This window comes from Tellurirhabdus rosea, assembly GCF_026278345.1.
Lineage (GTDB): Bacteria > Bacteroidota > Bacteroidia > Cytophagales > Spirosomataceae > Tellurirhabdus > Tellurirhabdus rosea.
Genome location: NZ_CP111085.1, coordinates 2,271,413 through 2,329,083, shown reverse-complemented (window position 1 = coordinate 2,329,083; position 57,671 = coordinate 2,271,413). Strand labels below are relative to the sequence as shown.

The window sequence follows — 57,671 nt, the reverse complement described above, 5'->3', positions numbered from 1 at the left end:
TAAAAATCCCGCTGCAGGCGCAACTGGTCGATTTCGTAGCTGTCGAACGAGGTGGTGGTTTTGAGCCGGTAATCGTCTTCGGGCATCATGTCCGTGACGAAAATATCGAGGTTCCCGTCGTTGTTGAGGTCGGCAATGTCGGCTCCCATCGACGCCAGGCTGATGTGGTTCATATACTCCTTCACCGACTCTTTGAACGTGCCGTTTTTCTGGTTGATGTAGAGAAAATCGCGCTCGTAGAAGTCGTTGGAGATGTAGATGTCCGGCCAGTTGTCGTTGTTCACGTCCCCGATCGTAATCCCGAGTCCAAAGCCGATGAGGCTGCCGTAAATCCCCGCTTCGGCCGAAACGTCCTCAAAGAGGGGGGAGTAAGGGGAGGAGGGGGACGAAGGGGACGAAGGGGATGCCGGACCTGAAGCCCCTTCCTCCTCTCCTCCCTTTCCTGCTTTCCTCCTTTCCACCATCCTATTCCGAAACAGCTTGTCGCCGCCCAGCTTGTCGCGCGTGTCCCGGATGTTGGCAAATTGAAGGCGATCCATGGGCGTGAAGCTGTTGTTGAGCAGGTACATGTCGAGATCGCCGTCGCGGTCGTAGTCGAAAAACGCGGCGTGGGTCGAGAAGCCGCCATCGGCCAGCCCGTACTCCTGTGCCTTTTCGGCGAACTGAGGGATGCCGTTTTTGAAGCCCTGGTTGATGAAAAGCTGGTTGCCCCGGGCGTCGCGGCTGCCGGAATTGCAGACGTAGATGTCGAGCCACCCGTCGCCGTTCACGTCGGCAAACGTCACACCCGTCGACCAGAATTTCTTGCCGACAATGCCCGCCGCTTTGGTCACGTCCTCAAATTTGAGCGCTTGTCCCGGCCCGTCCGTGCGGTTAAGGTAAAGCTTGTTTTCTTCGAAATTGGAAGTCAGAAACACATCCGGCAGCCCGTCGTTGTTGACGTCGCCGATCGCCACGCCGCCGCCGTTGTAGAAGTTCCGGTAGTTGAAGATGTTGAAATTCGGTTTGTCCAGACTCCGGTTCACGAAGTCGAGGCCCGTTTCGGAGGCCGGAAGGTCGGCAAACAGTTTTTCGTCCTCGGTTTTGCAGGCCAGGAGGAGAGGGAAAAGGAGTATCGGAAGAAGGTATTTCATTTCAATTTAAACGTCCGGAGGGGTTTGTCATTGATTCCAACCAGCACAAAATCACCGGCTTTGCGTACGTCGCGCACGTCGCCGCGCAGGAACAGGCCGGTACGGTCAGGCGCGGAAAATTCGAATTTCCAGGCTCCCCGATTGGCGAGCACGACGCCGAAATTAGCGTCCACCTTGCCAATCCGCAGGCGCATGCGGGAATTGTTGCCGGTCAGGAGCAGGTCTTTTGTTCCGTTTCGGTCAAAATCAGCAATGAGTATGCCGTAAACCGGGCCATACTGGGCCTCAACCGGCAGTTCGTGCGGCACGAAGGTTCCATTTTGATTTTCCAGCACCAGCGTCCGCAGTTCAGTCACCGATTTCTGGAAGGCGTGATTCAGGGTTTCTTCCGGCAGACAGTCGTTGACGGTCGCGTCGGCAAAAGCGGCGTAGCTCGTAAACCGCTTGCGCAGCGAGGTCAGTTGTTCGGCCATTTCGTCCCGCGAATAAGCCGGGTATGCTTTGCCCTGCACGAAATGGCTCATGAAGAAATCCACCGTGCCGTTCTGGTCGAAGTCGCCGTAGACCATCGAGGCGGGCTCTTCCGCTGAGGCGCGCAGCTGGGTGTTGGTGCCCAGATTCCCGGCGACCAGGTCCAGGTCGCCGTCCTGGTCGAGGTCGGCGGCGGCGAGGCGGTTCCACCAGCCGGTCAGCGGTTGCCCAGGGTTTAGCGGCGTGAGGTTTTGCGGGTCAGGCGTCGCGAAGGTGCCCCGGTTGTTTTTCAGGACCGTAATCGGCATCCATTCGCCGGCCAGAAGGAGCTCCGGGTAGCCGTCGCGGTCGGTATCGACGGCGGCGGCATCGGTCACCAGACCAATTTTGCCCAGCGAGGCGCGGCTGAACTGGCCGCGCCCGTTGTTGCGCAGCAGGAAGGACTCGTGAACGGCCGGGTAGCTGAAGGGTTTGCAGTGCGCTCCGATGAAGAGGTCCGTGTCTCCGTCGCGGTCAGCATCGAAAGCCGTAACGCAACTGCCGTTGTCCGCCTCGACGGGCAGGGCCTGCGGCCGGAAGTTGCCCGCGCCGTCGTTGAGGAAAAGCTGGTCCTGCAAAGCGGCCGGGTCACGGACTTCGTAGCCGCCGTTGACCAGGTACAGGTCCGGCTTTTTGTCCCCGTTAAAATCGGCCAGCACGGCGTCGATGTTTCGGGCTTTGGCCAGACCGGGCAGGGGTTTGGGCAGGAATTTTCCGGCTTTCTGCAAAAACAATTGGCCCGGCTGTTCGGGCGTTCCGCAGACAAACACATCCTCCAGACCATCGCCGTCCACGTCGGCGACGGTCATGCGCGGGCCGGTATACGAGTAGTGCGTGGGCAGCAGAATCTGCTGGTTGAAGTTGTTGACCGGCGCCATCCGGTGGGCAAACTCAAGGGCTTTTTCTTCCGAAAAAAGCACCGGCTGCGGTTTTGCCACGCCTGCCTGCGCCGCGCCGCTGCGGGCATGCTCCAGCGTCAGGGTCTGATTGGGCTGGACACCCGTCAAAGTCTGCGTTTTTCCATCCGGCCAGCGAACCGTCACCGTTGCCGCGCCCGTAACGCCGAACAGCAGCGGCCCGTGGCTGCACGACTGGAAGCCGCGCGTCGGAAAATACTCCTGTGTCTGGGTGGCGCTGTCGGTCTGGACGGTCACTTTCGCACCGATGCCGAACGGGTTGGCGGCCGGACCTTTCAGCCGGAGCGTGAGGTACGCCCGCTCGTGCTGCTCGCGGCTCCCGTTCCGGTAAATCCGGGACGGTTCGTTAAGGTTGTTGGTAATCAGGTCCAGGTCGCCGTCGTTGTCGAGGTCGGCGTAGGCGCAGCCATTCGAAACGGTGGTCTGGTCGAAGCCCCAGTCCGCCTGCCGGTTCGTGAAGGTGAGGTTGCGGTTATTCTGGAAAATGTAATTCTTCGTCTGGCTCGACGGCATTTGCCGGATTTGCTCCAGTTTGCTGAGCGCCTGACCCGAAGCCGTGGCGTCGTCGGAATATTTCACAAAATCGGCGTCCGTAAAATCGCGGACCATGCCGTTGCTGACGAAAATGTCCTTGTAACCGTCGCCGTTGAAATCGGCCAGCAGCGTGCCCCAGCTCCAGTCCGTCGCGGCCACCCCCGCCAGCTGGCTGATTTCGGCAAACTGCCCGTCGGCCTGCTGAATCTGGAGCATGTTCCGCATGTTCTGGTGCCAGAAGCCGTTCTGTAGCTGGGCCTGGTAGACGTTCCAGTTGTCGGGCCAGGGGAGGCGCTTTTGCCGGGCGTTGCTTTCGGGCAGCATGTCGAGGGTGAAAATGTCGGGCCGGTTGTCGTTGTTGAGGTCGGCCACGTCCACTCCCATGGACGAGTAGGAGGTGTGCTCCACGCGTTCCCGCAGTTCGTCCCGGAACGTGCCGTCTTGCTGATTGATGTAGAAGTAGTCGTCTTCGACATAATCGTTCGTCACATAGATGTCCGGAAAACCGTCGCTGTTGATGTCTGAGACGGAAGCGCCCAGTCCAAAACCCAGCGGATTGCCTTTGATGTTGGCCTGCTCGGAAATGTCGGCGAAAAGGGACGAGGGGGACGAAGCGGTAATCTCTTCCTCCTTTCCTCCTCTTCCTCCTTTCCTCCATTCCATCATCATATTTCGGAACAATTTGTCGCCCGCATTGGCGTCGCGGGTATTGCGGAAGGCGGCGGCCTCCTTGCGCTGGTTGTCGCGGTGGCCGTGGTTGATCAGGAAGCAGTCGAGGTCGCCGTCGAGGTCAAAATCGAAGAAGGTGGCCTGAACGGAGTAGCCGGCGTCGGCCAGTCCGTATTCGGCGGCGCGGTCGGTGAAAGTAAGGTTTTTGTTATTGATGAATAACTGATTCCGGCGCAGGGATTCGTCTTTTAGACCGGAGTAGCAGACGTAGATATCGAGCCAGCCGTCGGCATTGACGTCGGCGAGGGTTACGCCCGTTTTCCAGCCGCCCCGGCGCCCGGCCACACCCGCTTTGGCCGTGATGTCTTCAAATTTCAGTTCACCCTGATTGAGGTACAGGGCGTTGTCGACCTGATTTCCGGTAAAGTACAGATCGGTGAGGCCGTCGTTGTTGAAATCGCCGGCCGCCACGCCCCCGCCGTTGTAGAAGTACTCGAACGCGAGCACGTTGTCCTGCTCCGTCTCGCGTAACTGGTTGGTAAAGGTGATGCCGGTTGTTTCCGGCGTTATGCTTTCAAACAAAGGCTTTTTGGGTTGACAGGCTGCAAGGCCCGCCAGCAAAAGCCCTAAAATCAATCGGTTCATCATAGGTGCCCGGTCAGGCAGGTAACCTGCGGAAAAACAGGCGGCTTCCTCTGACCGGAGTTAACAAAGATACAAAAAAAACGGCAGCCCGGGTTGGGCTGCCGTTCTGATAAAAGATTCCCGGTATGAATCGGGAATGCAGATTAGTATCCGAAGTTTTGCTTCAGATTCGGGTTCGTGTCGAGCGCCTGCTGCGGAATCGGGTACACCACACGGTACTCGGGCGTGGTGGTCGGCTTCTGGTCGAAGGGGCGCGTAAAGGTGCCAAAGCGAACCATGTCGTTTCGGCGCCAGCCTTCCCAGTACAGCTCACGACCCCGCTCGGCGAGCAGGTTGTCGGCCGTAACCGAAGCCAGGGCCGCTACGCCACGCTGGGCCCGCACCTGGTTGACCAGGCTCGCGGCCGTAGCGCCACCGGTAGCTGTACCGCCGCGCAGAATGGCTTCTGCCTTCATCAGCAGCACGTCGGCGTAGCGGAAGAAGACGTAGTCGTTACCCGGCGCTTCGGGGTTCTGGGGGTCGATCGGGTACTTGATGACACGAATACCGTTCGACTCATTCGCGTAGAGCAGGTTCAGGGTCGGCGTGAAGTTCAGCGGAGCCCCACCCCGTTCGCTAAGCGCACGACCGGTCTGGTCGGTCTGCGGTCCTACCAGGAAGCCCGCCCGGATACCGGTCCGGTCGGTCAGGCCCGGAATGGCCGCGCCCCGGCGCTGGTCAGCCGCTTCAAAGCTGTTGTAGAAATCAGACAGCGTCGTAAAGCCGTTCCAGCCTCCGCCCAGCGGCTGGTTGTAGTGCATCGTCATGCGGTAGCGGTTCTGCACACTTGCCTGCGGCGACCCGCGCTCGTTGACCACCGAAAAGATGATTTCGTTGGAAAGCGTGGAGTTGTCCCAGTGGAAGTTGTCGAAATACTGTCCCGCCGGTTCCAGCGTATAGTTGTTGCTGCTGATGATGGCGTCGCAGTTGGCAATCACCTGGTTCATGTCGGCAGCCGCAAACGTATACGGTCCGGCCGGTTGCTGCGGGTTCTGGGTAAACACCGCCCGGTTCAGGTAGACTTTCGCCAGCAGGAAACGAACGGCGTCGCGCGTAGCCCGGCCGGGGTTCTTGGCGGCCGGCAGGTTCGCCAGGGCGTAGGTCAGATCGTCGATGATGAACTGCGTCGCTTCGGTCCGCGTCAGGACGCGGGGTACATCGTCGAAGCTGGCATTGGCTTCCCGGAAAGGCACCTGGCCGTACAAGTCCACGATATGGAACATGAAGAAAGCCCGCAGGAACCGTGCCTGTGCCTGAACCGACGTGTTGTTGGCCGTTGCGGCGGCGGCGGTGGCTTCCGTCGCGCGGAACAGACCCGTGTTCAGGTTGTTCCAGGCGCCGATGATCTGGTTGTGCGTCGCATCCCAGGTGTGCTGGTGCAGACGACGCCAGGTGCCGAAGTCGTCCCAGTCCGTTCCCCGCGTGGGGCCCATCATTTCGTCACTGGAATGTTCCTGCATCGCGTAGGCGTTGGCCTGATCACTGAACGAGTTCAACTGACCATATACCCCGTTCAGCAACTGATCCAGGTTTGCCGACGCGGACCCGCCCGAGTTGAGCGTCGTCGGCCGGTCCAGTACGCGGTCTTCCAGATTCGTGCAGCTAACGCCCAGAACAATCAGGCTGGTGGCTGCAATCAACTGTGTATTAAGTAGTTTTTTCATTTATTTTTTTGTTAAACGACAACGGATTTCAGCAATCAATTGAGGTTTAGGAAAATCAGTTAGAATGTGCCGGTGATACCCAGCGTAAACGTACGGGCGGTCGGGAACGAGGTGTAGTCAATCCCCAGCGACGGGATGCCGTCCAGCGTTTTGTTGGTGTTCACCTCAGGATCGATACCGGTGTACTTCGTCAGCACGAGCAGGTTCTGACCCGTCAGCGATACACGCAGGCCACGGATGGCGCTGCCGGCGGGCAGGTTGATGCCCCGGCTGATCACCAGGTTCGACAGTCGCACGAAGTCACCCTTCTCCAGGAAGCGCGTCGATACGATCGGCGGGTTGAGGCGGTTTTCACCGTTGGTCACCACGTCGGTCGTCACGTTGCGGCCTACGCCAAGGTTACCTTTGACGAAGATCGCGTTGGCGGTGTTGTTATAGAGGTAGTTGCCACCCGCTCCCGTAATGAACAGGCTCGCGCTCCAGCCTTTGTACCCGAAGTTGTTGGTCAGACCGAAGTTGTAGGTCGGAATGGCCGAACCTACATACGCCAGTTGCAGCGTGGGGTCGGTGTACTGACCGAAGCCGCTCGCGTCGAAGCCCGTAAACGTCGGCATGAAGAACGAGAACAGCGGACGGCCGCCTACGATGCGCTGGGCATATGCCCCGGTCAGCCCCTGGCCGTTGATGGCACCGGCGTTGTAGAGACCCGTGAAGTCAGTAACTTCGTTTTTCAGGAAGGTTCCGTTGGCGGCCACGTCCCAGGTGAAGTTCTCTCCCCGCACGATGTCGTACGTGATACCCAGTTCAACCCCCCGGTTGATAATGTTGGCCGGCAGGTTGATCCAGCGGGCACGGGCCGGAGCCGGAGCGGCGTAGGCCGCTTCGAAGAGCAGGTCGGTGGTGTTCTTGTCGAAGTAGTCGATGGTTGCACCCAGACGGCCGTTGAAGAACGTCAGGTCGGCACCGATGCCAAACTGCCGTGTCTGCTCCCAGCGCAGGTTGTCGTTGTTAACGATGTCCCGGTTGGTGGCGTTGTTGTTCTGGTCGAAGGTGTACCGCACCGGCGTGATGTTGGCCGGGAATTCCTGGTTACCCGTGACGCCCCAGCTGCCACGAATCTTCGCCGTGACGCCTTTTTCCTTCACGCCCTGCATGAAAGCTTCGTCCGAGATGTTCCAGCCCGCACCAAAAGCCGGGAAAACCCCGTACTTGTTGTTGGGACCGAACTTGGACGAACCATCGACCCGGACCGTGGCGGTCAGCAGGTACTTCTCGTTGAGGTTGTAGTTCACCCGGCCAAAGTACGACTGGAGTTCGCTCTCGTTCAGATCAGAACCGGCAAAATACGCCTTGTTGCTGCCCTGGTTGTTCACGGCGTTCATGTTGTTGGTATACGGGAACACGGCCGTCGACTGGAACAGCTGCGCCTGCAGGAAGCTGGCCTGGTTGTTGAACTTCTGATAAGAGAAGCCCAATACGCCGTCGAACTGACCCGGACCGATTTTCTGATTGTAGTTCAGGGTGTGTTCGAGCAGCTGGCTGCTGCGCTGGCGGTTCTGGATCACGCCCCGCCCAGCGTTCTGCAGAATGCTTTCGCTGAAGCCGGGCAGGTTACGCAGAATGGAAGTGCGCCGCTCCGACATCGAGTTATCGATACCGAAGTTCAGTTTGTACGACAGACCGTCGATGATCCGCCAGGTAAGGCCGATGTTCCCCAGGGTACGGTTGGTAGTACCTACGTCGTTCACCCCTTCCAGCAACGAAACCGGGTTCCGGAACGCCACCCCGTTGGGTACCGTGCCTGAGCCGGGAATTGGCCGGTTGGTCGCCGGATCGATGAGATCAGCGTAGCCATCCGGGTTGAAGAAGCGGCCATACTGATCGTATACCGGATACGTCGGGTTGGCCTGAATAGCCGCCCCGATCAGGTTGCCCTGATAACCGGCATTGTCCCCGTTGGGAACGTAGTTGTCGCGGATTCCTGACGTGGTCAGCTGCAGGTCGAGTGTTACTTTGTCGTTGAACAAGTCCTGCGAAGCGTTCACGCGGCCGGTGATCCGGCGCAAGCCGGAGTTCTTCACGATACCCTGCTGGTCCGAATAACCCAGCGAGAGGTTGTAGCGCGTGTTGTCGTTACCGCCGCCGTAGTTGATGTTGTAGTTCTGCGATAGGCTCGTCCGGAAAATCTGATCCTGCCAGTCGGTCGAAGCGCCGGCGTTGTTGATCGAGGTAACGTCTACCTGGGCCGAACGCAGGGCGGCCGCATAATCAGCCGCTTTCACCAGATCGTAGCGGCGCAGCGTTGAGCTTACGCTGGCGTTCGCCGAGAAGTTGAGCGCGCTCTGCCCCGATTTGCCACGCTTGGTCGTAATCAGGACAACGCCATTCGCACCGCGGGCACCGTAGATCGCCGCCGAAGAGGCATCCTTCAACACCGAAATGTTTTCGATATCATCCGGGTTGAGGAACGTCAGCGGGTTACGCGCCGACTGCGTACCGGCACCGAAGTCGCGTCCACCGTCCGACACGTCGCCCCCGTCGAGAGGAACGCCGTCGACGACAAAGAGCGGGTTGTTGTTCGACCGGATCGACGTGGTTCCGCGAATCCGGATGTTGACGCCCGCGCCCGGTTCACCGCTGGCGGGTGTGATCTGGATACCGGCCGCACGACCCTGGAGCAGCTGCTCGGGTGAGGCAATGACCCCTTTGTTAAAATCCTTGGGACCGATGGCCACGACCGAACCCGTTGCGTCCTTAACGCGCTGCGTTCCGTAACCGATAACCACCACTTCCTGCAGGGCCTTCGTGTCGTCCGTGAGTTGAACATCCACCGACGAACGGTTGCCGACCGGCACTTCCTGCGTGGTGAAGCCAATGAACGAGAAAACCAGCGTTGCGCCCTCGCCTACGTTGGAGAGGGTGTACGTACCGTCGGCACCGGAAGAAGTACCTCTTGCCGTTCCTTTTATCTGAACGCTTACGCCGGGCAGCGGGGAGCGGGACGCATCCGTTATCGTACCGGTCACGGTACGGCCCTGCGCGAAGGAAATCTGGCTGTCAAACAGCATGACCAGCGTAACGGCCAGCGCGAACAGACGCATGACGCCCATCTGTCCGAGGAGCGGTGTCCCTGAAGACCCGGCCCGAGCCGTTTTTCCATTACAAATGAATCGAAGATAATGATTCATCATAGGTTAATGATAAGGTTAGTGAAACGATAAACTGTGAGGATGGCATTCAGAACTGGACAATCAAGTGCGATTCGAGTGAACCAATGGGCAAAAATGTACTGCGGCGGTTGTTCCGATCCGAGTCTCAAATTGGGCAGTACCTGTGTAGAACAGAATAGCGAGTTTGGTAACACTCTGCGAAATAATTGAACATATTTCTGAACCCATTCGGCAAATTACAATAATTAAATTCTATAATACAAAAGACTAAACCTAAAATTAATAGGGGAAACCCTAAGTTGTTCATTGTCAAAAAGTAGTTACTTGGGCGGCCTGAACAGGCGTTCTCCTTTTTCCGAAGCCTTTTTCTCAGTTTGCCGGAAACGGAAACCGCTTCTGTCAGAAGCGGTTAAATCCGACCCGGCCCGGACCGCCGGGAAATTATATCCTCCGGTTTTTTGTTAAAATGACGAACGATAGCTCCGAAAATGCCTAATTTTAGGGCTTGAAATGTTATTGAATGACCTTTCGGAGCAAACACAACCCGGAGGCGTCAAAGGCTTACCCATGCAGCAAGCGCTTCAACATCTGGCCGGCCAACTGGAAGGCGACCTTTTTCTGGATAATACCATGCGGACACTCTACGCCACCGATGCGTCGGCGTACCGCGAAATGCCCCTGGCCGTAGCCATTCCCCGCACCGAGGCGGATCTGAAACGGCTCATTGCCTTTGCCAATGAACACAACACCTCGCTCATTCCGCGCACGGCCGGAACGTCTCTGGCCGGGCAGGTCGTCGGCAACGGCATCGTGGTGGATGTGTCGAAGCATTTCAATAAAATTCTCGAATTCAACAAGGATGAGCGCTGGGTGCGGGTACAGCCGGGCGTCGTCCGCGACGAGCTGAACCTGTTTTTGCGTCCGCACGGCCTGTATTTCGGCCCCGAAACCTCGACGGCCAACCGGGCCATGATCGGCGGGATGGTCGGCAACAACTCCTGCGGCTCCAACTCGGTCGTGTACGGCTCCACCCGCGAGCACCTGCTCGAAGTACGGGCGCTGCTGGCCGACGGCAGCGAGGCGACTTTTACGTCAATTAAAAGTGAAAAATTAAAAATAAAAAATAGCCTTTCGACGCTGGAAGGGGCGATTTACCGGAGGACGGACGAGATGCTGGCGGATGCGGAAAACGTGCTCGAAATCCGGCGGAATTTCCCCAAACCGACCATCGAACGGCGCAACACGGGTTACGCGCTCGACATGCTGCTCGACTGCGCGCCGTACACGCCGGAAGGGCCGGACTTCAATTTCTGCCGCCTCATCGCCGGGTCGGAAGGGACGCTCTGCCTGCTGACCGAAATCAAGCTTAATGTGGTGCCGGTTCCGCCCAGGGAGTCGGGGCTGGTCTGTATCCACTGCCGCTCCATTGACGAGTCGCTGCGGGCGACGCTGGTGGCGCTCAAATACAAGCCCTACGCCGTCGAACTCATCGACGATATAATTCTGGAACAGGCATCCACGAATGCCGAACAGCGCAAAAACAGCTTTTTTGTGCAGAAAACGGCGGACGACCGATTCCCCATCATTCTGGTCGTGGATCTGTCCCGCGACACGAAGGCGGAGGTCGAGAAACTGGCCGCCGCGATGGAGGCCGAACTCCGGGCCGCGGGCATGGGCTACCATTTTCCCCTGCTTTTCGGCGACGACAGCAAGAAGATCTGGACGCTCCGCAAGGCGGGCCTCGGCCTGCTGGGTAACCTGCCGGGCGACGAAAAAGCCGTGGCGGTGATCGAAGACACGGCCGTGGACGTTCGTGACCTGCCGGATTTTATCCGCGATTTCAACGAGATTCTGAAGAAGAACGGCATGTCGTCGGTGCACTACGCCCATGCCGGGTCGGGGGAAATTCACCTGCGGCCGATCATCAACCTGAAGACCAGCGAAGGCCACCGGCAATTCCGACTGATTGCCGAGGAAATTGCGACGCTGGTCAAGAAATACGACGGCTCGCTCTCGGGCGAACACGGCGACGGACGGCTGCGCGGCGAGTTTATCCCGCAGATGGTCGGGCCGAAGAACTACGAGCTGATGCGCGACCTGAAGCGCACCTGGGACCCGAAAGGCATTTTCAACCCCGGCAAGATCGTGGATACGCCGCCGATGGACACGTTCCTGCGGTACGAAGCGGGCCAGCAGACGCCGACCTTCAACACGGTGTTCCGCTACCCGAATCAGGACGTGCTGCAGCATGCCGAACAGTGCAACGGCTCGGGCGACTGCCGCAAAACGCAGCTGTCGGGCGGCACCATGTGCCCCTCGTACATGGCGACCCGCAACGAAAAGGACACCACCCGGGCGCGGGCGAACATGCTGCGCGAAATGCTGACGCGCTCGCCGAAGGAAAACCGCTTCGACCACGAAGAAATCAAGGACGTGATGGACCTCTGCCTGTCCTGCAAAGGCTGCAAGTCAGAATGCCCGTCGAACGTGGACATGGCGAAGCTGAAGGCCGAATTTCTTCAGCATTATTACGATGCCAACGGCGTACCCGTGCGCAGTCGGCTGGTGGCTAATTTCTCGAAACTGTCGGGTCTGGCTTCGCTGGTGCCCTGGGCCTACAACGCCGTTTTTGAGACGCCCGCCCTGCGGAAGGCTGCCAACCGCGTCGTCGGCTTCCATCCCGACCGGACGATGCCGCTGCTGCATTCGACGACGCTGAAGAAGTGGTTTGAAAGGAGGAAGGGGAGCAAAGGGGGAAAGGAGGAAAGGACGACCGTCTCTCCCTCGTCCCTTTCGTCCCCTTCCCGCCTTGTCTATCTTTTCTGCGACGAGTTTACGAATTACAACGACGTAGAAGTAGGGCAGAAGGCGGTAATGCTGCTCGAAGAACTGGGCTACGAGGTAATCATTCCGGAGCATGGCGAATCGGGCCGGGCGTCGCTGTCGAAAGGACTTTTGCGGGAGGCCCGGAAAATAGCGGACCGCAACGTTCGTTTGTTAAAGGATGTCATTTCGGAAGAAACGCCGCTGGTCGGCATCGAACCCTCGGCCATTCTGACCTTCCGCGACGAATACCCGGACCTGGTCAGCGAGGAACTGGCCGAAGCCGCCGGACGTCTGGCGAAAGTGGCTCTGACGTTCGAAGAATTTATGGCCCGCGAAATCGACGCGAAACGCATCACGTCCGATTCATTCACGACCGAACCGAAGCTGATGAAACTGCACGGGCATTGCCAGCAGAAAGCCGTTTCGTCGCTGGTTCCGGCCAAAAAGATGCTGTCGCTGCCGAAAAACTACACGGTTCACCTCATCCCGTCGGGATGCTGCGGGATGGCGGGCTCGTTTGGCTACGAGGCGGAACATTACGATATTTCGATGCAGATCGGCGAGCTGGTGCTTTTCCCGACGGTGCGTCAGCAGCCCGAGGAGGTAATCATTGCCGCGCCGGGCACGAGCTGCCGCCACCAGATCAAGGACGGAACGGGCCGCAAGGCGAAGCACCCGGCGGAGATTCTGTACGAAGCCCTTATTGAAGTACGGCAGACGGCCATGTCTGCCGAAACCCTGACTCATTAATTTCTGGCGGATGTGGCCGTCCGCCGCTGTTCTATGAAAAAAGTCGCTATCCTTTTGGGATGCCTGATGGGATTCAGTCAGGTACAGGCCCAAAGCACTTCATCAACCTCGAAGTACAACCCTCAGGAGTTGTTTCACCCGCTGTTCAACATGCAGCCGGGCAATGACTACCGCACCGGCGGCGGCTCGCCCGGCCCGCGCTACTGGCAGAACCGCGCCGACTACCGCCTGAACGTCACGCTGGACGATGTGAAAAACACGCTCAGCGGCGAAGTGGAGATTACTTATAAGAACAACAGCCCGGAAGCCCTGCCGTTTCTGTGGGTGAACCTGGACCAGAACGCCTTTGCTGATACGTCGCGGGCGGCCAAGACCACCCCGACCTCGGGCGGCCGCTTCGGCAACCAGGGCTTCGCGGGTGGTTTTCAGCTTGGGGCCGTGCAGGTCAACGGGCAGAAAGCCGATTACGTCGTGACCGACACCCGAATGCAGCTCCGTCTGGCCAAACCGCTGGAGCCGAAAGGGGAGGTCAAAATCCGGATTGCCTATTCGTTCCTGATCCCGACCTACGGCTCGGACCGTCTGGGAATCCAGCCGACCAAAAACGGCAATGTCTACGAATTGGCCCAGTGGTATCCGCGCATGGCCGTTTACGACGATATCGAAGGCTGGAACGTGATTCCGTACCTCGGCGCCGGGGAGTTTTACCTCGACTACGGCGACATCGAATACTCGGTTACGGTGCCCTGGAACCACCTCGTGGTCGGTTCCGGCGAGCTGACCAACCCGCAGGAAGTCCTGACGGCCCAGCAGCGGCAGCGGCTGGAGCAGGCCCGCAACTCCGACAAAACGGTGATGCTGCGCTCGGCGGAGGAAGTGACCAGCCCGCAGAGCCGTCCGAAACAATCGGGCACGCTGACCTGGAAATTCCGCTGCCAGAACACCCGCGACGTGGCGTTTGCGTCTTCCAAAGCGTTCATCTGGGACGCCGCCCGCATCAACCTGCCGAGCGGTAAAAAGTCGCTGGCGATGTCGGCTTACCCCGTGGAAAGCGACGGCCGCGACGGCTGGGGCCGCTCGACCGAATACGTGAAAGGCTCGATTGAGTTTTACTCGAAATACATCTACGAATACACGTACCCGGTGGCAACCAACGTGGCTGGCATCGTCGGCGGCATGGAGTACCCGGGCATCGTGTTCTGCCACTGGCGTTCGAAAAAAGACGGGCTTTGGGGCGTGACGGACCACGAGTTCGGGCACAACTGGTTCCCGATGATCGTGGGCAACAACGAGCGGAAGTACGCCTGGATGGACGAAGGCTTCAACACCTTTATCAACATCCTGTCCACGGAGGCCTTCAATAACGGCGAGTACAACAACGACCGGGCGACCATGCACGACATCGCTCCGGCCCTGTTCCAGCTCGACGAGCCGATCATGACCACGCCGGACGTGCTCAAAAACAGCCAGTCGCTGGGGATCATGGGTTACTACAAACCCGGCATGGGCCTGAAGCTGCTGCGCGAAGTGGTGCTGGGCAAAGACCGGTTTGATTACGCGTTCCGGATGTATGTTGACCGCTGGGCCTTCAAACACCCGACACCGCACGACTTTTTCCGGACCATCGAGGACGCCGCCGGCGAAGACCTGGGTTGGTTCTGGAAAGGCTATTTCTTCGAGACTTACAAGCTCGACCAGTCGGTGCAGAACGTGAAATATGTGGACAACACCCCGACCAAAGGCTCGCTGGTGACCATCGAAAACCTGGAAAAAATGGCGATGCCGACGACGGTGGAAGTGGTGGAAACCAACGGCAAGAAAACTCGGGTCAGCCTGCCGGTCGAAATCTGGCAGCGCGGCGGTAAGTGGACGTTCAAGGCCAACACGACGACGGCCGTCCGGACGGTCACAGTGGACCCCGACAAGCAGTTGCCGGACATCAATCCGGGCAACAACACCTGGAAAGGCGAAGCGCAATAGCGATAAGAGGTGACATTTCTCAAAAAGTGTCATCTCTTATCGATAAAACTCCCGGCTTCTGTCGGGGGTTTTTATAAAATGGAAAAGTTGTTAGGCCAAGCAATGGATGGCCGAAAATATTCACGATAAATTCTTTAAAGAGAATTTCTCCAGGCGGGACATTGCCATCTAGTTTGTGCAGGAGTCCTTCCCGACTCCGCTTCTGGAGTCTCTTAATTAATCGACGTTCGAATTGACGAATAACTCCTACGTTGATACAGAACTGGAGCAATATTTTGCTGATTTAGTCTATAGTTGTCGGCTGAAAGAGGCAGGTTAAATAGAGGTTGCGCTTCTGTTTGAGCATAAAAGCCAGAAATAAAAATACGTTCATTTTCAATTAATGCGGTATCAACTCAACAGTTGGGAGCTGGCTCGAAAACAGAAAATGAAGCCGACGCTGCTGATTCCGGTTGTCATTTATCACGGAAAAAGCCGGTGGCAATACGAACCAATGAAGAGTTATTTCAGCGGTGTTCCCGAGGAATTACACCGTTTTGTGCCGGACTTCGCGTATCTCCTTTTCGACATATCGCATTATTCGGACGAGCGGTTGCTGGCTTTTCGGAACCGCTTTCTGGCTACCTCTTTTTTTCTGATGAAGCACCGGGAGAACGAACGGCGTTTATTGGAGGAAAGGGAGCGGCTTTTTGTCTGGCTGGAAGAGTTTCTGGAAACCGAAACGGGTGAAAACTACCTTCGGACCACGGTTGTTTATCTATCAAAAAATCTGGAACCTAGACCCAGAGATTTCTTTAAACAGTTATTTCAAACAGAGAGAAGCCAAAGAAGAGTTATGACTACCTATGACCAGATAATCGAGGAGGGCGTAGTTAAAGGGAAGCTCGAAGCATTTGGAATCTTGTTGAAAGTAGCGCACCAGCAAGGCATCGATATCCAGAAGCTGGCCGACCATTACAACGATTTGTCGAAAGAAGAAAAACAAGCCGTCATCGAAAAAATAAAAGCCGGTACGCTTTGACGTTCGCTCAGCAAAAAGCCCTGAATCTGGTTTGGATTCAGGGCTTTTTGCGTTCCTAACAGTAAGAGAGCCCGCTGTTTCTCTTTTTACGGATATAGTTCTTCCCCCGAATATCCGGACGATGATTCAGATTAATAACGATTTAGTACCTGCCGATTTATCTGCCAAACTGACCCGCTTCTGGGAGCTGTCTGCCCAAAAAATCCGCCTGATTGAAGCCGAATACGATACCGCCAAAGGATCACCTGTCTTTACGGAGGCCGGGAAATACACCACCCGCGGCTGGACCGAATGGACGCAGGGCTTTCAGTACGGATCGGCTATTCTGCAATTTGACGCCACGGGCGAACCGGAATTCCTCGAAATGGGCCGGACCAGAACCCTGACGGCGATGGCCCCGCACGTGAGCCACATCGGCGTCCACGACCACGGTTTCAACAACGTCAGCACCTACGGCAACCTGCTCCGGCTGATGCATGAGGGCAAAATCCCGTTCAGCGAGTGGGAAAAGAACTTTTACGAAATGGCGCTCAAGATTTCGGGGGCCGTTCAGGCGAGCCGCTGGACAACTGTCCGCAACGGGGGCTTCATTCATTCCTTCAACGGCCCGCATTCGCTGTTCGTCGATACGATCCGCTCCTGCCGGGCGCTGGTCGTCAGCCACAGCCTCGGACATGTGTTTCAGGGCGAAGGTGACGCCAGAATCAGCCTGCTCGAACGGGCGCTGCTGCACATGAAAGCCACCGCCGACTACTCGATTTTCTACGGCGGAGGCCGCGATTCGTACGACGTATGGGGCCGTACGGCACACGAAAGCGTATTCAACACCAAAGACGGGGCCTTCCGCTGCCCCAACTCCCAGCAGGGCTACAGCGGGTTCACCACCTGGACCCGCGGCCTCGCCTGGGCCATGTGCGGCTTTCCCGAAGAACTGGAGTACCTCCAGACGCTGCCCGACGGTGAACTGGAACCGTTTGGCGGTCGCCAGGAGGTGGAAGCCTTCCTGCTGAAAGCCGCCCGCGCTACCTGCGATTTTTACATCGAACACACGCCCGTAGACGGGATTCCGTACTGGGATACCGGGGCTCCGAACCTGCACAGACTGGGCAACTACCTCGACCGGCCCGCTGAGCCGGTCAACGACTTCGAACCGGTCGACAGTTCCGCCGCGGCCATCGGGGCGCAGGGGCTGCTTCGTCTGGGAAAATACCTGTCCGAAAAAGGGGAGACCGAAGCCGGGAAACGCTACACCCAGGCGGGCCTGACGGTCCTGAACCGTTTGCTGGAAGAGCCTTACCTGAGCACCGACCCGGCTCACCAGGGCTTGCTGCTGCACTCGATCTACCACCGGCCCAACGGCTGGGATTACGTCCCGGAAGGCAGCAAAATTCCCTATGGCGAATCGAGCATGTGGGGCGACTACCACATCCGCGAACTGGCGCTGTACGTCCAGCGGCTGGTGGACGGCGGGCCGTACTACGCCTTTTTCAACTGTTTGGGACGATAAAATGGAGATAGAAACCACAGATTCACCCGGAGCCCGGCGCAGCGTTTCACACCGTATGTAAACTCCGTACCCCTCTAAACTCGGTGCAACTCCGTGGTTAAACAAGCTAAACCATGAGCGAAAAATACAAACCCCGCTTTCCCCGCATGGCCCAGATGAAGACGGCGACGGACCTGCGGAATTATTTACAAACGAACAGCATCGAACTGCCATTTGACGATACGCTGCTGCCACCCGCCGAAAGTCCGTTCGGCCAACCCATTCCCCTCAAATCGGGTAAGACGGTCGGAAATAGTCTGTGTATTCTGCCGATGGAAGGCTGGGACGGTACGCTCGACGGCCGCCCGACGGAGTTCACCCGCGCCCGCTGGAAAAAGTTTGCCATAAGCGGGGCCAAACTGCTTTTTGGCTGCGAAGCCGTGGCCGTAACGCATACCGGCAAGGCCAATCCCAACCAGCTCGTAATGAATGAGGAAACCTTTCCTGATTTTGTCGAGCTGCGGCAGATGCTGCTGGACGAACACCGCGCGGCCTTTGGGACTACCGATGGCCTGGTGATCGGCCTGCAGCTGACCCATTCGGGCCGGTTCTGCAAGCCGCACAGCCACAAGCAGTTTGAGCCGAAGATTCTGTACGGACACCCGTTCCTGAACCAGAAATTTGGGATGGGCGAGGACTACCCCGTGCTGACGGACGACGACATTGACCGCATTATCGAACAATACATCCAGGCGGCGGTGCTGGCCCAGAAAGCGGGGTTCGATTTTGTCGACATCAAGCATTGCCACGGCTACCTCGGCCACGAGTTTCTGAGTGCCGTTAACCGGCCGGGTAAGTACGGCGGTTCGTTTGAAAACCGGACCCGCTACCTGCGCAGCATCGCGGAAGGCATCCGGCAGGCCGCCCCGGGCCTCGAACTGGCCATCCGCCTGAGCGCCTTCGATTTTCTGCCCTTCAAAAAAGGCCCCGACGGGCAGGGCATTCCCGAATCCGCCGAACAGTATCCGTACGCTTTTGGCGGACAAAAAAACGGTCTCGGCGTGGACCTCACCGAGACCAAAGCGGTACTGGCGCTGGCCGAGTCGCTGGGTATTCAGATGGTGTGCGTCACCGGAGGCAGCCCGTATTACAACCCGCATCTGATGCGCCCCGCCCTGTTCCCACCCTCGGACGGGTATCTGCCGCCGGAAGACCCGCTGCTGGGGGTAAAACGCCAGATTGATGTCACCTGCGAACTGAAAAAGGCGTTTCCCGAAATGGTCATCATCGGGTCCGGGTATTCGTATTTGCAGGAATGGCTGCCCAACATCGCCCAGTACGTGCTCCAGAACGGCATGGCCGACAGCATCGGTTTCGGACGGATGGTGCTGTCGTACCCGACGATGCCGGCCGATATGATCGCCGGAAAACCGCTGGTCCGCAACCAGATTTGCCGGACATTCTCGGATTGCACAACGGCTCCCCGGAACGGCCTTATCTCGGGCTGCTATCCGCTCGACACGCTCTACAAAAAACGCCCCGAAGCCGAACAGTTGAAACTCATCAAAGAAAGCCTGTGAAACGAGTTGCCTTTATCACGGGCGGCAGCCGGGGCATTGGCTACGGCATCGCCCGGCATCTGGCCGGGGCGGGGTTTGATCTGGCCATCAATGGCGTCCGACCCGAAACGGCGGTCACCGAAGCGCTCGACGGCCTCCGGGCGCTGGGGGCCGAAGTCCTTTACTGCCCCGGTGACGTGGCTTCGGCCGAAGCCCGGACCGCCATGCTGGAAAAGATTAAAAGCCACTTCGGGCGCTTGCATGTGCTGGTCAACAACGCCGGGATTGCCCCGAAAGAGCGCCGCGACATTCTGGAAGCTACCGAAGAAAGTTTTCAGCACCTGCTGGCGACCAACCTGCAGGGTCCGTACTTTCTGACGCAGGCCGCCGCTAACTGGCTGATCGCGCAGAAGTCCGGGTCGCCGGACTTCTGGGGTTGTATCGTCAATGTCTCGTCCATTTCGGCGACGGTAGCTTCGGTCAACCGGGGCGAATACTGCGTGGCCAAGGCGGGGCTGAGCATGGCAACCCAACTGTTTGCGGTCCGGCTCGGCGAGTTTGACATTCCGGTGTATGAGGTGCGGCCGGGCGTGATCAAAACGGACATGACGGCGGGGGTTACGGAAAAATACGACAAGCTCATCGCGGACGGTCTGTGTGTGCAGCCGCGCTGGGGACTGCCCGACGACGTAGGACGGGCCGTTACCGCGCTGGCGAAAGGCGATTTTCCGTATTCAACGGGACAGGTGATTCTTGTGGACGGAGGGCTGACGCTGCCGCGTCTGTAAGTTTTTGGCTGTCAGACGTTAGTTTCGGCCGCCGGGGCGCTTTGGTGCAAATAGTCGCAGAAAGCCCCGGCCATGCCGGAACCAGCCAGTCGGACAATATTCCTGATCCTATAGATTTCAAACCCTTACACCTGTATGAAAAGCCAATCAGAGTCCCGGCGGGATTTTTTGAAGACCGCCGCCACCGGTTCGCTGGCCGCGCTGGCCCTGCCAACGTTCATTCCTGCCCATGCTTTCGGGGCCAACGACCGCATCCGGGTAGCCGTGCTGGGGGTGAACGGGCGCGGACAGGATCACATTGCGGGTTTTTCCAAACTGCCGAATGTGGAAGTGGTCACGCTCTGCGATGCCGATAACGTAGTGTCGGCCAAACGGGCTGCCGAATTCGAACAGAAATACGGGCGCAAGGTGCAGACCCAGCAGGATTTGCGCAAAGTGTTCGACGACAAAAACATCGACGCCGTCAGCATCGCCATGCCCAACCACTGGCACGCCCTGGCGACCATCTGGGCCTGCCAGGCTGGCAAGGATGTGTACGTCGAAAAGCCCGGTTCGCACACCTTCAGCGAAGGGCGGAAGATGATCGATGCCGCGGCCAAATACAACCGCATCGTGCAGCACGGCGTCCAGTTACGGAGTTCGACGGCCATTCAGGAGGCGATCAAACACCTGCGCGACGGTCTGATCGGCAAGGTATACATGGCCCGGGGGCTGGTCTTCAAATGGCGCCCCGACATCGGCAATCAAGGTACTTCGTCGGTGCCCGAAGGGCTGAGCTGGGACTTGTGGCAGGGTCCGGCCAAAGCCCGTGAATTCAGCAAAAACTACGTCCACTACAACTGGCACTGGTTCTGGGATTACGGCAACGGCGATATCGGCAACCAGGGCATTCACGAAACCGATCTTTGCATGTGGGGACTCGATGTGGGCTTCCCGGAGGAAATCAGTTCGTCCGGCGGCAAATTTCTCTGGAACGACTGCAAGGAAACGCCCGAAACACTGACGTCGGTTTACAAATACCCGAAAGAAGGCAAAGTCATTCAGTTTGAAGTCCGTCCGTGGATGACCAACATGGAAGACGGCGTGCAGGTCGGCAATATTTTTTACGGCGATAAAGGCTACATGGTCATCAATGGCTATAACGACTACAAGACGTTCCTCGGCCGCGACCGCACGCCCGGCCCGGCGGGTCACGCGGGCGGCGACCATTACCTGAACTTTATCGAGGCGGTTCGGGCGCGGGACAAGTCGAAGCTCAACGGTCCGGTCGAAACGGCGCACCTTTCGTCGGGCATTGCGCATCTGGGCAACGTCGCTTACCGCCTCGGCCGTACGCTGAAGTTTGACCCCAAGAAAGAACAGTTCATCGGTGACAGCGAGGCCAACGCCATGCTCAACCGGAAATACCGAGCCCCGTACGTCATTCCGTCGCAGGTGTGAGTGGTTCTCGCAGATGCTCGCAGATTATAATCGCAGATTTCCGTAGAAAAAACTGCTGAATCTGTGCAAACTGCGAAAATCTGCGCCTCAAATCCGCGGGCATCTGCGAGAACCACCCACTCCCATCCCCAAAATCGTAACTCCATGATTCAACAACCCCTCAAAAAAGAATCGCTTGCCAGCCAGTTGCTCAGTCTGCCCGTCATGGTAGCCGCCCTGGGTTACCTGGTCGATATGTACGACTTATTTCTTTTCAGCGTCGTACGGGTTCCCAGTCTGAAAGCGCTGGGTGTGACGCCCGACCAGCTACTTCCCCAGGGCATTTTTCTGCTGAATATGCAGATGGCCGGGCTGCTGCTTGGCGGCATTTTCTGGGGAATCATGGGGGATAAGCGGGGGCGGTTGTCCGTCCTGTTCGGCTCCATCCTGATTTATTCCCTGGCCAATATTGGCAACGGACTGGTTACCAGCATGCCGCAGTACGCCCTGCTGCGTTTTATTGCCGGGGTAGGACTGGCGGGCGAACTGGGAGCGGGCATTACGCTGGTGACCGAAGTGCTGCCGCGCCAGATTCGGGGTTACGGGACAACTATCGTGGCAACGATGGGCGTTCTGGGCGCTATTCTGGCGTATTTTGTCGCGGATTTGTTCGAATGGCGAAACTCGTACTTTGTCGGCGGCGGTATGGGCCTTCTGCTGCTTTTGCTGCGGGTGAACGTGTTCGAATCGAGCATCTTCGAAGTGGTCAAAGAGCGGCAGGTGAAGCGGGGCGATTTATGGATGCTGATTACCAGTCGCGAACGCCTGCTGAAATACTTCCAGTGCATTCTGGTCGGCATGCCGATCTGGTTTGTGGTTGGGGTTCTGATTACGTTCTCGCCGGAATTCGGGCAGGCCATGGGCCTGACGGAGCCGGTCGTGGCGGGCAAAGCGGTCATGCTGGCGTTTGTCGGGCAGGTGGTCGGCGACGTCCTCAGCGGGCTTTTGAGCCAGTACCTGCAAAATCGCAAGCAGGTCGTTGGGGGCTTTATCCTGCTGTCGTTTGCCTTTGTACTCGTCTTCCTGCTGGCGCCTCTGCAAAACGTGAACACCTTCTACGGCATCTGTATCCTGCTGGGTGTTGCCAACGGCTACTGGGCCCTGTTTGTGACCATCGCGGCGGAGCTTTTCGGAACCAACCTCCGGGCAACCGTCGCCACGACCGTCCCCAACTTTGTGCGTGGCACGGTCATTCCGCTGACGACGCTGTTTGTGTGGGGCAAAAACCAGTTCGGAACCCTGAACAGCGCCCTGGGCGTCGGGTTGCTGACGGTCGCGCTGTCGTTGATCGCCTTGTATTACATGGAAGAAACGTTCCGGAAGGATCTCAATTACGTCGAAAAAGACTGAGGCAAAAGCCCGGAGAGCTGGCTCGTGACGGGTCCGGCTCTCCAAATTTTTGCTTTACTATAACTTAACGGGCGAAAACTTCCCGCTTCAGAATCGCTACTCCCTGCTCCATTTCTTCCACGGTGCAGGAGGCAAATCCAAGTCGGGTGTGGTGCAGCGGCAGGCCGTCGGGGTGGTAAAACCGGCCATCGCTGAAGACCAGCCCCTGTTCCCGACACCGCGCCGACAGCACGGCCAGATCCAGCTCCTTCGCGAACTCCGCCCAGACCGCCAGCCCGCCATCGGGAACGGTGAACGAAACCGCATGGCCCACCTCCTCCCGCAGCAGCCGACAGAAGGCGTCCCGCCGCTGGTGGTAGATCTTCTGCGCTTTTTTCAGATGCCGCTGAATGTCGCCCTCGGCCAGCATTTCGGCAATCGCCTGCTCCAGAACCGTGTCGCCCTGCCGGTCCACAATGCGCCTTAAATAGCCAAGCTCGGCAATCAGGTCGGGCGGAGCCACCACGTAACCCACCCGAAACGCCGGGGCCATGGATTTGGTGAACGAGCCGATATAGACGACCATCCCGGCCGGGTCAGCGCTGGCCAGGGGCAGGATCGGGCTGCTGGCGTAGTGAAAATCGTAGTCGTAATCATCTTCCAGAATCACAAACCCGTACTGTTCGGCCAGCTGCAGCAGCTGAATCCGGCGCTCGGCACTCAGCGTTACCGTCGTCGGGTGATGGTGGTGCGGCGTGAGGTAGAGGAGCCGGACGGGCTGCCGCCGACACTGCTCGGCCAGCGCTTCCACGACCAGCCCCTGCTGATCGACCGGAAGCCGGAGGAGCGTCGCGCCTCTTTCGGCAAAAATCATGTTGGCTGTCCGGTAATTGGTCTGGCCTACGGCGACGGTATCGCCCGGTTCCAGCAGAACCTGCGCGAGCAGGTAAATGGCCATCACGCTGCCGCGCGTGGTAAAAACGTGCTCGGCCGTTGCCGGAATGCCGCGGCTGTCGTGCAGGTATCGGGCCAATTGCTGCCGGAAGAACAGACTGCCGTTGGTGTCGGAATAGCCCAGCAGATGGTGCTGAAAACCGCGTTTCAGGATGGAGCGGTAGTTGCGGGCCAGTTGTTCGACAGGTGCCAGCCGGACGTCCGGAAACCCGTCGTCAAAGGTCAGCAGGGCATTGTTTTTCAAAACCGGTATGGCCAGATGCTTCCGTTTTTTGACCTCATAGCCCGTCCGACCCGCCATGCCTTTGGTCGGCGTATCCGGCAGCGGGCGGGGCGTAATGTCCGGTAACTGGCTGCTCACAAACGTCCCCCTCGACGGATGCTGAACCAGCCAGCCCTGCGCCGCCAGGTCTTCGTAAGCGGCAATCACGGTTTTCCGGTGAATGCCGAGCAGCACGGCCAGCGTCCGGCTGCCGGGCAACCGGGTATTGGCCGGAAGAATTCCCTGGCGGATATGCCGGATAAACGTGGTGATGAGCTGGGCGGATAACGGGGTTGCACTCTGGCGGTTCAGGACGAAAAGGGTTTTGTAAGGCAGCATAACCGGACTACTCAAAATCTAAAAACTGGTACACCTGACTAGTCCGGTAAAGGAATAGTTTTGTCCGAACAAAAGCAACAGACCCATCATGCTCACTTCCCGTACAAAGCTCAGCCGCCTGCCCAAGCGCGGCTCCCACGAAAACGAGGTTATCTATCCGATTCTGGATGAGGCGGTATTCTGTCACGTGAGTTATTCGCTCGACGGGCAGCCTTTCATTCTGCCGATTGCCTACTGCCGGATCGACGACACGATTTATATTCACGGATCGGTAGGCAGCCATTTTTTTCGTCAGTTGAGTGAGGGCGTGGAGGTCTGCGTGGCCGTCACGTTGCTGGACGCGATGATTATGGCCCGGTCGGCTTTCTCTCATTCGGTCAATTACCGCTCGGTGGTGGCCTTTGGAAAAACGCGGCTGGTGGAGGACGAGGCCGAACGCTGGCTGGCGCTGGAACGGATTACCGACCACGTGTTCAAGGGGCGCTGGGCGGACTGCCGGCTGCCAAACGCCAGTGAGATGAAGAAAACGATGGTGATTGCGATTCCGCTGGAAGAAGCTTCGGCCAAAATCCGCAGCGGTGGCGTCAACGACGACCTGGAGGACCGGGAGTTGCCTTACTGGGCCGGAGTCGTGCCGGTCTCCACGGTCTTTGGCGAACCCGTCGCGGACGCGGGTCTGGAAGGACAAAATGCCCCGGACTATTTGAAGAGATAAATCCGTAGAGACGCAATAGGCTGCGTCTCTACAAACGGGTGCTTATACTTCCACCAGCATGGCCCCGTACGAGTAGCCGCCGCCGAAGACCGTGACCACGATAATCTCGCCCTTCCGGAATCGGCCGCGTTCCTCGGACATGGCGATGGCGCAGCCCGCACAGCCGGTATTGCCGAGCCGCTGGATGTTGGAAATCAGTTTTTCTTCCGGCAGTTTCAGGGTCCCAATGACGTTCATGCTGATACGCAGGTTGGCCTGGTGCGGAATCACGTACGCCACCTCGTCGATGGTCCGGCCGCATTTCTCCAGCACCTGCTGGCTGACCCGGGGCATGTATTGACAGGCGTTGATGAACACATCGCGGCCGTGGGGCATGATGACGCCTTTATCCAGCGGTTTCAGCACGACGCCCGTGGTGGCCTTGCCGCTATGGGCGGCGCCGCCCGTAATCAGGCATTTCACCTGCATATCCGATTCGCTGATGCGTTCCTTCGAGATCAGCAGCGCGGCCGCTCCGTCGCCCCAAAGGTGGCCCGAAACCGTATCGTGTTCGTTGTTGTAGGCGGTGTTGTGCTCGGAGACGATGACAATCGCCCGGGTGGCCTTGTTCATGGCAAAATAGCCTTCTACCACCTCAATGGCGTTCAGCAGCGAGGAACAGGCCGTCGAGATCGACACCACCGGAATGTCGGGAATGCCGAGGTTATGCTGCACCACGTGGGCCAGCGTGACAATTGTATCGTGAGGCGTGTAGGTGGCACCAACAATCAGGTCGATTTGGGAGGGCTCCAGAGACGTGTTGTCAAACAACCGGCGGACCGCTTCGAGGGCCATCGTGTTCGTATTCTCATCGACACCCGCTTTCCGCCGTTCCGTTATTCCTGTTCGCTCGATTATCCATTCGCTCGAAAGCCCGTTGAGTTGGGTAAAATGTTCATTGCCAACTACCTGAGAGGGAAGGTAGTGGCTGAGTGCATGAATGTACATGGTAAGTTACTAAAGACCCAATGCAGCCGGGCCGCATTTCCGGTTGAAAATTAACTCTTTCCGGGAAAGTGTGGTATTTAATATTGGAACAATGATAAAATTACTTTTCAGAATTCAATAAGTTGGTAGAAGTCGAGCAACTTGCGCCGTTCGGTTTCCCAGGTATAATACCGTTCGGCGGCAACCCGGCCCCGCTCACCCATCGCTTCTGCCTCGGCCGGGTTTTCGATCAGAAAACGAAGGCAGTCGGCCAGCGCCTGCGGGTCATGTGGGTCGATACAAAAACCGCACCGGTGCCGCTCGACCACTTCCCGATACAGCGGAAAACGGGAGGTAATAACCGGAAGCCCCAGCGCCATGTATTCAAACAGTTTGGTGGGATACGACTCCGGATAGTCAGCCACGGGCTTCAGCAGGGCCAGTCCGGCGAGGGATTGAGCCGCGATGGGCAGGGCCCGCTGCTGGTCCGTATAGCCGTAAAAAACCAGATGCTGTCTTAACTGGCTGTACGCCGGAATGGTTTCTAATTCCTTTTCCGGAAAAGCTAACGGTCCGAACAGATGCATCCGGAACGGGTAACCGTGCTGCCGGAGCCGGGCCAGACCGTTGATCACCGTGTCGATGGCGCGTTCGAAACTGATGCCGCCCAGGTAAAAAATGTTGATCTCCGAATCCGGCCCGTGCCGGGTGGCCCGGTAAGGCTGGTAGTCCGCAACGATGGGGTAGTTGTAGACGATGACCGAAGGGTGGCGCAGCCGGTCGTACGTCTGGAGATACCCGTGTTCCGTAAAAATAAAGTAAAAACAGCGCCGCGCCGCTTCATCGAACCCGCGAAAGAAACGCTGGAGCAGCGAGCTGCGGTTGTGTCGCTTAATGGCGACTTTTTTGTAAATATTTTCCTGCACTTCGTAAATGACTCGGCTTCCCAGCAGCCGGTAGATAAACGCCAGCGGAAGCAGGTCCGGCATGTAAATATGGACAATGGCCGGGCGCAGAAAAAACGTTCGCAGCAGAATATACGGCGACGTCAGCAGCACCCGCCAAACAACGCGCCGGAAGCGGGGCAGCCGGATAAACCGGACTTCCGGCGCGGCGGACGGGTCGGCCCGGGGCAACGCGCACCAGACCTCGTAGCGCTCCGCCAGCGCCGGACACTGTTTGTAGACGATGCGCGGGTCGCGGGGAGAGTGGGCGGTGCTCAGGTGTAAAACCCGTTTTTTTCGCATTTACACTTCTTCCATAATCGCCACGCCGGACGAGGTGCCGATTCGAGTGGCCCCGGCATCCAGCAGCGCGAGCACGTCCGCGCGGGTTTTGATGCCGCCGGAGGCTTTGATTTCAATGGTTTCGGGAAGGAGGCTCCGCATCAGCCGAACCTGTTCGACCACGGCCCCGGCCGGCGCAAAGCCCGTGGAGGTTTTGACAAAATCGGTGCGGGCTTCGGCGCAGAGTTCGCAGGCGATCCGGATTTCGTTGTCGTCGAGATAGGCCGTTTCGATGATGACCTTCAGGAGTCCGTCGCGGTCGTGCACCAGTTCGGCCAGCTTCTGAATCTCGTTCTGTACGGACTGATACGCCATGGATTTGAAAGCACTCAGGTTGATGACCATGTCGATCTCCAGCGCGCCGCACTCCAGCGCCTGCTCCGCTTCCAGAAGTTTGACGGTGGTGGTCTGATAGCCCAGCGGGAATCCAATGACGGTGCAGATGGTGGTGCCGGGGTAATGCTCCATCATTTCTTTGACGTACGGGACAAAATACGGGGCTACGCACAGGGCCTTAAACGGGTATTGAATCGCATCGCCGCAGAGTGTCCGGATATCGGTTTCGGTGGCGGTGGGCTTCAGGTTGGTATGGTCGATGAAGCGGGCTAATGATTGATCCATTCGGTATCAGGGAAGCAGTCCTTCCGTCAGGGCGTAGACGTCGGAAAGCGGTAGCGTAAAATCAATGGAATGAAGGTATAGGCTGTCGGCGGCTTTGTTCGTCTCCTGCCGGAGCGTCCAGAAACCGGAATCGGGTTTGTACCAGACTTCCGCGTGTACTTTCTCGGAATCGACCAGAATGTACTCCTGAAACGACGGAATCTCGCGGTACAGCTGAAATTTGGCTTCCCGGTCATAACCAACCGTGCTGCGCGACTGCACTTCGATGATAGCCGTCGGATTAAGCAGAGTGTCCAACGCCGCATCTTTCAGGAACTCCGGCTTTCCGCAGACAATGACGATGTCGGGATAGGTGTACAGCGTGTTGGCAGGAATGTGGACCCGCAGATCGGACGAGAACGTCTGGCAGGATTTGCCGCGTAAGTATCCACCGATTACAATGGACAGATTTTCCGTAATCCGGTTGTGGTTTCGCGAAGCACCGGCCATCGCAAAGATTTCCCCCTGGAAATATTCGCTCTTGTACTCGGCCTTTCGTTCGAGTTCCAGATAATCCTGTTCGCTATAGTACGTTTTCGGTAAAGCTGACATCGCCGTAAAAACAAAGCCTCCGTAAAGATAATCTCCACGGAGGCTTTATGGTTGCAGGAATCGAATTATTCAATCAGAATCGCCTTGCCGCTGAGCACGTCGTTTTCTACCGTTTTGTATTTCACGTCGCGTTTCACGGTGCCGTCAGCGTACTGCACGCTGACTTTCTCGTTGCGGTTGGCCACTTTGATCGAGCGGACCGGTGCCTGCTTTTCGGCGGAAGCCATTTTGCGGGCGTATTCCTGCGGGCCACCAGCTACCGGTTCATCGTGTTCCTCCTTGTTGGTATGCAGTTCCGGCTGCGGTTCCGGCTGGCGGTAGGCCGGGGCCTGCTGCACTTCCTGCTGGACCTCTTCCGCTTCCTGACCCGGAATGTCGGCTTTCGCCAGGAATCCGATGGTGTCGAAGTTCACTTTCACCAGGAAGCGCTTGAACAGCTCGACCGATTCGAACTTATACACCAGCAGCGGGTCTTTCTGCTCGAACACCGCGTTCTGCACCGACTGCTTCAGGTCGTCCATCTCGCGCAGGTGTTCTTTCCACTCCTGGTCGATGATCGACAGCGAAACGGCCTTTTCCATCTCCGTAACCAGCGTGCGGCCTTCGGTCGCTACGGCCTCGCGGAGGTCGGTGACGACCATCAGTTCGCGCAGCCCGTCCGTAAACGGCACAACGATGTCTTTCACCATTTCGCCGCGTTCTTCCAGCACCGCGGTCAGGACCGGCATGGCTTTCTGGCGGATAGCGTCGTTTTTATCGCGGTAGTGCGTTTCGGCTTCCTGATACAGGCGGTTGATGGCGTCCGGCTTTTTCATCCGGCCGAACTCGTCGCGGCCCAGGCTCGTCTGGAAGCCCAGCGTGGTCAGCAGCTGAAGCTGTGCCTCGTCGAAGCTTTCGGCATTGTTGACGATCTCCTCGCAGACGTCGTACATCGTGTTGGCAATGTCGAGGGCAAGGCGTTCGCCGAAGAGGGCGTTGCGGCGGCGTTTGTAAATGGCCTCCCGCTGGTAGTTCATGACGTCGTCGTATTCGAGCAGGCGCTTCCGGATGCCGAAGTTGTTTTCCTCGACCTTCTTCTGGGCGCGTTCGATGGACCGGGTAATCATCGAGTGCTGGATCACTTCGCCTTCTTCCAGACCCATCCGGTCCATGACCTTCGCAATCCGCTCGGAACCGAACAGGCGCATCAGGCTATCTTCCAGCGACACGAAGAACTGCGACGAACCGGGGTCACCCTGACGGCCCGAACGACCGCGCAGCTGCCGGTCAACGCGCCGTGATTCGTGGCGTTCGGTACCGATGATGGCCAGACCGCCCGCCGCCTTGGATTCCGGCGTCAGCTTGATGTCCGTACCCCGACCGGCCATGTTGGTCGCAATCGTCACCGTACCCGGCTTACCGGCTTCGGACACGATTTCGGCTTCTTTCTGGTGGAACTTGGCATTCAGAACCTGGTGCTGAATCTTGCGCAGCGTCAGCATCCGGCTCAGAATCTCCGAGTTTTCTACCGAAGTCGTACCCACCAGCACCGGGCGGCCCTGTTCTACGAGGCTGACGATTTCGTCAACGACGGCATTGTATTTTTCGCGAACCGAACGGTAAACCTTGTCTTCCTGGTCTTTGCGGACGGCCTGCCGGTTGGTCGGAATCGAAACCACGTCCAGTTTGTAAATCGTCCAGAATTCACCGGCTTCCGTTTCGGCCGTACCGGTCATACCGGCCAGCTTGTGGTACATCCGGAAATAGTTCTGGAGGGTGACGGTCGCGTAGGTCTGCGTGGCGTCTTCCACCCGTACGCCTTCCTTGGCTTCCACGGCCTGGTGCAGACCGTCCGACCAGCGGCGGCCTTCCATGATCCGGCCCGTCTGTTCGTCCACAATCTTCACCTTACCGTCCATGATGACGTAATCGACGTCTTTCTCGAACAGGGAGAAGGCTTTCAGCAACTGGTTGACGGTGTTGATCCGCTGCGTTTTTACGGCATAATCGCGGATGATCGCTTCCTTGTGCAGAATTTTTTCCTGTTCGTTCAGCTCCGGATTTTTCTCCACCGCCGAGAGGTCGATCGACAGGTCAGGCAGGATGAAGAAGGTCGGATCTTCGCCCGAACCGGTGATAAAGTCAATTCCTTTTTCGGTCAGCTCGACGCTGTTGTGCCGTTCGTCGATGGTGAAATACAGCGGGGCGTCGGCTTCCGGCATGAGCTTCTGGTTTTCGGCCAGATAAATCGCTTCCGTTTTCTGGAGGACCTGCTTCATGCCCGTCTCGCTCAGGAACTTGATGAGGGGCTTGTATTTCGGGAAACCGCGGTGAGCCCGGAAGAGGGCCAGCCCGCCTTCCTTTTCGTCGCCCGCCGCAATTTTTTTCTTTGCTTCATTGAGCAGCTGCATCACGAGGCTGCGCTGGGCTTCCACGACGCGGGAAATGCGGGGTTTCAGTTCGGTAAATTCCTGCTCGTCGCCGCGCGGCACCGGACCCGAAATGATCAGCGGCGTCCGGGCGTCGTCGATCAGCACGGAGTCCACTTCATCGACCATGGCGTAGTGGTGCTTGCGCTGCACGAGTTCATCCACGCCCCGCGACATGTTATCGCGCAGGTAATCGAAGCCAAATTCGTTGTTGGTCCCGTAGGTAATGTCGGCCAGATAGGCCTGCTTGCGCTGGAAGGAGTTGGGCTGGTGCTTGTCGATGCAGTCGACGCGCATGCCGTGGAATTCGAACAGCGGCCCCATCCACTCGGAGTCCCGCTTGGCGAGGTAGTCGTTGACCGTTACGATGTGTACGCCCCGTCCGGCCAGTGCGTTGAGGAAAGCCGGGAAAGTAGCCACGAGGGTTTTTCCTTCCCCCGTTGCCATTTCGGAAATTTTTCCCTGGTGGAGTACCGTACCGCCGATGATCTGGACATCGTAGTGGACCATATTCCATTTGATGGGGCTTCCGGCGGCGTCCCAGGTGTTGGCCCAGTAAGCCCGGTCGCCCTGAATGACAACGCTGCGTTTGCGGGAGGCCAGTTCGCGGTCGTAGTCAGTGGCCGTTACGTCGAGTTGCTCGTTTTCGGCAAAACGACGGGCCGTTTCCTTGACCACGGCAAAGCCGCGCGGCAGAATCTCCATCAGAACAACTTCCAGTTCTTTGTTCCGATCGGCTTCGAGCTTGTCAATCTGGTTGAACAGGGTTTGCTTCTGGTCTACGTCAAGGGTGGGATTGAGGGCCTGCTCCTTTAATTGGGCGACTTGGGTATCGATATCCTGCAACCGTTGGGCAATAGTCTGCTTAAGGTCAACGGTTACCTGGCGCAATTCGTCGTTGGAAAGGGTCCGCAGCTTGTCAAACTCGGCATTTACCAGACCGACGTACGGGTAAAGTTCTTTAAGGTCCCGCTGCGTCTTGGTGCCGAAGAGCTTGGTTATCCCTTTGGTGATAAGGTTAATCATTGTTTCTTGCTTGGAAAAACTTCCGCAAAATTAGCGGTTTGCACGTAGTATACTAACAATTTACGTACGGTAATAATTGCCGGGGCCTCAGGAATTTCGTGAAAGGTGCTTTTCGGCTTTTAAAAGGCAAAAAAAAGCCCGGCGCCAACGAATCAGCACCAGGCTTTTATTGGGTTGAAAGTTTAACGTTAAACTTTCAACCTTTCTTTAGTCCAGTTGAAAGCGCAGTCGGACGGTGTGCATTTCCTGCGAACCCGCTTTGGCTACTTCGATTTTTTTGCCGGTCAGTTGCTTGATGAGGCTGTTGTTGAGCTTTTCGTCCTGGCTGAGGACCGCCACCTGACTCATCCGGTTCTCTTCGTTTACCTTAAACTGCACCACAACCACACCTTCACGATTGCCGTCCTGCAACACGTCCGGATAAGAGATATAGTTGGTCAGCTGCTGCTCAAGCCGCTGTTTGGGCTGTGCTTTTTTTGAGCTGCGGGGCTTTGCGTTTACGCCGGCGGTCGTTAAGCCAACCAAAAGAAGAAGAAATATCAGGTTTTTCATGTTTTGACGGACGTTTAACAGTAAAACTTTGCTCTCATGCAGAAGCCAGCCAATGTTACCGGGCTGTTACCTCAATGTTAAGACAATGTTAACAAATTGTGAATTCAATATTAAGCGAATGTTAAAAAATATTTTTTCATATGTCTCTAACGGTCCGGCGACAACCGGTCCGGATGGAAAAATAAAAAGCGGCCGCCCAAGGGACAGCCGCTTTTCACGGATTAACTATACTTCTACTGTATTATCAGACTTCTACTCTATTATCAGGGATTGTTACTCTGAACGATGGTGGCCGTGTTGGCCGTACCGACCTGCTCGATCTGGACCAGGCCGCCGACGCCGGTTTGCGTAATGGTCATGGTATTCAGGTCGCCGCTCTGGAGTGCAAAGGAACCGGCTCCGCCGAGGCCCTCCACGATATTGGCGTCGCCGTCCTGGCTAATGGTGGCTACGTTATCGTTACCCAGCGTTTGCAGCAGACGGGCTTCGTTATCGTTGCCGGTCTGGGTGACGGTGGCCGTGTTGTTGTCAGACAGTACGTTCTGCTGCACGTAGGCGTAGTTGCCGTCGCCGGTCTGGGTGATGGTCGCTTCGCTGCCGATGGCGTCCAGCTGATCGATGAGGGCGTCGTTGTCATTGCCGGTCTGCGTGATGGTGGCGGTGGCCCCAATGGTGAACAGGTCCGACTGGTTGATGTAGGCATAGTTACCGTCGCCAACCTGATCGACGGTCGCCACGTTGTTCGGACCGGCCTGGGCTTCCTGATAAATGAAAGCCTCGTTGTCGCTGCCGTCCTGGTTGATGGTCGCCGTTTGCGGACCAAAAACGCTGACCTGGGAAATGAACGCGTAGTTGTTGTCGCCGGTCTGGGTAACGGTCGCGTCGTTGAGCTGTCCATCCTGGTTGATGACCGCTTCGTCGTCCGTGCTGTTGGTCTGCGTGATCGAGGCCGTGTTGCCCGGCCCAACCCCGTTCTGCGTGATGGTCGCGATGCTTCCAATGGCCCCGTCCAGGTCGGCGCCGGTACCAGCCTGATTTACCGTCGCCGTGTTGTTTTCACCCGTCTGCGTGATGGTGGTCGTGGCGTCAATGGTGAAGAAGTCCGACTGGTCGGCGGTGGCGGTCTGGCCCGAGCCGCTCTGGCTGATGGTGATCAGATTGCCGGGACCGGCCTGAAGGTTCTGGTACGCCGAGGCGGTGTTGTCATCGCCGGTCTGTGTGATGACGATCTCCTGCTGGTAATCACTGGTCTGCTCGGTGGTGGCGGTGTTGCCGGTACCGGTCTGGCTGACCGTCACGGTCTGGTCTGCGCCGGTCTGGTCGAGCGTGGCTCCGTTGCCTGTTCCGCTCTGGCTGAGCGTGGCGGTGTTGGTCTGGGCATAGGCAGCGGCCATCATCAGCAAGGCGGCGCCTGTCAGAAGCACTTTTTTCATGCGTGTGGTTATAAATAGGTGAACAGAGAAAATCTGCTCTTCGCAGAGCATTCGAGCAAATGAAGAGGCGCTCAGTGCGCTTCGGTGGGAGCAAAGATATAGTTATTCGCTAGGGAAAAAGAAGAATAATTTTTTGTAATTATTAAGCGGTAAACTTGTATTATCCAAATGTTAACTGGCCGGGTTCCAGGCCCGCAAAACGCCGTCCGACCGCCCGGTTGACCAGGCTCTTGTTTCCGGTATGGACCGCCCCGACCGCTCAACCGACCGCCCCGTTTCCGACTCACCGAAGCACAGGATAAAGGCCCGGCGCGAACAATCGGAAAGTAAAACTTTTTGGCCCAACAAAAGGTAGACGCCAGGAGAAAGGTCGTGCTTTCGAGGGGTTTGTCATCTACCGGTAACCCGTTTGCTGACGCGTGCGCCGACCCGCGCCGATGGAAGGGGGGCTACGGAAACCGTATGAAAAAGAAGATTTTCGCCTGGCTCGGGATCGGGATGCTGCTGGGAATCCGGGTAGCGGCGCAACCCGCCCAAAACGTCGTTCTGGTAACGCTCGACGGTGTACGCTGGCAGGAAGTGTTCAACGGAGCCGACGGGCGCCTGCTTTTTGATCCGGCCTACTCGCCCGACACGGCCAAAGCCCGGCGGCATTTCTGGGGCGCGACACCCCAGGAAAGACGGCAGAAACTGATGCCTTTCGTCTGGAAAACCGTCGCCGAGCAGGGGCAACTCTACGGCAACCGGCAACTCCAGAGCCGCGTCAACGTCGCCAATCCGTACTGGTTCAGCTACCCCGGCTACAGCGAACTGCTGGCGGGCTATGTCGACGACCGGGTGAAGTCCAACAAAAAGATTCCCAATCCGAACCCGACCGTCCTCGAATTTCTGAACAAAAAGCCGGACCTGCGCGGAAAAGTGGCCGTTTTCTCGTCCTGGGAAGTGATCGAGGCCGCCGTCAACGAGTCGCGCAGCGGCATCCCGGCCAACTCGGCCAACGAGGCCCGAAAAGCCGACAATGCCGTGGACTCGCTCCTCAACGATATGACGGCGCTGCTGCCCCGGGAATGGTGCGATGGCGTGCGGGCCGACTTTCTGACCTATTTCACCGCCCGGGCATATGTACAGCGCCACAAACCCCGGGTGCTGTTTCTTTCCTTCGACGAAACGGATGAACTCGCGCATGCGGGCCGTTACTTTGACCACCTGACCATGCTGCAATCGCTGGACCGCTATCTGGGCGATTTGTGGCGGACGATGCAGGCCATGCCGGAATATAGGGGCAAAACAACGTTTATTCTGACCACCGACCACGGCCGCGGCCAACAGGGCAAAGCCCGCTGGAAAAGCCACGGCACCGGCACCGGCGGCTCGTACCAGATGTGGCTCGCGGTCTGGGGTGCCGGGGTAGCCCCGACCGGCGAACAGTCGGGCGGCCCCGTCTTCTTCCAGCACCAGATTGCCGCTACCCTGGCCCGGGCTCTTGGGTACGACTTTCATAGCGATAAACCCGTGGGCCCACCAATCGACAACGTCTTTGCGCCCGCGCCTGCCCGGGTCGAGCCCTGAGTCAGGAAGACAAGAGACACAAGACAAGAGAGAAAAGACAAGAGACTCAACGGCTGTAAACCGGAAACCTAATCCTGTCTCCTGTCTCTTGTCTTTTCTCTCTTGTCTGAACATGGGCTTTGACTGCGCTGAGGGGCGCAAAAAAAAAGTTTTCATGAAAAATAAATTTCCCTTGTTTTTTATTGTACAACAAATCATATTTGACCACACATAAGTAAAAATAGTCGCATATGTCAATTAAATGAGCGGGTAGATTGAACGGTAGCGGCTCTTACTAACTCTTACTATAAGTAGCTTTGCCTGATCTGCCTCTTATAACAAGTAGATTGGACCGATAACAAGAAGTAAACAGGCCCCAAAAGGACAGCCGCTGCATGGAGCAGCCTGCTCCCGCCGGGCACCTGAAAGAAAGTAACCCTGATTGAAGGGACAGAAGAAACGGGTCAAGGGAGGCCCTTTCATCCTGATCAGAAAGTAACGAGTACTATCCCAGGATTGTCTGCAGGTTTTGGCCGACCTGCCGAAAAAGCAACCGGGGGTAAAAGTATCTATAGCGGATAAGCTTAAGACACACTTCTATGAAAGAGAAAGTTTACTTTCTGCTTGGCGTATTATTGACGCTGACAACGGCATCCTTTGCACAAAAGGGCCGTTTTCAGGTTCGCTTCACCGTCAAATCGGTCGATTGCGCCAGCGCCAAAACCGTCATCGTGGTTCAGGTGCGGAGCAGCCACCCCGACAGCACCTTTCTGCTCGGCGACGCGAACTATCGCTTTACGTACAACCCCCTTCTGATTCGTAACCCGCAGATTGTCAGCCAGGAAAACTTTTCGAACGTTGCCCCGGCTTCCGACAGCTATTATCTGGCGCAGAACCTGATGGGCAGTACCGCCGGACCCACCCGGGGACAGGTCTCGCTCAACTCCGTGTATGCCGGCACCGGCACCGGCGCCCGGCGCGTCGGGACGGAGTGGATGAACGTCGCCTGCATCGGATTCGACATCGTGAACGCGCAGGCCGTGACCAGCAACTGCTTCGGGCTGACCTGGAATACGGATGTCGATTTTCCGGTGTCCGGCCTTGATGAGGTGGTCCTCAAAAATGAAAACGGGTCGTTTGATTACACGTCGAAAGAGGTTGCTTCGGCCGGCGTCTTCGAAAGCCTGACGCTGCAGCCATTTGCCCGGATTTGCGCGGGTATCGGAATGGAGACCAGCGGAGAAGTGCAGATTCCCGACGGCTTTTCACCCAATGGTGACGGCAGCAACGATTTGTTTGTGATCAAAAATCTGGGAATGCTCAAAGCAGAACTGCAGATTTTTGACCGGGCCGGTACCGTTCTGTACGACAGCCGCGATTACCAGAATGACTGGAGCGGGCAGACCGCCCGGGGACTGATCTCGCCCGGAACCTATTTTTATACCCTCAAACTCAGCGACGGCCGGAAGTTTTCCCGGTCAATCACCATCGTGCGGTAAAACGGTCGGCAGCGTATAGCGGGGAAGTGTTCAGGCGACATTTCCGGCTATGCGCTGCCGATACGCTTTTACAGGGCCCCTTTGCAAAGGAGCTCTACCAGATAATAGTACATCGGAATCCCAACCACGATGTTGAAGGGGAAGGTGACCGCCAGGGCCATCGGGATATACAGTCCGGGGTCGGCCTGGGGAACGGCCAGCCGCAGGGCCGCCGGTACCGCAATGTAGGAGGCGCTGGAGGCCAGAATAGCGAGAAGAAAGGCATTCCCGTTTGAAACGCCGAGGGCGTGCGCCACCAGAATGGCCAGCACAGCGTTGACCGGCGGCATCAGTAGCCCGAAGGCGGTCAGAAAGCCGCCAGTACTGCCGAACGCCTTGATGCGCCGGGCCGCCACGATTCCCATATCCAGCAGAAAAAGCGCCAGAAAGCCTTTAAAAATATCACTGGTAAAGGGCTTGATTCCCTCCGCCTGCTTTTCGTCGGACACAATTCCAATAATCAGACTTCCCAGAATCATCAGGACCGAGCCGTTGCTGAAGCCCTCGCGGACGACATGCTTGAGCGAGTGGTGCTGGGGAATGTTGTCTTCACTGAACATCCGGATCAGGATGACCCCGATGATGATGGCCGGCGATTCCATCAGCGCCATGGCGGCCACCATATGCCCCCCAAACGGAATGCCCTTGTCGGCCAGAAAGCTACTGGCCGTGATAAACGTAACGGCACTGACGGAGCCGTACGTAGCCGCGAGCGCTCCGGCATTGGCCGTATCCAGACGGCTCCGCAGAATAAAGAAACTGTAGAGCGGAACGGCAATCGCCAGGGCCACTGCAATGCCGAGCGTCGTGGAAACCTCCGCCGTCAGGCCGCTATGGGCCAGTTCCATCCCACCTTTAAATCCGATGGAGAAAAGCAGGTAAAGCGAAACGAATTTTGAGATCTGAGGCGGAATTTCGAGGTCGGATTTGATAAAAACAGCAACAATACCCAGAATGAAGAAAAGGAGGGTGGGGTTGGTCAAGTTGCTGATTATAAGACTAACATCCATTGCGGTTCGGCCAGTTGGTTAAGTACAAGAGCGGACAAAAGTAGGCTTAGTATTTATACTATTCAATACGGTAGTAAAACTTTTAATCCTTAAAGCATTGTTTCCTAATAATGTGCTACCAATCACTGCGATAATCCCAATTTTGACCGCTTGCAAGACCGTTCGGCAGGGGCCTGAATGTTTTAAATGGTATTTTAATCGAGCATGTGGTACTCCAAATCTTCCTAATTACTCTATTTTTGTTCAAGAGTAACCGTAACGAGGAGTCAGGAACGAAGAGTAAGCTGTATAACCAATGAGGAGTTTGGTTTTAGGGGCATTGTGTGCCGTTGTGATTACGCTGGGTTGCCAGTCGAATGCTCAGAAAAAGTTAGACCGCTCAGCTTCAGCCATGCAAAACTGCGCGGAAAGGCAGTCGCTGAGCCCGCAGGAAGAACAGAAGATACGTCAGGAAATCGGAGCTGACGAGAAAATAAGTAGGATTGAGTCCATCATCCGTGGCAAGGTGCGGGCCGGTTTTAACGGGTCGGTGCTGATTGCCCAACGGGGCGTCGTGCTTTACCAGAGCGCGTTTGGCCTGGCTCACTTTGAACGGTCCGAACGGGATTCGCTTCTGCTGGATTCCAAGTTTCAGCTCGCCTCCCTTTCCAAAACCTTCACGGCGGTTGCCACGCTGAAGCTGGTGGATGCCGGTAAGGTGAAGCTAACCGACTCGGTGCAGCGGTTTATCCCGGACTTCCCCTACCACGGCATTCAGGTCAGCGACCTGCTGTCTCACCGCAGCGGCCTGCCGAACTACGCCTACGCCTTTGACGACAGCATGAAGCGGAACTTCTACAACCGTCAGAAGCCGTATCCCAACAACGAAACCATTCTGCGCTGGCTGGCCACGGTCAGCCCTAAAGTGCCGCGCTACAACGTGCCGGGCCGGGGCTTCAGCTACAGCAATACCAATTACATGGTGCTGGCGTCCATCATCGAACGGGCCAGCGGCGAGCCGTTTGAGCAGTTTCTGAAGAAAAACATCTTCGATCCGCTGGGAATGAACAACACGTTTGTGGCCACCACCCGGAACGATTCTATCAACATTCACAAAACGGCCGGTTATCAGTGGAACCGCCGCATTCCGAAGGATTACTACGACGACGTGGTGGGTGACAAAGGCATCTACTCGACCGTGGGCGACCTCTTCAAATGGTACCTGGCGCTCAATGGCGACTGTCTGATGCGGAAGAACGTGCTGGCCGAGGCGTTTCTGCCCCGTAGTTTCGAGCGCAAGGGAACCCGCAACTACGGCTACGGCTTCCGAATGCACGTCAACGACCAGAACAAACCGGAGTACATCTACCACACGGGCTGGTGGAAGGGCTACAACTCGATGTTCTGGTTCAGTCCCAAAGACGATTTTGTCATTATCCTGCTCAGCAACCGCTACAACAAATCGGTTTACAACATCAAGGAACTGCTGGAAGTGCTGCACGGCCACCCAACGCAGGCGTCGCCCGATGCCGAGAACGGGGAAGTGGAGATTTAAGCATCAGAACCCGGTTCGCCGGGTTTTTTTATGCCCTCTTCTTGACTTTTGAACATTGTTCAATTACTATTGTGTCGATAAGTGGACTACATGGGTACGGCCGAACGAAAAGCAAAGGAAAAGGAAGAGTTACGAAGTCTGATTCTGGAAGGAGCCAGAAAGCTCTTTGTGCAGAAAGGCATTGAACAGACCACTATTCGCAACATCGCCGATGCCATTGACTACAGCGTTGGAACGGTTTACGTCTATTTCAAGGACAAAAACGCCATTCTGCACGCGCTGCATTCGCAGGGATTCCAGGAACTGGGGCAGCAGTTTGCGGTGCTTACGAGCGTGGCCGACCCAATGGAACGATTACGGGCGATGGGGCGCATTTATATCCGTTTTGCGCTCGAAAACCGGGATATGTACGAGTTGATGTTTGTTACGAAAGCCCCGATGAACTACCTCCACTCGGTAGAAGAGGAGGAATGGACGGAAGGGACAACCGCTTTTAACGCGCTACGGATGACCGTCCGGGACTGTATCGGGGCCGGTCACTTCGCCGGACACCAGCTTGAGCCGCTCACGTTCCTGATCTGGAGCGCCGTACACGGCATGTGCAGCCTGGAAATCAGCGAGCGCATCAAAGGAGTCGTAAAGGAAGAAGCTCCCTCGGCGGTCGCCCTGGCTTTTGACGAATTTTGGATGATGCTCGCCCGGCTCTAAAAAATTTTGTTTGTTAATGAACAATGTTCAATTTTAAAACAGCGATCAATGAAGTTCCTATTTACACTCATTATATCCGCCACGAAGCAACAGGTCATGGGCGGCCTGACGGCTTATCAACGCTAACCAAAGCCATATGGAATCGTTTCTGAATACACTAAAAGATCGCAACGAGCCGCTGTTTTACTACGGGGCCATCTGCCTGCTGGCGGCTGTGTTCTGTCTGGTGCTGGCCTGGCGGCTGCCCGTGCAGGGGGCGAACGCCTGGCTGAAGCCTTTTCGCTTTTTTGCCTCTTCCGTCCTGCTGCTCTGGTCGATGGCCTGGTACATGCACTACCTCGGCGACAACCGGGCGGTGACGTGGTACAGCTGGGGGATGATTGCCCTGTTCACCTTCGAAAATGCGTACATTCTGTTTCAGGCGGCCCGGGGGCAGGCATCGCATTTCAACGTCAGTACGCCGGTGTACGCTGTGCTGTACGGGATGATGGGGCTGGCCGCCGTCGGGATTTCGGTCTGGACGGGGTACATTGGCGTTCATTTCTTTACCAACCCGCTGACGGACCTCGAACCGGCTTACCGCTGGGGTATTCGTCTGGGCATTGTTCTGTTCGTGCTGTTTTCGCTGGAAGGGCTGGCGATGGGGTCGCGGATGGCCCATTCGGTCGGCGGGCCTGATGGCGGGGAAGTGCTACCGCTGGCGGGCTGGAACCGCAACTATGGCGACCTGCGTATCGCTCACTTCTTCGGCATGCACGCCTTGCAGGTGTTGCCGCTGGTTTCGTATTACCTTCTGACGTCCGTGCGGGCGTCGGTGCTGGCGGCGCTGCTGTATGCCGTCATTTCAACCTGGCTTTTTGTGCAGGCGATGCAGGGCAAGCCATTCGTGCCGGTCGGTAAAAAGGCCAATCCCGTCTTGCAGAAGCTGACGTAAACAAAAGAAGGACAGCCCGTGAGCTGTCCTTGCTGTATTCTTTTACCCTTGATGAATTACTGCTTTTCGGCAATGGCCTTCGGTTTCAGATAAGTCCCGAACCAGTCCAGATACCGCTGGAAGCGGTCTTTCTGATAACTGGGAACCGAGATGCCGTGAAACTGGCCCGGATAAACGATCAACTGCGTCTGGATGCCCAGCGATTTCAGCGCCTGGTACATCTGCTCGCTGCCGGCAATGGGCACGTTGAAGTCTTTTTCGCCACCCATGAAGAGCGTCGGCGTTTTGATGCGGTCGGCTTTCAGGAACGGATACGATACCTTCTGCCACTTCTCAAACGCTTTCCAGGGCTGGCCCAGCTCGTTCTCGTACTGGTTGACGTACTGGTCCGAGCCGTACATGGTGAATTGCATTGAACTGCCCGCCCCGCTGGCCGCCGCCTTGAAACGGGTGTCCGTGGCGATGCTGTAATTGGTCAGGATGCCGCCGTAGCTCCAGCCGCCGATGCCGAGCCGGTCGGGGTCGGCCGTGCCATTTTTGACCAGATAATCCACCGCGCCGTGGATATCCATCACTTCCTTGTTGCCCCAGTCGCCGTAAATGGCTTTGCAAAATTCCAGACCACGGCCGTTGCTGCCCCGGTAGTTGACGGCTACGACGGCAAAACCGCCCGCCGCCAGCATCTGCCGCGACAGGTCGAACCCGAAGTTATCCTGCGAAACCGGACCGCCGTGGATAAAGAAAATCGTCGGCAGTTTCTGGCCCGACGGCGCGTTGACCGGTCTGAACAACAGGTTCGAAACCTGCGTGCCGTCTTTGCTGCGGGACGTGAACCCTTCGACCGACGCCAGTTGCAGCGGAGCGACAAATTCGTCCTGCACGGTCGTCAGGCGGCGCACCGTGCTTCCTTCGACGGCGTAAACTTCCGTCGGCAGCTGCGGTTCGCTCATCAGCACGGCCCAGCCGCCGGTTTTGCGCGGTTCGAGGTCGCCGAAAGCCCGGTCGCCGGCCGCTACTTTTGTCAGCTGACCCGAAGAGGAGTACGTCGCGACGTACGTCCGGCGGTCGTCTTCCACCAGTACCCCGATGGTTTGCCCGTCGGCCGACCAGCGCGGATTCCGGACGGGCCGGTCAAGGGATTTGGAAAGCAGGGTCGGTTCGCCGCCTTCGGCCGATACCAGCGCCAGAACCGGCTGGTCGTACATGATAAAATTGTCGGGAGCCGTCGAGCGGAGGTAGGCGATGCGCTTCCCGTCCGGGCTCCACTGCGGGTTGTTGTCGATGCCCGGCCAGGCCGTCAGCTGCTTCATCGCCGCGCCTTTTTTGGCGTCGATCACCCAGATGTCCGTGTTCTCGTTGCGGTCGGGGTCGGGCGTACGGTTGCTCACGAAGGCAATCCGGCTGCCGTCGGGCGACCAGACCGGCGACGATTCGTCGTACTGGCCGCGCGTCAGCGTATCGAGCGTTTTCTTTTCGACATCAAACAGGTACAGGTGGGCCGCCCGGCGGTCGAGGTAGCCTTTGACGTCTTCCTTGAAATGGTAGCGGTCGAGGACGTACGGCGTCCGGATTTTGGTTTTGGCCGAATCCGAGTAGTCCTTATCGCGAATCACGAAGGCAATTTTTTTGCCGTCCGGAGCCCATTCGTACTCTTCCAGTTCGCCTTTCAGTTCGGTAAGTTTTTTGCCTTCGCCGCCGCGCCGGTCCATCAGCCAGAGCTGCGAGCCGGTGGTTCCGTTGCGGGAAGAAAGAAAGGAGAGATACCGGCCGTTGGGGCTCCAGCGCGGCGTCGATTCGCCGTCGGGGCTGTTGGTGAGCTGCACGGACTCTTTCCCGTCCCAGCTGATCATCCAGACGTCGGCGTTGCGTTTGTCCTTGGACACGTCTACCGACGACTGCACGTAGGCCACCCACTTGCCGTCGGGCGAAACTTGCGGATCGCCCAGCAGCGACAGGCGCGTTACATCGGAGGGAGTGAGGGGACGTTTGGCGGGGGTGGGTGTCTGGGCGACGGCCGTCTGGGCGAGGGCCGTTCCTGCCGCCAGCAGAAGTACAAGAAGTTTATTCATTCAGAAGTGTTTGAGAGACCAATAGCGAAAGTTACTAAAAAAGCGGCAAAGCGCCGTAAAAAAGCCTTTTCTTTCGGTTCCGTTGCTTAGATTGCAGAAAAATCATTCCTGAACCAATGAAAATTTTGTCTTTTACCGTGGCGTTGCTGGCAACTGCCTTGTTTGCTTCTGACGGAATGTCCCAATCCAAACCCGAAACGATAGAACTCTGGCCCGCCGGAAAAATTCCGTATGCCATCGCCAATAGTGCCGTTCAGGAAAAGGCCGATCCCGGCAACGACGGCATCGCCCGCATCAGCAACGTCACGGTGCCGACGCTGGCCGTTTATTTACCGCCGAAAGAAAAAGCGACCGGAGTCGGCGTGATGGTGTGCCCCGGCGGCGGCTACCGGATTCTGGCCATCGGCCACGAAGGCGAAGACATCGCCCGCTGGCTGAACGAACAGGGCATCGCCGCTTTCGTGCTGAAATACCGCCTGCCCGACGACCGCACCTCCAGCCAGAAGAATCTGGTCCCGCTGAGCGACGCCATGCGGGGCATGCAGCTGATCCGGCAGAATGCGCAGAAATGGGGTTTAAAGGCCAATAAAGTCGGCGTGATGGGCTTTTCGGCGGGCGGGCACCTCGCCTCTACGCTGTCAACGCATTTTGACAAGCCCAACGAAGGGGCGGGAGTGCAGCCGGACGTGGCCCGCCCGGATTTCTCCATCCTGATGTACCCGGTGATTTCGTTCGGCCAGTTTGCGCACTCCGGTTCGCGGGAAAGCCTGATCGGCAAAAATGCATCGCAGGAACAGATTGATCTGTATTCCAACGAGAAACAGGTGACGGCCAAAACGCCGCCGACCTTTCTGGTGCACGCGCTGGACGACAAAGCGGTGCCGGTCGAAAACAGCATTCAGTATTACCTCGCCCTGAAGGCCGCGGGAGTACCGGCCGAAATGCACCTGTACCCGACCGGCGGCCACGGATTCGCGCTCCGGACGCAGGGCAAAGGCACGCTAGAAGGCTGGCCCGAAGCCCTGAAAGGCTGGCTGAAAGGCATGAGCAAATGAGTGGTCACTGCCCACGATAAACGCTGGCAAAGTTTTTGTTTTGAACTTTATATCTAAATTTTCTGTATTTTTCGTAGCAGTCAGGTGAATGAGTGGCCGGGGAGAAAAGGCCACCGCCTTTCTTTCAATAAATCACAAACACTACCTTGACATTTCACGAGTTTAACCTCCATGAGGACCTGCTCAACGGCGTTGATGCCATGAATTTTAAGCAGGCCACACCCATCCAGGAACAGGCCATTCCGGCCATTCTCGAAGGAAAAGATCTGATCGCCTGCGCCCAGACCGGGACGGGCAAAACCGCAGCCTATCTGCTTCCGCTCCTCGACCGCATCGCCCGCTCGAAGCACGACCACACCAGCGTCCTGATTCTGGTGCCGACCCGCGAGCTGGCCAAGCAGATCGACGAACAGGTGGAAGGACTATCGTATTTCGTCAGCGCGACGAGCATCGCCATTTACGGCGGCGGCAAAGGCAGCGACTGGGACCAGCAGAAAAAAGGACTCAGCAACGGCGCAGACATCGTTATTGCTACGCCGGGACGCCTCATTGCCCAGATGCAGCTTGGCTACAACCAGTTCGACAACCTCGATTGTCTGGTGCTGGACGAAGCCGATAAGATGCTCGACATGGGTTTTGCCGACGACATCATGAACATCATCCGCAAACTGCCCGTCAAGCGGCAGACGCTGCTGTTCTCGGCGACCATGCCCAACAAAATCCGGGAGTTTTCGAAGCGTATTCTGATGGACCCGCAGGAAATCCGCCTCGCGGTTTCCAAGCCGGCGGAAGGCATCGACCAGCAGTTCTACCTGGCGCACGACCGTCAGAAACTGCCGATTCTGGAGCATATTTTACAGCAGACCAACGTGCAGAGCATGGTGATGTTTACTTCCCGGAAATCGGAGGTGAATGTTCTGGTGCGTTCGCTGAAAAAGCTGGGTTACGACGCCAAAGGCATTTCGTCGGACCTCGAACAGGATGAGCGCGAGATTGTTCTGCGCGAATTCAAGATGAAGCAGTTCCCGATTCTGGTCGCTACGGACGTGCTCTCGCGGGGAATCGACATCGACAACCTCTCGCACGTGGTGAACTACGACATCCCGCGCGATGCCGAGGATTATATCCACCGCATCGGCCGGACGGCCCGCGCCGCCACGACGGGTACGGCCATTACCTTTGTATCCGGCGACGAACTGTACCGCGTTGCCAAAATTGAAAAACTGCTCGAACGCGAAGTCGAAAAGCGCATCATCACCGAAGAACTCGGCCTTGGCCCCGCCCCCGATCCGACCGTGAAACGGTCCGGCCAGCACGAACGCGGGCATAAAGGCGGCTCCGGCAGCAGTTCCGGCACCAATAACAATGACCGTCGGCGCAACGGTAAACGGCGCAGCGGCAGCAGCCGGGGCCAGTCTGGCGAACGGTCGCCGCAGGCCCAGCAGGCCGCTCCGGCACCCGTAGAAGCTTCCGCCGCACCCGTTGCCGTCACCGGCGAAGGAGGCGAAGCCAAAAAGAAATCCCGCTCGCGCCGCCGTCGGCCCCGCCCGAAGTCCAGCGGAGCAGAAGTGACTGCGTAAATTTATTGAGTGAATGAGTGATTGAGCGAATAACAGACACTCACTCGCTCAATTACTCATTCACTCAATTGCCTATAAAACACAAAAGACCACGTCGAAAAACGTGGTCTTTTGTGTTTTATAGGCTTGTCACGGGAGGGCTGGCCAGCGGACGGCTTCGTCGCGGCTGGTGGCGTAGGCGCGGCTGAAGTCCACTTTTTTGACCTGCCCCGCCACAAAGCGGATGCCCTGAAAGAGGTGACGGACGAAGGTCGGTTCGCTGTAATCCTTCTTGTCGTGACCGAGCGCCGTACACCAGGTATAGCCGCCATCGTAGCGGTAATGCCAGACGGCCGGATAGAGGTCTTTGAAGGTTCCGGCATTGGCCCGAATCTTGTCGCCATCGGCGTCGCTGTAGTTGAGTGAGGTCAGGTCGTGGGCCATGATGACCGTCGGGCCGGGAGCCAGTTCCTTGCCAAAATAGCACTCGTCCTGCTTTTCCCAGATTTTCGGCAGCCCCTCCAGCGAAGGGTGAGCCGGGTCGAGGGCGACCAGACGCAGCGGCTGAAATTTGGGATGCCAGGCAAACGTACCGCCCAGCATCCGCTTGAACCAGGTCCAGTTGCGTTCGGTGCCCATCACGGAATGAATGCCCACAAAGCCGCCACCCGCCTCGATGTACCGCCGGAACTGAAGCCGCTGCTCGTCGGTATCGAACACATCGTTGTTGGTGCTCGGAAAAATCAGCAGCGTGTACTGCCTCAGATTGGCTTCCGTAAAAACGGTCGGCTGGTCGGACACATCGACGGCGAACCCATGCTCTCTGCCAAGCTGCTGGATGCACTGCACCGCGAACGGAATGTTGTCGTGAACGTAACCCTTGCCGTTTTTGGTGTACACCAGCACTTTCACTTTCTTCCAGTTTACGCCGTCTCCGGCCTGGGAAAGCGTTGTGGAGAGGGTCAGGAAGGTAAGGAGGACGGTCAGAAATCGCTTCATGAGTCAATTAAAGTATGCCTGAAATCTGAACCTACACCTTCAGCGACAGCATCTGCGCCTGTTTTTGGGCCTTCAGCGCCAGTTCGGTAGCCAGAAAACAGTGTTCCTGCGACATGGCCGTTTCCGTGCGGTTCAGCACGTCGTTGACGAGCTGTTCGCCGTAGGGCATGACCACGTCCTTGCAGTCGATGTAGCGGGTTTCCTTATGGTCGGTGACAAACAGGTGGCTGCCGCCTTCGCGCCCGGCCGGGTCGATGTACTTGCGCAGTTCCATAAAGCCGTCGGTGCCGAGGATGGTCAGTCGGCCGTCGCCCCAGGTTTTGAGGCCGTCGGGCGTGAACCAGTCAACCCGGATGTAGCCCGTACCGCCGTTGCCGCGCAGCATCACATCGCCGAAATCTTCGAACTTCGGGTACTGCGGGTGGTGTACGTTACCGACCTGCGAGGCCACGATGTCGGCTTTGGTGGAGCCGGTGAAATACAGAAACTGGTCGAACTGGTGGGAGCCGATGTCGCAGATGATGCCGCCGAAACGCTGTTTGTCAAAGAACCACTCCGGGCGTGATTTGGGCGTCATGCGGTGCGGTCCGAGGCCGATGGTCTGGATGACCTTACCGATGGCCCCGGCCTTGACCAGCTCGCCCGCCTTGACGGTCGCCTTGTTTTCCAGCCGTTCGCTGTACATGATGGAATAAATGCGGCCCGTCTGCTTCTGCACCCGGCGCACTTCCGCCAGCTGGTCGAGCGAGGTGATGCCGGGCTTATCGACCATGTAATCCTTGCCCGCCTTCATCACCCGGACGCCCAGCGGTGCCCGTTCGTCGGGAATGGCGGCGCTCAGAATCAGCTTGATGGAGCTGTCTTCCAGGATTTCCTGCTCGCTCCGGGCCAGTTTGGCGTTCGGATACCGCTTCTGAAAGGCGGCGCTCAGGTCCGGTTCTTTGGCATAAAACGAAACCAGTTCGCCGCCGCCGCGGGTCACCGCCTCGACCTGTCCGTAGATGTGGCCGTGGTTGAGACCGATGACGGAGAAGCGCAGCCGGGCCGCACCGGGCCGCTGGGCACCGGCGACCGTTCCGGTGGGTAAAATGGCCGGGGCCGCGAAGCCTTCACCGGGCAAAGCGGGAAGCAGCAACAGGCCAGCCGCCGTGCTGACGGATTCTTTCAGGAAACTGCGACGGGTATCAGATGAGGTTTTCATAGTTTACGGCTTGCTTTTAGACGATTTTCCGGCAACCCCGCTGCTCTGTTTGGCCAGTTCGAGCGCCTTCGTAGTGGTATAATATTTGGCCAGCATGTTGGGGACTTCCCAGGCGGGCAGTTTACCCGCTTTGAGGTACGTGAAATAGTTTTCGGCCACCCGCCCGAAGTGGGCTTCGTGGCCTTCCTTGTATTTCTCCGGGATAATCACTTCCCATCCTTTGTCGAGCTTCTTCAAATCCACGCCGGGAAACTGCCGCTGCACGCTTTTCAGGGCTGTAGCCAGCGCCTGTTCGTAGGCCGCACCGCCCGCCGCGAGGGGCTCGATGTAGAGGGTCGGTTTGTACTGCTGCTCGGCGCCCTGCCGGATGACCAGGTTCGCTTTGGTGCCCCGCATGATGGAATAATGCGTATCGCCCGCGCCTTCCGGAGCCTTGAACGCCCAGATGACCGACACTTTGGCGTGTACACCCCGCAGTTCGTAGTTAATCTCGCCGTTGGCGTACACGTTCAGCACGCTGTCGGCGGTTACGTCCTTTTTGAGATAATCCGGAAAGTCCGGCTGGTTGGTAATGGTTCGGAACTGGCTGCGGGTCATGGGGGTCGTCCAGCGGCGGGCGCTGGTCAGGCGGATGTCCTTGTTGTAATCAATCACCTGATTCGGAAAGCACTCCCACTGCACCAGGTCAACCAGGTGGGTGGTCACGTCCACAATGCCTTCGCCCTGCTGGGCCACGTCCATGAACCAGGCCGGACGCTGGAGCACGCTGCCCGAGACGTATTTGTAGAAATGGTGAACGCTTTCCTTCGTCACGGCCGGATTGTCGGGGGTACCCCGTTCCAGTGTCCCGAAGACGGCCGGGAGCCGCGAAAACTCCCGTTGCAGCATGGTCGTGATCTCAAACCGCTCCGTCATGATGTCATAGAGCAGCACCTTGCGGCGGGCAGCTTCGGCAAAGGCGTCTTTCAGTTCGCCAAACTGCCGGGAATTGATCGCCATCGGCTTGTCGGCCAGCACGTTCATGCCCGCTCCGATGGCTTTCCGGATGTACTCGGTTTTCTTGGCGTTATTGCCCGCCAGCACCACTACATTTCCGGCTTTGCCCTCCGGGGCCGTAGCCCGGCTGTCTGCCAGCATTTTTTCGAGAAAATCCGGTCCGGTGTACACCGTCTCCTGCCAGCGCGTGGGGCTGTCGGAACGCTTGTTGTAAGACTCAATGCGGCCCAGGTGAAGCTGCACATCCGGACCCGCCGGGGCGTACACGCGTACCTCGGGACTCACGCCGGGCAGCGTACTTTTCTGGACCAGCGCCGCGTGGAAGTGGCCGGGGTCAAGCGTAATCAGCCGGACGGTGGCCTTGTTCTGGGCTTCCGCCGGCCGGGTCAGGGCAACAGACATCAGGCAAAAAACGGACAAAAATCGTCTCATTGAAAATAGAATCAGGTTGTATTAGCGGGTTTTATTGCTGGCCAGCGCCTTGATCGCGTAAGGCGCGCGCTGCGGCCGCGACAGCAGGGCGTTGGCTTCCGGGTCGTTTTTGAATTGCTCTTTTTTCGGGTCCCAGTACAGCTTGCGGTTCAGTTTCATGGCGGCGTGGTGCAGCAGACAGGCCGAGCAGGAACGGTGCCCGATCTCCGCCGGGGCAATCGGCTCCTTGCGGCTGACGATGCTTTCGAGCCAGTTGCCGTGGTGCTCCTTGCTGACGGTCAGGTGGACTTCGTTCGGGCCGATGACCGAGGTCAGCATCTTCGGGTCGCTGGCGTCGAGCTTCTTGGCGGCGTTCTGCTTCGCCACGGGGTCGCTGGAGGTGACGGCTCCATCCCCACGCGAGACAAAAATCCAGCCTTCCGTGCCTTCAAAACGGATGCCGTTTGCAATTTCGTTGGTCACAATCATGTGGACGCCGTTTTCGTACAGAGCTTCGGTTTTGAAAATGCCGTGTACGTCCCACAAACCCGATTTGGGAAAATCCGCGCGGCCCCAGATTTCGACCGGGCCGGTCAGTTCGGTGTTCATGGCCCAGTGGGCGCAGTCGATATGGTGGGAACCCCAGCCCGTGATCATGCCCGCCCCGAACTGCTCGCAGCGCAGCCAGCCCGGACGGTCGTAGCCCACCTGCGGGTGAACCCGTTTTTCGGTATAATACACATCCGGCGTCGTGCCGAGCCACATGTCATAGTTCAGGTTGGACGGAACGGGCATCTTGGGTTCCTCGTCTCCGCCGGGGTCGCCGGGCAGCCCGACATACACTTTTTTGAGCTGACCGATGCGGCCGTTGCGGACCAGTTCGGCGGCGTACCGGAACTGTTCGGACGAGCGCTGCTGGCTGCCCACCTGCACAATCCGCCCCGATTTCCGGACGGCATCGGCCATCATCCGGCCCTCGGCGATGGTCAGCGAAGCGGGTTTCTGCATGTAAACGTCCTTCCCGGCGCGAACAGCGTCGATGACAATGGGCGCATGCCAGTGGTCGGGCGTGCTGACGAGCACGGCGTCCACATCCTTGTTATTGAGCAGCTCGCGGTAGTCCGTGTAGACCCGCACGCCGTCGTAATCCTGCTTGCCGGTTTTCTTGGCATAAACCCCGTTGACGAGCTTTTTGGCGTCTTCGGCCCGCTTGCTGTCTACGTCGCAGACGGACATAATCAGGGCGTTGTCGTACTGCCAGACGCCGGGCATGTCGTGACCCCGCGAAATGCGGCCGGTGCCGATGGCTCCGATATTGATGCGGTTGCTGGGTGCATTTTTACCAAAAACGGAGGCGGGGACAATCGTCGGAAAGCCGCTGATGACGGCGGCCGCCAGAGTTCCCTGGGCGCTGGTCTTCAGAAATTGGCGTCGCGACTGGGCGTTTGGGCTGGTATTTTTCATGCTTCTGAACGTTTCGGGTTTACGTATAGCATAAAAGTGTTCCGGGGCAGGGGTCTACTTCTGTAAAAAGCGGATTCGCAGCGGTAAGGAGAGGAAAATAACGACTTTCTTCACCGGATTCGGCCCGACTCCGCTTCGTTCCCGGCGGCCCGGTCCGCGAAATAACCTAATTTAGCGGCCAGTCAATGTAGATTCGTCCAACCCTTAATCGTTACCGCCATGCGCCTCTGCCTGTTTTTATTTTTCCTCTGTCAGCTGGCTCTGGCCCAGCAGCCCGTCAGCAACCGCGGCCGGGAGATCGTCTTTCTGTCGGTCAACGTGGTGCCGATGAACATGGACCGGGTGCTCGAAAACCAGACGGTGGTGGTGCAGAATGGAAAAATTACGGCCCTGGGCGCGGCGGGGAAAGTCCGGTACGGCCGTCAGGCGCTGGTGATCGACGCTAAAGGCAAGTACCTCACGCCTGGCTGGGCCGAGATGCACGCCCACGTGCCGCCCATCGACGACATCGAACCGATGAAGGAGGTGCTGATGCTGTACCTTGCCAACGGCATTACGACCATCCGCGGGATGCTGGGCCATCCGAAACATCTTGAATTGCGCGCAAAGATTAATAGCGGAGATATCCTCGGGCCGCATTTCTACACCACCGGCCCTTCGTTCAACGGGCAGACCGTCCGGACGGCCGAGCGCGGTGCCGAGATGGTTCGCCAGCAGAAAGCGGCGGGCTACGACTACCTGAAACTGCATCCCGGCCTGACCAACGAAACCTTCCCGGCCATCGCCCGGACGGCCAAAGAGGTCGGCATTCCGTTTGCCGGGCACGTCTCGTTCAACGTCGGGGTGTGGCGGGCCATTGAGGCGGGCTACTCGTCCATCGACCACCTCGACGGCTTTGTGGAGGCCATTACGCCGGGCATCGACACGCTGGTGGACCAGGAGACGGGCCTGTTCGGGTCGTGGATTGGCTACCGGGCCGACACCGCGAAGATTCCCCGGCTGATGCAGGCGCTTCGGGACCGGAACATCCGCGTGGTGCCCACCCAGGCGCTGGCCGAACGCTGGCTTTCGCCCCAGTCGGCGGAGGCGTTTTCCGGCGCACCCGAAATGAAGTACATGAAACCCGGCGAGGTGACCAACTGGGTGAACGCTAAAAATAACTACAACGCCAACCCGAATTTTTCCCCGGAACGCGCCGAAGCCTTCCTCCAGCTTCGCCGCAAGCTTCTGAAAGCCTGCCAGCAGAACGGGGTCGAAATTCTGCTCGGCTCCGACGCGCCGCAGGTCTTCAACGTGCCGGGTTTTTCGATTCACCACGAGATGAAATACATGGTCGATGCGGGCCTGACGCCCTACGAGGTGCTGCGGACGGGCACGGTCAACGTGGCGTCTTACCTGGGGAAGCCGGACTGGGGCATCCTTAAAGTCGGAAACGTGTCGGATCTGGTGCTGCTGAGCGGCAATCCGCTGCAAGACATTGGGCAGACCCGGAACGTGGAAGGCGTGATGATCGGGGAGAAGTGGCTGTCCAGAGAATTTCTGACCGCCGAATTGAAGAAGCTGGAAAAACAGGGAAAATAAACCAGAATAGTCGTTACAAAGCTACTTTGCTTTTTTGCCACATCGTATCAAATCTTAATCATGAATGCTTCCGAACTAAATGAGCGCCTGCAGAACGTCTATCAGAGATATCTGGAGAAAACCTATGCGCTTGAATGGCCTGAAGGAGTGTCTGCTCCTTTGTTGATGCATGTTTTCGAAGAGTACACGACAGTGCCCTGCAAAATTCTGGTTGTGGGGCAGGAGACGCACCGGTGGGGTCAGATGAGTACTAAACCTGGCGTACCGGAACTGCAATCTAACTACGCCCGCTTTTGCCTGGGTAAAGCGGCAAACTACGGCGAAGGCCGGAAGCCGCGTTGCCTGACAAGCCCTTTCTGGAATTTTTCCCGCGCTCTTTTTTACAACTTTAATAACCAGGCAAACGGAATTACCCGAAAGACGAACGGATTCCTCTGGACCAACATCTCCAAGTTTGACGCCCACGCTACCACTCCGTCGCAGGAATTGCAGGAAAAGAATCGTGCAGGTTTTGAGCTTCTTAAAACCGAAATAGAAATTGTTAGGCCGGACGTCGTTGTATTCCTGACCGGAACCAAGTATAACCATTGGTTAGACGAGCTGTTTAACTGCGAGCGCCGTGCTATTCTGGATAATAACTACCTGAGCCAGCTTGTTGGAATAACATTGGCCGACAAGCCTTTAATGTTTCAGACAATGCATCCCCGGACGCTGGTTATGAACAAGCGTTACCACGATGTCTTAACACATCTTCAGAGTAGCTGTAAGGAGCTTCAACCGTAATTGGGACGCAGGTAATCAAGAATAGAAAGGGTTACCTTTTACAAAAAATGCCATTAAGGATGTCTTAACCATCCTGTTCCTCATGCGGCTGTACTGCTGGCTGTTCGGGCTTTTACTGATGGGTAGCCAGGCGTCTAGCTTTACCGTCGCCCAGCGGATTCGCTACCATTTCAACAATGGAACCGGCGAGTCGGTACGGCTCCTGGTTCAGTTGCAGGCTGCGGATGCGGCGTTCACCCGGCCGGATACGTTTGCCGTACACAGGGAGGTTTCCGCCTCAACGCTGGACCTCACCAGCCTTGCCGCAAGGCCCTTTCAAAAGGTCATCTTAATTACCGACAGAAAGCGGTACGAAACGCCCGTGTTTGCCTACGAAGGCCGGTGCAGCGGCTACCGACTGGACCTGGAACCGACCGGCCTGACTCTGACCCCCGACCGGACTTTCCGGTATCAGGACGCCATCAGGCACTTTCTGCTCTTTTTTTTGACGGCGGCTTTCTGCAAAATGATCCCCCATCTGCTGTTGACGGCAGCGCACCTCAACCGCCTTATCCGGCCTTTTCTGCTCATCAACAGTGCGGCCGTCGGGCTGCTGGTTCTTTTCGGGAAAACCGTGGCGGGCATAAGCCCAGTCTTCGTGTTCCTGGTGCTGGCCTGCCCGTGGCTGATTGCCGCGCTGGAAGGCGTCGTTTACCAACGGTTCACCGATGCCGGGCTGTCATCGGGTCGGCTGATGGGCAGCGTACTGGCGGGGGCAGGGCTCTGGCAGGTCGTCGGGCTGGTCTTCTTCCTGAATTTCCTGCTGGCGTGCTGACCGCCTCAAATGCCGTAGATTTTTGCTTCCAGTTCCAGCTCGCCTTCCGTTCCCCGCGGTGAGTCGATGGAAATGACAACATCGTCCGGAGTATAATAATCAAACTGAAAAGCTGTATCGACCTCACCGGCGTAGATAACACGGGGATAGCCGGCGGATTGACCTTTCTTTTTTCGATGAAAAACCAGTTTAACATCAGAGCTAAGCTGCCCGGAAACCCAGACCTTGATAGCGGTTGGAGATTGAGGATCGCCAAGGCCAAACCAGGAGCGGGGTTTCCGGGCCGTGAGAGCGGGCGTCAGCTTGCCGCTGGTTTTTTCGTCTAGTTGAATAGAGCCTTTTGCCGGACCGACCCGGTATTTCCACAGAAAGAAAATGCCGTAGAGAATGGCCAGAAGAAAAATTCTGTAATTCATAAAGCAAATTTCAACTATAAATAACTCCAGACCCAGCCCGTCTGTCGCGCCTTGAACCGCCCGTACCACCGGCAAAGCGGGTACAGAAAGGCCACAATCAGCAGCCAGGCGACGTAGGTAGCGCCCAGACTCAGCCCGTGTCCCTGCACGACACCGCCGGTGCCGCTCTGGAAATTGACCTCGGCCCACGACACGCCGTCGTTCATCAGCAGCAGCACCGACAGGGCGTGAATGAGGTAAAAATGCAGCACGTAATAAAAGAGCGGTACGCGGCCAAAGACCACAAAAACGTCCAGCCAGGCCGACGACCGGCCCTCCAGCCAGCCCAGAGCCAGCAGCGCCGGGCTCAGCGTCATCAGCGCATACAGCAGGGAAGGCGGGTATTTGGTGGTGTTCAGAAACGACATGAACGTGTACAGCGGCGTTTTCTGCACCGCCCACGGGGCCGGGTCGCCGTAGAGGTTGAGGGCGCGAATCAGCACGAAAGCCGCGATGCCCGCCAGCCCAAGCCACCGGAGAAGCCGCACTCGTTTTTCGCCGGAAACGGATTTGCCGTACAGTTCACCCGCGCAGTAGCCCAGCGTCAGGATGCCGATCCAGGCCAGAACCGGGTAGCCCGTAAACGCCACCCGCCCGCCGCCCAGCGGAAGAACGCTCGGCTGGTGCAGCAGGCCCCAGACCCCCGCCGCGACCGAACCCGCCGCAAACCGAACCCCGTCCAGGGCGTTGTGCCCGACTGCAATCAGAAGCCCGATGGCCAGAATCAGCCGTTTCGGCAGAAAAACCAGTCCGGCCAGCACCACCATGCTGAAACCCGTCGCCCAGATGACCTGCAATAGCGTGACCGTAAACCGCAGGTCGAACCAGAGCGCAAAATTGACCACTGTAATTTCCAGCAGAATAAGCCACAAACCGCGCGTCAGCAGAAAACGACTGACCGCCGCCCGGCTTTTGCGCTGGCCGTACAGAAAAGCGGACATGCCGGCCAGAAAAACAAAGACCGGAGCGCAGAAATGGGTAATCCAGCGGGTGAAAAACAGGGCCGGGGTGGTCGTTTTCAGATCCGTCGCGTCGGTGAAAAAGCCAAAGTGCGACAGGTAATCCCGGCTGTGGTCCAGCGCCATAATGACCATTACCAGCCCGCGCAGGGCGTCGATGCTGCTGATGCGCAGACGGGTTTGGGTTAGAGGGAGGGTGGTTTGCATGGCCGTTCGGGGCGGTTTATTTGTCGGTCAGCAGCAGCGGTACATTTCCGCGTCCGCCCATGATGACAATCTTGGTGTTCGGCGAGGCGGCCAGTGCCTTCTGGGCGATGATCTGTTCGTACTGCAACTGCCGGTCGGACAGGCCCGTGGACAGAATGCGCTGGTAATCGGCGATTCCCTGGGCTTCGACGCGCTTGCGCTCGGCTTCCTGCCGCTCTTTTTGCAGAATAAACTGCATTTTCTGGGCTTCCTGCTCGGCGTTGATCTTCGATTCGATGGTTTTCTTGACCGAAGCGGGCAAATTGATGTTTCGCACCAGCAGTTGCTCCAGCGTCAGTCCCCGCTTGCGGAAATCGGCTTCAATCGTCCGGAAAATGCGGTTCTGAAATTCATCCCGTCGGGTCGAATACAGCGCGACGGCATCGTAGTAGACGGCATTGTCCCGGATGCGGGTGCGGGTGATGGGCCGGACGATCTTGTCGGTGTAATTCGGGCCAATTTCGCGCAGAATGGAGGGCGCTTCGGTCGGAATGAGCCGGTACAGCACCGTCAGGTCGATGACGACCTCCAGCCCGTCGGCGGTCAGCACCCGGATGGCGTCGTCGCCGGTCTGGTTCCCTTCGTCGGTGATGCCCGACATGGTATAGTTCTGCGTTTTGATGTCAAACTCAGTAACGCTCACGAGCGGATTGACAAAATTCAGGCCGCTTTGGAGCACCCGGTCCTGCACCCGTCCAAACAGGCTCTGCACGCCCACGGTTCCGGCGTCGATCTGGCGCACCGAGGCCGAAAGGGCTCCGACCACGATCAACACCAGCCCGAGAACTTTGGCGGGGCGGGAAAAACGGGAAAACGCCAGCGAAGGGGTATTGATGGCAAAACCGATCAGCAGAAACAGGATGCCGAGAATCAGAAAAAACATAGTGGGTTACGGTTAAGTCTTGTTCCCGTAAGTTAAGCAGGAAAATCCGGCAATAACAACGGCAGACGGATGGGCGGCAACTTAACCGTAACGCCCCATTATTTATTCGAAATACTGTCTGTAAAACGGGCGGTATCCCGCCAGGCGCGCCACCGGACTCAGGACCGTAAAGACGACCTGCTGCACCCAGAACGGCGGCCTGACCAGCCGGAAAACACCCGAAAAATGGGTAACCAGCAGGGCGGTCTGCAGAAGGGGAGGCATGCCGCCGGCGCTGACCTTCCCGTCCGCGGCCAGTCCCATTGCGGTTTCCAGAAAGTGCTCCGTCGCCCCGGCCGGCTGCACACGCCAGTTTACCACGGCGGGCTGTCCGGAGTCGTTCCACATCGAATGAACGGCCCGGGCGGGAAGGTGCAGCGTCTCCCCGGCTTTCAGCACGGTTGTCCGGTCGCCGAGGCGGACGGTAAGTTCGCCCGAAAGAACCCGGAAATCTTCGGACTGGCGCGGGTGGTAATGGGGAACCGGTTCGGTCGAATGCGGCTGAAACGTCGATTCCATCTCCAGCAGCTCTCCGCCGGTATCGGCATTGGTCTGAAGGAACCGGATCTGCTGCCCGGTCTGCGGATTGCGGATAACTTTGTTTGCGTAAGCCATGAGGGACCGGGGTTACTGACCAAATTTGCACTTGAATTCGCCGGAGACGTTCACCGTTTCGAGGGTGTAGCCATCGTCGTGACGGTTGGGTTTTTTATACACCAGCGTACCCCGCACAAGGCCCTGAACGAGCCCTTTGCTGCGGTCGAAGTCGAGGAGGTTGATTTCTCCGTCCATGAAATGCGTCACCTTTTTTTCGTCATCGTACGCGCTGCTGTAGGTGGTGGACCTGCCTCCCTGCACGTAGGAGAGCTGGGCAATCGCATCGTGCTGATTGAAGCTGAACCGAGCCGTTTTGGGTGCCCGGACAAACAGGCTTAAGTGGCTGCGCCCGCTGACGGGGCCGTCCTGGGTAAGCATCACGGTCAAACCCGTAGGGGTCACGGCAGCGGCGGCGGTTACCGGCTCCACCACCACGCCGTTGACGCCGAACCAGACGGGATTCCTGACGACGAGATTGGAGACGAGCAGGAGCTTTTCCTTCCCACCGTGTTCGAGTTCCACGTGCACCGCTACGGGATTGGTGCGGGGTGCCCGGTTGGGGGCCTGATACCGGAGCAGAGCCCGCGCGTTGGGGTTGCTGGCCTGGTCTTTCAGAAGAGCCAGGTTGCCGTCGTT

Annotated in this window: 41 protein-coding genes and 1 pseudogene (2 of these 42 running past the window's edge); 19 read left to right on the top strand and 23 right to left on the bottom strand. The window is 57.6% G+C overall.

Features of this window, described 5'->3' with window-relative positions; genetic code table 11:
- The 4 genes from ORG26_RS09675 to ORG26_RS09660 all read right to left on the bottom strand — a co-directional run.
- A protein-coding gene (locus ORG26_RS09675; protein WP_266368786.1) for a VCBS repeat-containing protein crosses the window boundary here: on the bottom strand, positions 1 to 1,133 show its start. 2,335 nt of this gene lie to the left of the window's left edge; the window shows 1,133 of its 3,468 coding nt (coding positions 1-1,133); its start codon is at positions 1,131 to 1,133; its stop codon lies beyond the left edge, outside the window.
- Entirely contained in the window at positions 1,130 to 4,345 is a 3,216-nt protein-coding gene (locus tag ORG26_RS09670; RefSeq protein WP_266368785.1) for a VCBS repeat-containing protein, read from the bottom strand. Before ORG26_RS09670 ends, ORG26_RS09675 begins: the two co-directional genes overlap by 4 nt.
- Before the next feature lie 206 nt (positions 4,346 to 4,551).
- Positions 4,552 to 6,111 (bottom strand): RagB/SusD family nutrient uptake outer membrane protein, encoded by a 1,560-nt coding sequence (locus ORG26_RS09665; protein ID WP_266368783.1) that lies wholly within the window; start codon positions 6,109 to 6,111, stop codon positions 4,552 to 4,554.
- A gap of 59 nt (positions 6,112 to 6,170) precedes the next feature.
- Positions 6,171 to 9,221 (bottom strand): SusC/RagA family TonB-linked outer membrane protein, encoded by a 3,051-nt coding sequence (locus ORG26_RS09660; protein ID WP_266368781.1) that lies wholly within the window; start codon positions 9,219 to 9,221, stop codon positions 6,171 to 6,173.
- A gap of 627 nt (positions 9,222 to 9,848) precedes the next feature.
- Here ORG26_RS09660 and ORG26_RS09655 point away from each other — a divergent pair.
- The 8 genes and pseudogenes from ORG26_RS09655 (at position 9,849) to ORG26_RS09620 (ending at position 22,520) form a co-directional block, all read left to right on the top strand.
- Positions 9,849 to 12,857: an FAD-binding and (Fe-S)-binding domain-containing protein gene (locus ORG26_RS09655; RefSeq protein WP_266368780.1), complete on the top strand. Its 3,009-nt coding sequence runs from the start codon at positions 9,849 to 9,851 to the stop codon at positions 12,855 to 12,857.
- Positions 12,858 to 12,890: 33 nt separating this feature from the next.
- Complete coding sequence (locus ORG26_RS09650) at positions 12,891 to 14,837, top strand: M1 family metallopeptidase (RefSeq protein ID WP_266368779.1); 1,947 nt, start codon at positions 12,891 to 12,893, stop codon at positions 14,835 to 14,837.
- A gap of 376 nt (positions 14,838 to 15,213) precedes the next feature.
- Positions 15,214 to 15,858 (top strand): annotated as a pseudogene (locus ORG26_RS09645) (Rpn family recombination-promoting nuclease/putative transposase); the annotation flags it as partial.
- A gap of 121 nt (positions 15,859 to 15,979) precedes the next feature.
- Complete coding sequence (locus ORG26_RS09640; RefSeq protein WP_266368775.1) at positions 15,980 to 17,365, top strand: glycosyl hydrolase; 1,386 nt, start codon at positions 15,980 to 15,982, stop codon at positions 17,363 to 17,365.
- A 113-nt stretch (positions 17,366 to 17,478) separates the two neighbouring features.
- Positions 17,479 to 18,924, top strand: a complete 1,446-nt coding sequence (locus ORG26_RS09635) for an oxidoreductase (RefSeq protein WP_266368772.1) — start codon at positions 17,479 to 17,481, stop codon at positions 18,922 to 18,924.
- Complete coding sequence (locus ORG26_RS09630) at positions 18,921 to 19,691, top strand: 3-ketoacyl-ACP reductase (RefSeq protein ID WP_266368770.1); 771 nt, start codon at positions 18,921 to 18,923, stop codon at positions 19,689 to 19,691. The genes ORG26_RS09635 and ORG26_RS09630 overlap by 4 nt, the downstream gene beginning before the upstream one ends.
- Positions 19,692 to 19,826: 135 nt before the next feature.
- On the top strand, positions 19,827 to 21,131 hold the full coding sequence (locus ORG26_RS09625) for a Gfo/Idh/MocA family protein (protein ID WP_266368768.1): 1,305 nt from the start codon (positions 19,827 to 19,829) through the stop codon (positions 21,129 to 21,131).
- 144 nt (positions 21,132 to 21,275) lie between these two features.
- On the top strand, positions 21,276 to 22,520 hold the full coding sequence (locus ORG26_RS09620; RefSeq protein WP_266368766.1) for an MFS transporter: 1,245 nt from the start codon (positions 21,276 to 21,278) through the stop codon (positions 22,518 to 22,520).
- Between the two features lie 64 nt (positions 22,521 to 22,584).
- On the opposite strand, the gene pdxR is transcribed toward ORG26_RS09620, so the two are convergent.
- Entirely contained in the window at positions 22,585 to 24,054 is a 1,470-nt protein-coding gene (gene pdxR / locus ORG26_RS09615) for a MocR-like pyridoxine biosynthesis transcription factor PdxR (protein WP_266368764.1), read from the bottom strand.
- 88 nt (positions 24,055 to 24,142) lie between these two features.
- On the opposite strand from pdxR, the gene ORG26_RS09610 reads away from it, so the two are divergent.
- Positions 24,143 to 24,769 carry a pyridoxamine 5'-phosphate oxidase family protein gene (locus ORG26_RS09610; RefSeq protein WP_266368762.1) on the top strand — a complete coding sequence of 209 codons (627 nt, stop codon included), beginning with the start codon at positions 24,143 to 24,145 and terminating at the stop codon, positions 24,767 to 24,769.
- Between the two features lie 42 nt (positions 24,770 to 24,811).
- Here ORG26_RS09610 and ORG26_RS09605 read toward each other — a convergent pair whose 3' ends face one another.
- The 7 genes from ORG26_RS09605 to ORG26_RS09575 form a co-directional block, all read right to left on the bottom strand.
- Positions 24,812 to 25,756 carry a 3-oxoacyl-ACP synthase III family protein gene (locus ORG26_RS09605; RefSeq protein ID WP_266368760.1) on the bottom strand — a complete coding sequence of 315 codons (945 nt, stop codon included), beginning with the start codon at positions 25,754 to 25,756 and terminating at the stop codon, positions 24,812 to 24,814.
- Between the two features lie 107 nt (positions 25,757 to 25,863).
- A complete protein-coding gene (locus tag ORG26_RS09600) occupies positions 25,864 to 26,982 on the bottom strand; it encodes a glycosyltransferase (RefSeq protein WP_266368758.1) in 1,119 nt (372 codons plus the stop codon).
- Positions 26,983 to 27,642: a deoxyribose-phosphate aldolase gene (gene deoC, locus ORG26_RS09595; RefSeq protein ID WP_266368756.1), complete on the bottom strand. Its 660-nt coding sequence runs from the start codon at positions 27,640 to 27,642 to the stop codon at positions 26,983 to 26,985.
- Positions 27,643 to 27,648: 6 nt separating this feature from the next.
- On the bottom strand, positions 27,649 to 28,233 hold the full coding sequence (locus tag ORG26_RS09590; RefSeq protein ID WP_266368754.1) for a Uma2 family endonuclease: 585 nt from the start codon (positions 28,231 to 28,233) through the stop codon (positions 27,649 to 27,651).
- Between the two features lie 65 nt (positions 28,234 to 28,298).
- Positions 28,299 to 31,667, bottom strand: coding sequence for a preprotein translocase subunit SecA (gene secA, locus ORG26_RS09585; protein WP_266368753.1), 3,369 nt, complete (start codon positions 31,665 to 31,667; stop codon positions 28,299 to 28,301).
- Positions 31,668 to 31,874: 207 nt separating this feature from the next.
- Complete coding sequence (locus ORG26_RS09580) at positions 31,875 to 32,219, bottom strand: energy transducer TonB (RefSeq protein ID WP_266368752.1); 345 nt, start codon at positions 32,217 to 32,219, stop codon at positions 31,875 to 31,877.
- Positions 32,220 to 32,482: 263 nt separating this feature from the next.
- Positions 32,483 to 33,652 carry a hypothetical protein gene (locus ORG26_RS09575; protein WP_266368751.1) on the bottom strand — a complete coding sequence of 390 codons (1,170 nt, stop codon included), beginning with the start codon at positions 33,650 to 33,652 and terminating at the stop codon, positions 32,483 to 32,485.
- A gap of 462 nt (positions 33,653 to 34,114) precedes the next feature.
- Between ORG26_RS09575 and ORG26_RS09570 the strand changes: the two genes are divergently transcribed.
- Both ORG26_RS09570 and ORG26_RS09565 read left to right on the top strand, forming a co-directional pair.
- Positions 34,115 to 35,221 (top strand): alkaline phosphatase family protein, encoded by a 1,107-nt coding sequence (locus ORG26_RS09570; protein ID WP_266368750.1) that lies wholly within the window; start codon positions 34,115 to 34,117, stop codon positions 35,219 to 35,221.
- 578 nt (positions 35,222 to 35,799) lie between these two features.
- Complete coding sequence (locus tag ORG26_RS09565; RefSeq protein WP_266368748.1) at positions 35,800 to 36,699, top strand: gliding motility-associated C-terminal domain-containing protein; 900 nt, start codon at positions 35,800 to 35,802, stop codon at positions 36,697 to 36,699.
- A gap of 68 nt (positions 36,700 to 36,767) precedes the next feature.
- Here the strand turns inward: ORG26_RS09565 and ORG26_RS09560 are convergent, their stop codons facing one another.
- Positions 36,768 to 37,748: a sodium-dependent bicarbonate transport family permease gene (locus tag ORG26_RS09560; RefSeq protein ID WP_266368747.1), complete on the bottom strand. Its 981-nt coding sequence runs from the start codon at positions 37,746 to 37,748 to the stop codon at positions 36,768 to 36,770.
- A gap of 391 nt (positions 37,749 to 38,139) precedes the next feature.
- Between ORG26_RS09560 and ORG26_RS09555 the strand changes: the two genes are divergently transcribed.
- From ORG26_RS09555 to ORG26_RS09545, 3 genes are all read left to right on the top strand, one after another.
- Positions 38,140 to 39,282, top strand: coding sequence for a serine hydrolase domain-containing protein (locus ORG26_RS09555; protein ID WP_266368745.1), 1,143 nt, complete (start codon positions 38,140 to 38,142; stop codon positions 39,280 to 39,282).
- Positions 39,283 to 39,372: 90 nt separating this feature from the next.
- Positions 39,373 to 39,990 (top strand): TetR/AcrR family transcriptional regulator, encoded by a 618-nt coding sequence (locus ORG26_RS09550; protein ID WP_266368743.1) that lies wholly within the window; start codon positions 39,373 to 39,375, stop codon positions 39,988 to 39,990.
- A gap of 136 nt (positions 39,991 to 40,126) precedes the next feature.
- Complete coding sequence (locus tag ORG26_RS09545; RefSeq protein ID WP_266368741.1) at positions 40,127 to 40,924, top strand: hypothetical protein; 798 nt, start codon at positions 40,127 to 40,129, stop codon at positions 40,922 to 40,924.
- 56 nt (positions 40,925 to 40,980) lie between these two features.
- On the opposite strand, the gene ORG26_RS09540 is transcribed toward ORG26_RS09545, so the two are convergent.
- Complete coding sequence (locus tag ORG26_RS09540) at positions 40,981 to 42,993, bottom strand: S9 family peptidase (protein WP_266368740.1); 2,013 nt, start codon at positions 42,991 to 42,993, stop codon at positions 40,981 to 40,983.
- A 116-nt stretch (positions 42,994 to 43,109) separates the two neighbouring features.
- On the opposite strand from ORG26_RS09540, the gene ORG26_RS09535 reads away from it, so the two are divergent.
- Entirely contained in the window at positions 43,110 to 44,048 is a 939-nt protein-coding gene (locus ORG26_RS09535) for an alpha/beta hydrolase (protein ID WP_266368739.1), read from the top strand.
- Positions 44,049 to 44,248: 200 nt separating this feature from the next.
- On the top strand, positions 44,249 to 45,628 hold the full coding sequence (locus tag ORG26_RS09530) for a DEAD/DEAH box helicase (RefSeq protein ID WP_266369361.1): 1,380 nt from the start codon (positions 44,249 to 44,251) through the stop codon (positions 45,626 to 45,628).
- 129 nt (positions 45,629 to 45,757) lie between these two features.
- Here ORG26_RS09530 and ORG26_RS09525 read toward each other — a convergent pair whose 3' ends face one another.
- Genes ORG26_RS09525 through ORG26_RS09510 form a run of 4 tightly spaced genes read right to left on the bottom strand, consistent with a single transcriptional unit; the run spans position 45,758 to position 50,678 of the window.
- On the bottom strand, positions 45,758 to 46,606 hold the full coding sequence (locus ORG26_RS09525; RefSeq protein ID WP_266368737.1) for a ThuA domain-containing protein: 849 nt from the start codon (positions 46,604 to 46,606) through the stop codon (positions 45,758 to 45,760).
- 31 nt (positions 46,607 to 46,637) lie between these two features.
- Positions 46,638 to 47,807: a Gfo/Idh/MocA family protein gene (locus ORG26_RS09520; protein ID WP_266368736.1), complete on the bottom strand. Its 1,170-nt coding sequence runs from the start codon at positions 47,805 to 47,807 to the stop codon at positions 46,638 to 46,640.
- 3 nt (positions 47,808 to 47,810) lie between these two features.
- Positions 47,811 to 49,235 carry a putative oxidoreductase C-terminal domain-containing protein gene (locus tag ORG26_RS09515; RefSeq protein WP_266368734.1) on the bottom strand — a complete coding sequence of 475 codons (1,425 nt, stop codon included), beginning with the start codon at positions 49,233 to 49,235 and terminating at the stop codon, positions 47,811 to 47,813.
- A 21-nt stretch (positions 49,236 to 49,256) separates the two neighbouring features.
- Entirely contained in the window at positions 49,257 to 50,678 is a 1,422-nt protein-coding gene (locus ORG26_RS09510; RefSeq protein ID WP_266368732.1) for a Gfo/Idh/MocA family oxidoreductase, read from the bottom strand.
- Between the two features lie 219 nt (positions 50,679 to 50,897).
- Between ORG26_RS09510 and ORG26_RS09505 the strand changes: the two genes are divergently transcribed.
- The 3 genes from ORG26_RS09505 to ORG26_RS09495 all read left to right on the top strand — a co-directional run bounded on the left by ORG26_RS09505 (position 50,898) and on the right by ORG26_RS09495 (position 53,856).
- Positions 50,898 to 52,259, top strand: a complete 1,362-nt coding sequence (locus ORG26_RS09505) for an amidohydrolase family protein (protein WP_266368730.1) — start codon at positions 50,898 to 50,900, stop codon at positions 52,257 to 52,259.
- Between the two features lie 60 nt (positions 52,260 to 52,319).
- Positions 52,320 to 53,042 carry a uracil-DNA glycosylase family protein gene (locus tag ORG26_RS09500; RefSeq protein ID WP_266368728.1) on the top strand — a complete coding sequence of 241 codons (723 nt, stop codon included), beginning with the start codon at positions 52,320 to 52,322 and terminating at the stop codon, positions 53,040 to 53,042.
- Between the two features lie 82 nt (positions 53,043 to 53,124).
- Complete coding sequence (locus ORG26_RS09495) at positions 53,125 to 53,856, top strand: hypothetical protein (protein ID WP_266368727.1); 732 nt, start codon at positions 53,125 to 53,127, stop codon at positions 53,854 to 53,856.
- 5 nt (positions 53,857 to 53,861) lie between these two features.
- Here ORG26_RS09495 and ORG26_RS09490 read toward each other — a convergent pair whose 3' ends face one another.
- The 5 genes from ORG26_RS09490 to ORG26_RS09470 form a co-directional block, all read right to left on the bottom strand.
- Positions 53,862 to 54,272, bottom strand: a complete 411-nt coding sequence (locus ORG26_RS09490) for a hypothetical protein (protein WP_266368726.1) — start codon at positions 54,270 to 54,272, stop codon at positions 53,862 to 53,864.
- Positions 54,273 to 54,286: 14 nt separating this feature from the next.
- Positions 54,287 to 55,477 (bottom strand): acetyltransferase domain-containing protein, encoded by a 1,191-nt coding sequence (locus ORG26_RS09485; RefSeq protein WP_266368725.1) that lies wholly within the window; start codon positions 55,475 to 55,477, stop codon positions 54,287 to 54,289.
- 16 nt (positions 55,478 to 55,493) lie between these two features.
- Entirely contained in the window at positions 55,494 to 56,399 is a 906-nt protein-coding gene (locus ORG26_RS09480; RefSeq protein WP_266368723.1) for a prohibitin family protein, read from the bottom strand.
- A gap of 102 nt (positions 56,400 to 56,501) precedes the next feature.
- Positions 56,502 to 57,053: a cupin domain-containing protein gene (locus tag ORG26_RS09475; protein ID WP_266368721.1), complete on the bottom strand. Its 552-nt coding sequence runs from the start codon at positions 57,051 to 57,053 to the stop codon at positions 56,502 to 56,504.
- A 12-nt stretch (positions 57,054 to 57,065) separates the two neighbouring features.
- Positions 57,066 to 57,671 carry the end of a hypothetical protein gene (locus ORG26_RS09470; RefSeq protein WP_266368719.1) on the bottom strand. 741 nt of this gene lie beyond the right edge of the window, so the window shows 606 of its 1,347 coding nt (coding positions 742-1,347); its start codon lies beyond the right edge, outside the window — the gene reads right to left on this strand; the stop codon is at positions 57,066 to 57,068.

Excerpts from the sequence above, each read along its gene's own strand:
- ORG26_RS09665 (WP_266368783.1), bottom strand. The coding sequence starts at position 6,111 with ATGAAAAAACTACTTAATACACAGTTGATTGCAGCCACCAGCCTGATT.
- ORG26_RS09660 (WP_266368781.1), bottom strand. The coding sequence starts at position 9,221 with ATGGGCGTCATGCGTCTGTTCGCGCTGGCCGTTACGCTGGTCATGCTG.
- ORG26_RS09655 (WP_266368780.1), top strand. The coding sequence starts at position 9,849 with ATGCAGCAAGCGCTTCAACATCTGGCCGGCCAACTGGAAGGCGACCTT.
- ORG26_RS09650 (WP_266368779.1), top strand. The coding sequence starts at position 12,891 with ATGAAAAAAGTCGCTATCCTTTTGGGATGCCTGATGGGATTCAGTCAG.
- ORG26_RS09640 (WP_266368775.1), top strand. The coding sequence starts at position 15,980 with ATGATTCAGATTAATAACGATTTAGTACCTGCCGATTTATCTGCCAAA.
- ORG26_RS09635 (WP_266368772.1), top strand. The coding sequence starts at position 17,479 with ATGAGCGAAAAATACAAACCCCGCTTTCCCCGCATGGCCCAGATGAAG.
- ORG26_RS09625 (WP_266368768.1), top strand. The coding sequence starts at position 19,827 with ATGAAAAGCCAATCAGAGTCCCGGCGGGATTTTTTGAAGACCGCCGCC.
- ORG26_RS09620 (WP_266368766.1), top strand. The coding sequence starts at position 21,276 with ATGATTCAACAACCCCTCAAAAAAGAATCGCTTGCCAGCCAGTTGCTC.
- pdxR (WP_266368764.1), bottom strand. The coding sequence starts at position 24,054 with ATGCTGCCTTACAAAACCCTTTTCGTCCTGAACCGCCAGAGTGCAACC.
- ORG26_RS09610 (WP_266368762.1), top strand. The coding sequence starts at position 24,143 with ATGCTCACTTCCCGTACAAAGCTCAGCCGCCTGCCCAAGCGCGGCTCC.
- ORG26_RS09605 (WP_266368760.1), bottom strand. The coding sequence starts at position 25,756 with ATGTACATTCATGCACTCAGCCACTACCTTCCCTCTCAGGTAGTTGGC.
- ORG26_RS09600 (WP_266368758.1), bottom strand. The coding sequence starts at position 26,982 with ATGCGAAAAAAACGGGTTTTACACCTGAGCACCGCCCACTCTCCCCGC.
- deoC (WP_266368756.1), bottom strand. The coding sequence starts at position 27,642 with ATGGATCAATCATTAGCCCGCTTCATCGACCATACCAACCTGAAGCCC.
- ORG26_RS09590 (WP_266368754.1), bottom strand. The coding sequence starts at position 28,233 with ATGTCAGCTTTACCGAAAACGTACTATAGCGAACAGGATTATCTGGAA.
- secA (WP_266368753.1), bottom strand. The coding sequence starts at position 31,667 with ATGATTAACCTTATCACCAAAGGGATAACCAAGCTCTTCGGCACCAAG.
- ORG26_RS09580 (WP_266368752.1), bottom strand. The coding sequence starts at position 32,219 with ATGAAAAACCTGATATTTCTTCTTCTTTTGGTTGGCTTAACGACCGCC.
- ORG26_RS09575 (WP_266368751.1), bottom strand. The coding sequence starts at position 33,652 with ATGAAAAAAGTGCTTCTGACAGGCGCCGCCTTGCTGATGATGGCCGCT.
- ORG26_RS09570 (WP_266368750.1), top strand. The coding sequence starts at position 34,115 with ATGAAAAAGAAGATTTTCGCCTGGCTCGGGATCGGGATGCTGCTGGGA.
- ORG26_RS09565 (WP_266368748.1), top strand. The coding sequence starts at position 35,800 with ATGAAAGAGAAAGTTTACTTTCTGCTTGGCGTATTATTGACGCTGACA.
- ORG26_RS09560 (WP_266368747.1), bottom strand. The coding sequence starts at position 37,748 with ATGGATGTTAGTCTTATAATCAGCAACTTGACCAACCCCACCCTCCTT.
- ORG26_RS09555 (WP_266368745.1), top strand. The coding sequence starts at position 38,140 with ATGCAAAACTGCGCGGAAAGGCAGTCGCTGAGCCCGCAGGAAGAACAG.
- ORG26_RS09550 (WP_266368743.1), top strand. The coding sequence starts at position 39,373 with ATGGGTACGGCCGAACGAAAAGCAAAGGAAAAGGAAGAGTTACGAAGT.
- ORG26_RS09545 (WP_266368741.1), top strand. The coding sequence starts at position 40,127 with ATGGAATCGTTTCTGAATACACTAAAAGATCGCAACGAGCCGCTGTTT.
- ORG26_RS09540 (WP_266368740.1), bottom strand. The coding sequence starts at position 42,993 with ATGAATAAACTTCTTGTACTTCTGCTGGCGGCAGGAACGGCCCTCGCC.
- ORG26_RS09535 (WP_266368739.1), top strand. The coding sequence starts at position 43,110 with ATGAAAATTTTGTCTTTTACCGTGGCGTTGCTGGCAACTGCCTTGTTT.
- ORG26_RS09530 (WP_266369361.1), top strand. The coding sequence starts at position 44,249 with ATGAATTTTAAGCAGGCCACACCCATCCAGGAACAGGCCATTCCGGCC.
- ORG26_RS09525 (WP_266368737.1), bottom strand. The coding sequence starts at position 46,606 with ATGAAGCGATTTCTGACCGTCCTCCTTACCTTCCTGACCCTCTCCACA.
- ORG26_RS09520 (WP_266368736.1), bottom strand. The coding sequence starts at position 47,807 with ATGAAAACCTCATCTGATACCCGTCGCAGTTTCCTGAAAGAATCCGTC.
- ORG26_RS09515 (WP_266368734.1), bottom strand. The coding sequence starts at position 49,235 with ATGAGACGATTTTTGTCCGTTTTTTGCCTGATGTCTGTTGCCCTGACC.
- ORG26_RS09510 (WP_266368732.1), bottom strand. The coding sequence starts at position 50,678 with ATGAAAAATACCAGCCCAAACGCCCAGTCGCGACGCCAATTTCTGAAG.
- ORG26_RS09505 (WP_266368730.1), top strand. The coding sequence starts at position 50,898 with ATGCGCCTCTGCCTGTTTTTATTTTTCCTCTGTCAGCTGGCTCTGGCC.
- ORG26_RS09500 (WP_266368728.1), top strand. The coding sequence starts at position 52,320 with ATGAATGCTTCCGAACTAAATGAGCGCCTGCAGAACGTCTATCAGAGA.
- ORG26_RS09495 (WP_266368727.1), top strand. The coding sequence starts at position 53,125 with ATGCGGCTGTACTGCTGGCTGTTCGGGCTTTTACTGATGGGTAGCCAG.
- ORG26_RS09490 (WP_266368726.1), bottom strand. The coding sequence starts at position 54,272 with ATGAATTACAGAATTTTTCTTCTGGCCATTCTCTACGGCATTTTCTTT.
- ORG26_RS09485 (WP_266368725.1), bottom strand. The coding sequence starts at position 55,477 with ATGCAAACCACCCTCCCTCTAACCCAAACCCGTCTGCGCATCAGCAGC.
- ORG26_RS09480 (WP_266368723.1), bottom strand. The coding sequence starts at position 56,399 with ATGTTTTTTCTGATTCTCGGCATCCTGTTTCTGCTGATCGGTTTTGCC.
- ORG26_RS09475 (WP_266368721.1), bottom strand. The coding sequence starts at position 57,053 with ATGGCTTACGCAAACAAAGTTATCCGCAATCCGCAGACCGGGCAGCAG.